General features: G+C 64.8%; 49 protein-coding genes and 1 tRNA gene (1 of these 50 cut by a window edge). 22 read left to right on the top strand and 28 right to left on the bottom strand.

What is annotated here, in order from left to right; all coding sequences use genetic code 11:
* Positions 1–327: the 3' portion of a YdcF family protein gene (locus tag ACVOK1_RS07895; protein WP_165835659.1), read on the top strand. The gene continues 318 nt to the left of window position 1, outside the view; the window shows 327 of its 645 coding nt (coding positions 319–645); its start codon lies off the left edge, out of view; it ends in the stop codon at positions 325–327.
* 23 nt (positions 328–350) lie between these two features.
* On the opposite strand, the gene bioC is transcribed toward ACVOK1_RS07895, so the two are convergent.
* The 5 genes from bioC to bioB form a co-directional block, all read right to left on the bottom strand.
* A complete protein-coding gene (gene bioC, locus ACVOK1_RS07890; protein ID WP_150453803.1) occupies positions 351–1235 on the bottom strand; it encodes a malonyl-ACP O-methyltransferase BioC in 885 nt (294 codons plus the stop codon).
* 12 nt (positions 1236–1247) lie between these two features.
* The gene (locus tag ACVOK1_RS07885) at positions 1248–2027 is read right to left on the bottom strand and encodes an SDR family oxidoreductase (RefSeq protein ID WP_481561686.1); all 780 of its coding nucleotides are present in this window, start codon (positions 2025–2027) and stop codon (positions 1248–1250) included.
* A gap of 29 nt (positions 2028–2056) precedes the next feature.
* Positions 2057–2836: a pimeloyl-ACP methyl ester esterase BioH gene (bioH, locus tag ACVOK1_RS07880; RefSeq protein WP_164072820.1), complete on the bottom strand. Its 780-nt coding sequence runs from the start codon at positions 2834–2836 to the stop codon at positions 2057–2059.
* Between the two features lie 19 nt (positions 2837–2855).
* Positions 2856–4079 (bottom strand): 8-amino-7-oxononanoate synthase, encoded by a 1224-nt coding sequence (bioF, locus tag ACVOK1_RS07875; RefSeq protein WP_164072819.1) that lies wholly within the window; start codon positions 4077–4079, stop codon positions 2856–2858.
* Between the two features lie 79 nt (positions 4080–4158).
* Positions 4159–5202, bottom strand: a complete 1044-nt coding sequence (gene bioB, locus ACVOK1_RS07870) for a biotin synthase BioB (protein WP_481561685.1) — start codon at positions 5200–5202, stop codon at positions 4159–4161.
* A 145-nt stretch (positions 5203–5347) separates the two neighbouring features.
* Between bioB and ACVOK1_RS07865 the strand changes: the two genes are divergently transcribed.
* Together ACVOK1_RS07865 and ACVOK1_RS07860 are read left to right on the top strand one after the other, a co-directional pair.
* The gene (locus ACVOK1_RS07865) at positions 5348–5893 is read left to right on the top strand and encodes a CbrC family protein (RefSeq protein ID WP_481561684.1); all 546 of its coding nucleotides are present in this window, start codon (positions 5348–5350) and stop codon (positions 5891–5893) included.
* A gap of 9 nt (positions 5894–5902) precedes the next feature.
* Positions 5903–6253 (top strand): hypothetical protein, encoded by a 351-nt coding sequence (locus tag ACVOK1_RS07860; protein ID WP_481561683.1) that lies wholly within the window; start codon positions 5903–5905, stop codon positions 6251–6253.
* Positions 6254–6283: 30 nt separating this feature from the next.
* Here ACVOK1_RS07860 and ACVOK1_RS07855 read toward each other — a convergent pair whose 3' ends face one another.
* Positions 6284–7033, bottom strand: coding sequence for an SDR family NAD(P)-dependent oxidoreductase (locus ACVOK1_RS07855; RefSeq protein ID WP_481561682.1), 750 nt, complete (start codon positions 7031–7033; stop codon positions 6284–6286).
* A gap of 126 nt (positions 7034–7159) precedes the next feature.
* On the opposite strand from ACVOK1_RS07855, the gene ACVOK1_RS07850 reads away from it, so the two are divergent.
* Entirely contained in the window at positions 7160–8071 is a 912-nt protein-coding gene (locus ACVOK1_RS07850; protein ID WP_481561681.1) for a LysR family transcriptional regulator, read from the top strand.
* Here the strand turns inward: ACVOK1_RS07850 and ACVOK1_RS07845 are convergent.
* On the bottom strand, positions 8068–8700 hold the full coding sequence (locus ACVOK1_RS07845) for a DNA-3-methyladenine glycosylase (RefSeq protein ID WP_481561680.1): 633 nt from the start codon (positions 8698–8700) through the stop codon (positions 8068–8070). The two genes, ACVOK1_RS07850 and ACVOK1_RS07845, sit on opposite strands and share 4 nt — an antisense overlap.
* A gap of 8 nt (positions 8701–8708) precedes the next feature.
* Positions 8709–8867 carry a hypothetical protein gene (locus ACVOK1_RS07840; protein ID WP_481561679.1) on the bottom strand — a complete coding sequence of 53 codons (159 nt, stop codon included), beginning with the start codon at positions 8865–8867 and terminating at the stop codon, positions 8709–8711.
* 159 nt (positions 8868–9026) lie between these two features.
* On the opposite strand from ACVOK1_RS07840, the gene ACVOK1_RS07835 reads away from it, so the two are divergent.
* The 4 genes from ACVOK1_RS07835 (at position 9027) to ACVOK1_RS07820 (ending at position 12233) form a co-directional block, all read left to right on the top strand.
* Positions 9027–9713, top strand: a complete 687-nt coding sequence (locus ACVOK1_RS07835) for a ComF family protein (RefSeq protein ID WP_481561678.1) — start codon at positions 9027–9029, stop codon at positions 9711–9713.
* An 81-nt stretch (positions 9714–9794) separates the two neighbouring features.
* Positions 9795–11123 (top strand): retropepsin-like aspartic protease, encoded by a 1329-nt coding sequence (locus tag ACVOK1_RS07830; protein ID WP_481561677.1) that lies wholly within the window; start codon positions 9795–9797, stop codon positions 11121–11123.
* Positions 11124–11205: 82 nt separating this feature from the next.
* A complete protein-coding gene (locus ACVOK1_RS07825; RefSeq protein WP_313178728.1) occupies positions 11206–11766 on the top strand; it encodes an HdeD family acid-resistance protein in 561 nt (186 codons plus the stop codon).
* The gene (locus ACVOK1_RS07820; RefSeq protein ID WP_481561676.1) at positions 11763–12233 is read left to right on the top strand and encodes a SecDF P1 head subdomain-containing protein; all 471 of its coding nucleotides are present in this window, start codon (positions 11763–11765) and stop codon (positions 12231–12233) included. Before ACVOK1_RS07825 ends, ACVOK1_RS07820 begins: the two co-directional genes overlap by 4 nt.
* A 52-nt stretch (positions 12234–12285) precedes the next feature.
* On the opposite strand, the gene ACVOK1_RS07815 is transcribed toward ACVOK1_RS07820, so the two are convergent.
* From ACVOK1_RS07815 to ACVOK1_RS07790, 6 genes are all read right to left on the bottom strand, one after another.
* Entirely contained in the window at positions 12286–14064 is a 1779-nt protein-coding gene (locus tag ACVOK1_RS07815; protein ID WP_481561675.1) for an MFS transporter, read from the bottom strand.
* A gap of 65 nt (positions 14065–14129) precedes the next feature.
* Positions 14130–15242: an N-acetylglucosamine-6-phosphate deacetylase gene (gene nagA, locus ACVOK1_RS07810; RefSeq protein ID WP_481561674.1), complete on the bottom strand. Its 1113-nt coding sequence runs from the start codon at positions 15240–15242 to the stop codon at positions 14130–14132.
* Positions 15239–16015, bottom strand: a complete 777-nt coding sequence (locus ACVOK1_RS07805) for a DeoR family transcriptional regulator (RefSeq protein ID WP_108770774.1) — start codon at positions 16013–16015, stop codon at positions 15239–15241. The genes nagA and ACVOK1_RS07805 overlap by 4 nt, the downstream gene beginning before the upstream one ends.
* Before the next feature lie 34 nt (positions 16016–16049).
* Positions 16050–17384: a D-tagatose-bisphosphate aldolase, class II, non-catalytic subunit gene (locus ACVOK1_RS07800; RefSeq protein ID WP_108770359.1), complete on the bottom strand. Its 1335-nt coding sequence runs from the start codon at positions 17382–17384 to the stop codon at positions 16050–16052.
* A 17-nt stretch (positions 17385–17401) separates the two neighbouring features.
* Positions 17402–18340, bottom strand: coding sequence for an ROK family protein (locus tag ACVOK1_RS07795; protein WP_481561673.1), 939 nt, complete (start codon positions 18338–18340; stop codon positions 17402–17404).
* Positions 18333–19487: an SIS domain-containing protein gene (locus ACVOK1_RS07790; RefSeq protein WP_200751513.1), complete on the bottom strand. Its 1155-nt coding sequence runs from the start codon at positions 19485–19487 to the stop codon at positions 18333–18335. The genes ACVOK1_RS07795 and ACVOK1_RS07790 overlap by 8 nt, the downstream gene beginning before the upstream one ends.
* A 323-nt stretch (positions 19488–19810) precedes the next feature.
* Here ACVOK1_RS07790 and ACVOK1_RS07785 point away from each other — a divergent pair, with 323 nt between their 5' ends.
* From ACVOK1_RS07785 to ACVOK1_RS07765, 5 genes are all read left to right on the top strand, one after another.
* Positions 19811–23170, top strand: a complete 3360-nt coding sequence (locus tag ACVOK1_RS07785; RefSeq protein ID WP_481561672.1) for a TIM-barrel domain-containing protein — start codon at positions 19811–19813, stop codon at positions 23168–23170.
* Between the two features lie 131 nt (positions 23171–23301).
* On the top strand, positions 23302–26277 hold the full coding sequence (locus tag ACVOK1_RS07780) for a TonB-dependent receptor domain-containing protein (RefSeq protein WP_481561671.1): 2976 nt from the start codon (positions 23302–23304) through the stop codon (positions 26275–26277).
* 65 nt (positions 26278–26342) lie between these two features.
* Positions 26343–27698, top strand: coding sequence for a Gfo/Idh/MocA family protein (locus tag ACVOK1_RS07775; protein ID WP_481561670.1), 1356 nt, complete (start codon positions 26343–26345; stop codon positions 27696–27698).
* A gap of 506 nt (positions 27699–28204) precedes the next feature.
* Positions 28205–28822, top strand: a complete 618-nt coding sequence (locus ACVOK1_RS07770; protein ID WP_481561669.1) for a hypothetical protein — start codon at positions 28205–28207, stop codon at positions 28820–28822.
* A gap of 17 nt (positions 28823–28839) precedes the next feature.
* Positions 28840–29178 (top strand): hypothetical protein, encoded by a 339-nt coding sequence (locus ACVOK1_RS07765; RefSeq protein ID WP_481561668.1) that lies wholly within the window; start codon positions 28840–28842, stop codon positions 29176–29178.
* 126 nt (positions 29179–29304) lie between these two features.
* Here ACVOK1_RS07765 and ACVOK1_RS07760 read toward each other — a convergent pair.
* The 11 genes from ACVOK1_RS07760 to ACVOK1_RS07710 all read right to left on the bottom strand — a co-directional run bounded on the left by ACVOK1_RS07760 (position 29305) and on the right by ACVOK1_RS07710 (position 39955).
* Positions 29305–29381, bottom strand: a tRNA-Arg gene (locus tag ACVOK1_RS07760).
* Between the two features lie 256 nt (positions 29382–29637).
* A complete protein-coding gene (locus tag ACVOK1_RS07755; RefSeq protein WP_481561667.1) occupies positions 29638–30528 on the bottom strand; it encodes an alginate lyase family protein in 891 nt (296 codons plus the stop codon).
* A gap of 293 nt (positions 30529–30821) precedes the next feature.
* On the bottom strand, positions 30822–31292 hold the full coding sequence (locus tag ACVOK1_RS07750; protein WP_481561666.1) for a glycosyltransferase: 471 nt from the start codon (positions 31290–31292) through the stop codon (positions 30822–30824).
* A gap of 5 nt (positions 31293–31297) precedes the next feature.
* Positions 31298–31750: a hypothetical protein gene (locus ACVOK1_RS07745; protein WP_481561665.1), complete on the bottom strand. Its 453-nt coding sequence runs from the start codon at positions 31748–31750 to the stop codon at positions 31298–31300.
* Positions 31747–32805 (bottom strand): acyltransferase family protein, encoded by a 1059-nt coding sequence (locus ACVOK1_RS07740; RefSeq protein WP_481561663.1) that lies wholly within the window; start codon positions 32803–32805, stop codon positions 31747–31749. Before ACVOK1_RS07740 ends, ACVOK1_RS07745 begins: the two co-directional genes overlap by 4 nt.
* A 4-nt stretch (positions 32806–32809) precedes the next feature.
* Positions 32810–33763: a glycosyltransferase family 2 protein gene (locus ACVOK1_RS07735; RefSeq protein ID WP_481561662.1), complete on the bottom strand. Its 954-nt coding sequence runs from the start codon at positions 33761–33763 to the stop codon at positions 32810–32812.
* Complete coding sequence (locus tag ACVOK1_RS07730; protein WP_481561661.1) at positions 33763–34863, bottom strand: O-antigen ligase family protein; 1101 nt, start codon at positions 34861–34863, stop codon at positions 33763–33765. Before ACVOK1_RS07730 ends, ACVOK1_RS07735 begins: the two co-directional genes overlap by 1 nt.
* A 119-nt stretch (positions 34864–34982) precedes the next feature.
* On the bottom strand, positions 34983–36083 hold the full coding sequence (locus tag ACVOK1_RS07725; RefSeq protein ID WP_481561659.1) for a polysaccharide pyruvyl transferase family protein: 1101 nt from the start codon (positions 36081–36083) through the stop codon (positions 34983–34985).
* On the bottom strand, positions 36083–37402 hold the full coding sequence (locus tag ACVOK1_RS07720) for an oligosaccharide flippase family protein (RefSeq protein WP_481561658.1): 1320 nt from the start codon (positions 37400–37402) through the stop codon (positions 36083–36085). Before ACVOK1_RS07720 ends, ACVOK1_RS07725 begins: the two co-directional genes overlap by 1 nt.
* Positions 37402–38721 carry a TolB family protein gene (locus ACVOK1_RS07715; RefSeq protein WP_481561657.1) on the bottom strand — a complete coding sequence of 440 codons (1320 nt, stop codon included), beginning with the start codon at positions 38719–38721 and terminating at the stop codon, positions 37402–37404. Before ACVOK1_RS07715 ends, ACVOK1_RS07720 begins: the two co-directional genes overlap by 1 nt.
* A 64-nt stretch (positions 38722–38785) precedes the next feature.
* The gene (locus ACVOK1_RS07710; RefSeq protein WP_481561656.1) at positions 38786–39955 is read right to left on the bottom strand and encodes a nucleotide sugar dehydrogenase; all 1170 of its coding nucleotides are present in this window, start codon (positions 39953–39955) and stop codon (positions 38786–38788) included.
* A gap of 646 nt (positions 39956–40601) precedes the next feature.
* Between ACVOK1_RS07710 and ACVOK1_RS07705 the strand changes: the two genes are divergently transcribed.
* The 3 genes from ACVOK1_RS07705 (at position 40602) to ACVOK1_RS07695 (ending at position 45424) form a co-directional block, all read left to right on the top strand.
* Positions 40602–42827, top strand: a complete 2226-nt coding sequence (locus tag ACVOK1_RS07705) for a polysaccharide biosynthesis tyrosine autokinase (RefSeq protein WP_481561689.1) — start codon at positions 40602–40604, stop codon at positions 42825–42827.
* Between the two features lie 107 nt (positions 42828–42934).
* Positions 42935–43828 (top strand): 4-hydroxybenzoate octaprenyltransferase, encoded by an 894-nt coding sequence (gene ubiA, locus ACVOK1_RS07700; protein WP_481561655.1) that lies wholly within the window; start codon positions 42935–42937, stop codon positions 43826–43828.
* Between the two features lie 204 nt (positions 43829–44032).
* Positions 44033–45424 (top strand): short-chain fatty acid transporter, encoded by a 1392-nt coding sequence (locus ACVOK1_RS07695; RefSeq protein ID WP_481561654.1) that lies wholly within the window; start codon positions 44033–44035, stop codon positions 45422–45424.
* A 51-nt stretch (positions 45425–45475) separates the two neighbouring features.
* On the opposite strand, the gene ACVOK1_RS07690 is transcribed toward ACVOK1_RS07695, so the two are convergent.
* A complete protein-coding gene (locus ACVOK1_RS07690) occupies positions 45476–47137 on the bottom strand; it encodes an AMP-binding protein (protein ID WP_481561653.1) in 1662 nt (553 codons plus the stop codon).
* 306 nt (positions 47138–47443) lie between these two features.
* Between ACVOK1_RS07690 and ACVOK1_RS07685 the strand changes: the two genes are divergently transcribed.
* Positions 47444–47617: a hypothetical protein gene (locus ACVOK1_RS07685; RefSeq protein ID WP_481561652.1), complete on the top strand. Its 174-nt coding sequence runs from the start codon at positions 47444–47446 to the stop codon at positions 47615–47617.
* Between the two features lie 72 nt (positions 47618–47689).
* Here the strand turns inward: ACVOK1_RS07685 and ACVOK1_RS07680 are convergent, their stop codons facing one another.
* Positions 47690–48313 (bottom strand): YiiX/YebB-like N1pC/P60 family cysteine hydrolase, encoded by a 624-nt coding sequence (locus tag ACVOK1_RS07680; RefSeq protein WP_481561651.1) that lies wholly within the window; start codon positions 48311–48313, stop codon positions 47690–47692.
* 156 nt (positions 48314–48469) lie between these two features.
* Between ACVOK1_RS07680 and ACVOK1_RS07675 the strand changes: the two genes are divergently transcribed.
* From ACVOK1_RS07675 to ACVOK1_RS07665, 3 genes are all read left to right on the top strand, one after another.
* Positions 48470–48991 (top strand): hypothetical protein, encoded by a 522-nt coding sequence (locus tag ACVOK1_RS07675; protein ID WP_481561650.1) that lies wholly within the window; start codon positions 48470–48472, stop codon positions 48989–48991.
* Positions 48992–49084: 93 nt separating this feature from the next.
* Positions 49085–50917: a M3 family metallopeptidase gene (locus ACVOK1_RS07670; RefSeq protein WP_481561649.1), complete on the top strand. Its 1833-nt coding sequence runs from the start codon at positions 49085–49087 to the stop codon at positions 50915–50917.
* Positions 50918–50939: 22 nt separating this feature from the next.
* Positions 50940–52319 (top strand): TPM domain-containing protein, encoded by a 1380-nt coding sequence (locus ACVOK1_RS07665; RefSeq protein WP_481561648.1) that lies wholly within the window; start codon positions 50940–50942, stop codon positions 52317–52319.
* Positions 52320–52400: 81 nt separating this feature from the next.
* Here the strand turns inward: ACVOK1_RS07665 and ACVOK1_RS07660 are convergent, their stop codons facing one another.
* Complete coding sequence (locus ACVOK1_RS07660) at positions 52401–53069, bottom strand: VOC family protein (RefSeq protein WP_481561647.1); 669 nt, start codon at positions 53067–53069, stop codon at positions 52401–52403.
* Positions 53070–53258: 189 nt separating this feature from the next.
* On the opposite strand from ACVOK1_RS07660, the gene ACVOK1_RS07655 reads away from it, so the two are divergent.
* Positions 53259–55664, top strand: coding sequence for a TonB-dependent receptor plug domain-containing protein (locus ACVOK1_RS07655; protein ID WP_481561646.1), 2406 nt, complete (start codon positions 53259–53261; stop codon positions 55662–55664).
* A complete protein-coding gene (locus ACVOK1_RS07650; protein WP_481561645.1) occupies positions 55664–56965 on the top strand; it encodes an aminotransferase class V-fold PLP-dependent enzyme in 1302 nt (433 codons plus the stop codon). Before ACVOK1_RS07655 ends, ACVOK1_RS07650 begins: the two co-directional genes overlap by 1 nt.
* The last annotated feature ends 111 nt before the right edge of the window (positions 56966–57076 follow it).

Raw genomic sequence — 57076 nt, 5'->3', positions numbered from 1 at the left:
GCACGGCGCTATGCGCTGAAGCACGGCGTGCCGGATGACGCGATCCTGATCGAGACCGCCTCACGCAACACCGTGCAGAACCTGGTGGAAGCCAAGCGGCTGATGGAGCAGCGCAAGCTGCACACGGTCATCATCGTCAGCGACCCGCTGCACATGGCACGCGCGCTGCGCCTGAGCCAGGCGCTGGGCATCGAGGCGCTGGCCTCGTCAACGCCAAGCACGCGCTTCCGCAGCTTCCACACCAGCTGGCGTTTCCTGGTGCAGGAAATCTATTTCTTCCACCGCGACCTGGTGCGTCCGCCGCTGAGTTCGCCGGCGAATACCTGATCGCCATGCCCGGCGGCTTTCGATCAGGGCTGCTTGCGGCGGATCGGGATGGCCGACACCGGCACCGAGGCGATGTCATGCCCGCCTTCGCGGATTGGCGCGCCCGGGTCCGGCGCCCAGGCGTGAGCGTAGATCACTTCCCAGCTGCTGGGCAGCTTGCCGTCGGCACGGCGCATCGGTTCGTACGCTGCAGCAGCGGCGGCAAAACGACCGCGGCCGGTCAGCGTGTGGCGGCGGTCCACCCGTGCATTGGTCGCGCCCATCGCGCGCAGCTCGCGCATCAGCGCCGGCAGGTCGTCGTAGGTCAGGGTGAACAGGTCGCGGTCCAGCACCGGATCGCGGAAGCCGGCCATCATCAACGCATCGCCGAACTGGGCGATCTGCGCGAAGCGGCTGACATGCGGGCGGTCATCGGCGGCGGCGAATGCTTCGTTGAGCTCGACCAGCGTCTCCGGGCCGAAGGTGGAGCACAGCAGCAGGCCACCGGGCTTGAGCACGCGACGGAAACCGGCGAACACCGCTGGCAGGTCGTCCAGCCACTGCAGGCACAGGTTGCTGAAGATCACATCGACGCTGTTGTCAGCCAGCGGCAGCGCGGCGGCATCACCGCACAGGCGCTGGAACGGCTTCCACCAGCCGGCCTGGCGCTTGGCCTGGTCCAGCATCGGCAGGGCCACGTCCATCGCGATCACCTGCGCCTTCGGCCAGCGCTTCTTCATCAGCGCGCTGGCGTGGCCGGTGCCCGCACCGATGTCCAGCACCACCTCGGGCTTGCGCGCTTCCAGGTAGTCCAGCGATTCGATCAGCCGCGACTGCACCTCGCGCTGCAGGGCAGCGGCGGCGTCATAGCTGTTGGCGGCGCGGGCGAACGCGCGGCGGACGTGGCGGGCATCGAAGTGGGACGGCATTGCGGAAGTCTCTTAGAACGTACCGGGGTAGGCGCCGCCGTCGATCAGCAGGTTCTGCCCGGTGAGGTAACCGGCCTGTGCACTGCACAGGAAGGCGCAGGCGGCGCCGAATTCGTCCGGCGTACCGAAGCGGCCGGCGGGGATCTGCTGGCGGCGGCGGTCGGCCACCGCCTGCACGTCGCCGTCCTGGCCCGCAGCGTGGGCGAAGTTGGCGCGCAGGCGTTCGGTGTCGAACTGGCCGGGCAGCAGGTTGTTGATCGTGACGTTGTGGCCGACCGTGCGCCGCGCCAGCCCGGCGACGAAGCCGGTGAGGCCGCTGCGCGCGCCGTTGGACAGCGCCAGCGTGTCGATCGGCGCCTTCACCGAGGATGAGGTGATGTTGACGATGCGGCCGAAGCCGCGCGCGATCATCGCGTCCACCGTGGCGCGGATCAGCGCGATCGGGGCCAGCATGTTGGCATCCAGCGCGGCGATCCAGTCATCACGCTCGAAGGTGCGGAAGTCGCCCGGCGGCGGACCACCGGCGTTGGTCACCAGGATGTCGACCTGCGGGCAGGCAGCCAGTGCCTGGGTACGGCCGGCCTCGGTGGTGACGTCGGCGGCGACCGTGCGCACTTCGGCGGCACCGGGCAGGGCGCGCAGTTCCTCAGCGGCGGCCTGCAGGGCGGTTTCGCCACGGGCCACGATCACCACGTTCACGCCTTCGGCCACGAGGGCGCGCGCGCAGCCGAGGCCGAGACCCTTGCTTGCGCCGCAGACCAGTGCCCAGCGGCCGGAAATACCGAGATCCATGCGTCAACCCTGCCGAATGCGGAAAGTGCTCATTGTCCGCCATCGGCCGGTGACAGGCCGGCAACGAAGTGTTGCAGGGCAGCGGCCACCTCGTCGGCGTGGCCGAGGAAGGGCGCATGGCCGCCGTGGGCGACGGTCAGCGCCTGCGCGCCCGGGGCCAGCGCCGCGGCGGCCTGCATCGCGGCCGGCGATACCAGTCGGTCGCGCTGGCCGGCGATCCACAGGCTGGGCCTGCCCAGCGTGGGCAGGGCGCCACGCAGGTCGGTGCCTTCCAGCAGGCGCAGGCCTTCCAGCAGGGCGCGCTCGCTGGGGGCGCCGCGCTCGACCAGGCGCTGGCGCAGGGTGCGCAGCTCCTCGCGGGCATGCGCCGAACCCATCACGTCCAACGCCAGGAAGCGCTCCAGGGTGCCGCCGAAGTCCGTGGCCAGGTCACGCCCGAACTGCTCGAAAACCGCCGGTTCCACCGCGTGGGGCCAGTCCTCGCCGCGCACGAAACGCGGCGTGGCGGCGATCATCACCAGCCCGCGCACCTTCGGCAGGGTGGCCGCCGCATGCAGGGCGAACAGCCCGCCCAGCGACCAGCCGCACCACACCGCCGGCGGCGTGGCCGCGGCAATCGCGTTGACCACGTGCGGCAGGCGCAGCGGCGTGCTGTCGTCGCGGCTGTGGCCATGGCCCGGAAGGTCGACCAGATGCAGGGTGAAACGGTCGGCCAGGCGCTGCACCAGCGGCGCGAACACGCCGCCCTGCAGGGCCCAGCCGTGGATCAGAACCAGGTCCGGCCCGTGGCCGGTGACGTCGATATGCATGGGGTACGGCGCGTGCGGGTCAGGCCAGCGCAGGCAGGGCAGGCGGCAGCGCTTCGCTCGGTCCGGCAGCGACGCGGTCGCGCGCCTGGGCGATGGCTTCGACCAGCTCGCGGACCTGTTCCGGCGTATGCAGTGCCGACAGGGTGACGCGCAGCCGCGCCTTGCCTTCGGGCACCGTCGGCGGACGGATCGCACCAACCAGCCAGCCGGCCTGCTCCAGCGCCTGCGACATCGCCACGGCGGTGTGGTCATCGCCACACAGCAGCGGCTGGATCGGGGTTTCCGAGGCCATCAGGTCCAGGCCATGGCGGCGCGCCTCACCGCGGAACAGGGCGATCAGGTCGGCCAGCTTGGCCCGGCGCCAATGGTCGCGGCGGGCCAGGCGCACCGCTTCCAGGGCCGAGGCGGCCAGGGCCGGCGGCAGGGCGGTGGTGTAGATGTAGGGGCGTGCGGTTTCGGAAAGGTGCTCGACCAGGTCTTCGCGACCCAGCACCAGCGCGCCGGCACTGCCCAGCGCCTTGCCCAGGGTGACCAACTGCAGCGGCACGTCGTCCACGCCCAGGCCGGCGGTGGCGACGGCACCACGGCCATCGCCGAGCACGCCCACGCCATGCGCGTCGTCCACGTAGAACAGCGCTTGCTGAAGGCGCGCGACCAGCGACAGCGCACGCAGCGGTGCGACATCGCCGTCCATGCTGAAGACACCATCGGTGGCCAGCATCGCCGCACCTTCGGGCGCGTGCTTGAGCTGGCGCATGGCGCCTTCCGGATCCAAGTGCGGGTAGCGGCGCAGGCGCGCACCGGCCAGCCGCGTGGCATCGAGCAGGCTGGCGTGGTTGAGCTTGTCCTGCACGCAGACGTCGTTCTCTTCGCTCAGCAGCGCCTGCTGCACCGCAAGGTTGGCGGCGAAGCCACTGCCGAACAGCAGGGCGCGCGGGTAACCGAGCCAGTCGGCCACTTCGCGTTCCAGCGCGTCGTGCAGCGCGTGGTGGCCACAGACCAGATGCGAGGCACCGGCACCGGTGCCATCGCGTGCGGCCGCATCCTGCAGTGCGTTGACCACGCTGAACTGCTGGGCCAGGCCGAGGTAGTCGTTGCTGCAGAACCCGGTCAACCAGCGCCCGTCAATTTCCAGGCGCACGCCATCACGACGGGTGACCGTGCGCCGCGGGCGGCGACGGCCTTGTGCATCGCGCAACGCGCGCTGGGCTTGGAGGCGGGCGGTCAGGTCGGGGCGGGCCATGCTGGCTTCAGGCGACGACGGGGCGGCTAGGGTAGCGCGTTGCCGCCACGCCTGCTCGACGCCCTGATCACGCGGCATGTCACGCGGCGTGGGCGCAGCCACAGTCGGGGCCATCGGCGCTGATATCGGCGTGCACGGTACCGCCGTGGTCGTGGCCATCGGCGTCCACCTGCACGGGCATCGGCTGCAGGCCCAGGCGCGCGAACAGGGCCAGGTCGCGCTCGCTTTCCGGGTTGCCGGTGGTCAGCAGCTTCTCGCCGTAGAAAATCGAGTTGGCACCGGCCAGGAAGCACAGCGCCTGCAACTCATCGCTCATGGCTTCGCGACCGGCCGACAGCCGCACCATCGAATGCGGCATCGCGATGCGTGCCACCGCGATCATCCGCACGAACTCGAACGGGTCCAGTTCCGCGCTGCCATGCAGCGGCGTACCGGCCACCTGCACCAGCTTGTTGATCGGCACCGAATCGGGATGGGCCGGCAGCGTGGCCAGCGCCAGCAGCAGGCCGATGCGCTGCGCACGCGTCTCGCCCATGCCGACGATGCCGCCGCAGCAGGTCTTCAGCCCGGCATCGCGCACGTGGCCCAGCGTATCCAGGCGGTCCTGGTACTGGCGCGTGTGGATGATCGAATCGTAGTAGTCCGGCGCGGTATCGAGATTGTGGTTGTAGTAGTCCAGGCCGGCGTCCTTCAACGCGCGCGCCTGGTCGCCACTGAGCATGCCGAGGGTGGCGCAGGTTTCCAGGCCGAGCGCCTTCACGCCGGCGATCATCGCAGCGACCTTCGGAATGTCGCGGTCCTTCGGCGAACGCCATGCCGCACCCATGCAGAAGCGCGACGCACCGGCGGCCCTGGCCTGGCGTGCCTTGGCCAGCACGGCATCGGTATCCATCAGTTTCTGCGCGCTCACGCCCGTGGTGTAGCGCTGCGCCTGTGGGCAATACGCGCAGTCTTCCGGGCAGCCACCGGTCTTCACCGACAGCAGCGTGGACACCTGCACCTGGGCCGGATCGAAATGCGCGCGATGCACGCTGGCGGCGCGGAACAGCAGTTCGGGCAGGGGCAGGTCGAACAGCGCCTGCAGTTCATCGTGCTGCCAGTCGTGGCGGATGGCAGGAGCCATGGCGGGACCTTGGTAGGGCGTGGAGCGAGGGCGGCAGTGTGGGTGGCCTGGCGAGGACTGTCAACTAAATATTGCGTGCGATGGTTTACAGTATATTTGGCCCTGACCGCGCCGCTACACTGGGCCGCCCAGCAAAGGAACTGCCATGGATCTGCCGCGCTTCACCTACCACCCCGATCCGATCGCCACCGGCAGCGTGGTGGCTGCCGACACGCCGTGCGTGTGCTGCGGGCAGTCGCGTGGCTACGTCTACACCGGGCCGGTCTATGCCGAAGAAGAGTACGGGCACGAAATCTGCCCGTGGTGCATCGCCGATGGCTCCGCGCACGAGCGACTGGGCGTCATCTTCAGTGATGAGGAAGGCGTCGGTGGTGGCGGCGAGTGGGATGAAGTCGATGAGGAGATCATCGACGTGATCGCGCAGCGTACGCCCGGCTTCAACGGCTGGCAGCAGGAACAGTGGTGGACCCATTGCGGCGATGCCGCGCAGTTCATCGGCCGCGCCGGTCGCGCCGAACTGGAAGCGCACGGTGAGCAGGCAGTGGCGGCGATCCAGGACAGCACCGGGCTGGACGACGGGCCGCAGTGGCAGCATTTCCTTGCTGCGTTGGACAAGGACGGTTCACCGACGGCCTACCTGTTCCGTTGCAGGCACTGTGGCGTGGTGGGTGGTTACCAGGATTGCGACTGACACGTACTGATGCAGCCATCTGACACCCGCACAGGACGCTGGAAGCCAATCTCCCGCGAAGAGCTCGATGCGTTGGTTGCCGCCCAGCTCGCCCGCTGCACGCCTGAGCAGCAGGCCGCCTTCGCCGCGCAGCGCGTGGCGTTCCATACGATGCCACTGCATCGCCTGGGTGAAGCGGAGCCGGTCTGGGTCATCGCCCATCTCGCTGACGGGTGGCTCTACTACGAGGATGTGGAAGAGGGATTCGAGGTGGGTGTCCCCGGCGAAGACGGTGCGTTGCCGGAGCGAGCCTGCAACCAGTACGAGCTGACGCACATCCTGTATCAGCAAGCGCATGCCGGCCTGGGCCGGCAGCGCTGATTCAAACCCGATCGCAGTGGCCGACCGGTATCACACCTGGGCCATGCCGCCATCGACGAAGAACTCGATGCCGTTGACGAAGCTGGCTGCATCCGAGGCCAGGAAGGCCACGACATTGGCCACTTCCTGCGGCTCGCCGAGGCGGGCCAGCGGCACCTGCGCGGCGAGATGATCGAACAGGCCCTGACGGGCTTCGTCGGGCACCAGGTCGCCCAGGCCGGGGGTGCGGATCGGGCCGGGGCTGACCACGTACACCCGGATGCGGCGCTCCTTCAGGTCCAGCGCCCACGAGCGGGCAAAGTTGCGCACCGCGGCCTTGCTGGCGCTGTATACGCTGAAGTTGGCCGTGCCCTGGATCGAGACCGTCGAGCCGGTGAGGATGACCGAAGCGCCATCAACCAGCAGCGGCAGCGCCTTCTGCACGGTGAACAGAACGCCGCGCACGTTGGTGGCGAAGATGCGGTCGAAGTGTTCTTCGGTGATGGCACCCAGCGGCAGCATGTCGCCGCCACCGGCGTTGGCGAACAGGATGTCCAGGCGGCCGGCCTGGCGGGCGATCTGTGCGTAGACCGCATCGAGGTCGCTGGGCTGTGCGGCATCGGCGCGGATGCCGGTGGCCTGCGCGCCGATGGCGGCGACGGCGGCGTCCAGTTCCGGCTGGCGGCGGCCGGTGATGAAGACCTTGGCGCCCAAGTTGGCCAGATGCTGGGCAGTGGCCAGGCCGATGCCGGTGGTGCCGCCGGTGACGAGGGCGATCTTGCCGTTGAAATCAGTGCTCATGGTGTTCGCCTGTAAGGGCTGCCGGGGGAGGGGTGGCAGCGGGTGGGAGAATGATGGGCGGCCGCGCGGTTGCGATAAATCCTGCGCAATGACAATGACTGTGCATGTGTGTGCATAATCGGCGGCATGAACCAGCTCACTGCCATCCGTGCCTTTGCCCGCGTCGTCGAGGCCGGCAGCTTCACCCGCGCCGCTGATTCGCTGGACATGCCGACCACCTCGCTGAGCAAGCTGGTGCGCGAACTGGAAACCCACCTGGGCGTACGCCTGCTGCAGCGGACCACGCGCCGCGTGGCGGTCACTGCCGAAGGCCAGGCGTACTACGAGAAGGCCGGCCGCCTGCTGCGCGACCTCGAGGATGTCGACGCCTCGTTCAGCGCCGCACGCGGTGCACCGCGCGGGCTGCTGCGCGTGGACATCGGTGGCTCCACCGCACGCGATGTGCTCATTCCGGTGCTGCCCGATTTCATGGCGCGCTACCCGGACATCCGCATCGAACTGGGTGTGTCCGACCGATCCGTGAACCTGATCAGCGAGAACGTGGACTGCGTGATCCGCGGCGGCGCGCTGGATGATTCCACGCTGGTGGCCCGTCACCTGGGCGATGCGCACCTGGTCACCTGCGCCAGCCCGCGTTACCTCAAGGCGCATGGCATCCCTGCGTACCCCGAGGAGCTGCGCAACGGCCACCGGCTGGTCAGCTACCTGTTGCCTTCGAATGGCCGCGCGGTGCCGTTCCGGTTTCGTGGCGAAGACGGTGCGTTCGAGATCAAGGCCGAGCACCGCATCGGCATCAACGAAAGCAATGCCCATCTGGCCGCCGCCGTTGCAGGCATGGGCCTGGTGCAGACCTTCAGCTATGCGGCGGGCGCTGCGCTGCGCAGCAAGGCGCTGGTGGAAGTGCTGCAGCCATGGCGACCGGCACCGTACCCGTTCCACGTGGTGTACCCGAACAACCGGCATGTGACGCCGCGGCTACGGGTGTTCATCGATTGGCTGGGGCAGGTGCTGCCGCCGGTGCTGGCGGGCGAGCGCTAACGTGTGCGTGGCCGGACAGACACATGCGGATGGTCCGGCACATGCCAGCGCCAAGGGAAATCCACCGCGCGACTGATGCCGATGCGTGGCCCCACCACCGGCGATGGCGGTGGCGACGTGCCATCACAGACAATGACGAGACCACGATCGGCCGTGACCAGGTCAGCGCCATCCAGATCGCGTGTAATGCCGAACGCCTGGGACAACTTGCCAGGGCCGCTTGCAAGATCGCGCTCGCGCTTGGCCGCAGGTCGCGCCGCCTGCATGGCACCCACGCCGGACACCGGCTCGGCCGCTCTGAGCAGCACGCCCACGCCTTCGCCCACCTCGCCACAGACCGCGTTGCTGCCCCAGTGCATACCGTAGGTGAAATAGACATATAGATGGCCCGCCTCACCAAACATGGTGGCATTGCGTGCCGTCTGGCCACGATAGGAGTGCGCGGCGGGATCCTCACTGCCTGCGTAAGCCTCAACCTCAACGATGCGGGCGGCGCGACCATCGTCACGCACGATCAGCTTGTTAAGCAGCTGCGGTGCGACGGCGGTGGGGTGCCGGCGATAGAAGTCGCGGGGCAGCACTTTCCAGCCGTCAGGCAGCCAATCGCGAGCGGTAGGTTCGAGGCGCACGGAGTCGATCAGGGCTTGGCCTGCTCCTGCTGCATCTTCTGTGCCTCCTTCTGCAACCCGGCGTCGTGGGTTTCGCCCTGTTTGACGTACCACAGCAGGCTGGGCAGGGCCATCGCCAGCAGGCCGACGACCAGCACGATGACGACGATTCGGGTCCGCTTGTTCATGTAGAGTCCGAAGAGGCGATACAGATGGGGCACGCTAGCAGCGGGAATGTGCAGCGGCCGTGTCGAAGCCTTTCCCGGTACCCGGACAAGCCGCACCCTGACTGCAGCATAGGCTGACGCCCGATTCCATCGCGAAATGGCCGCACGCAGACTTGTTGAATGCTGAAAACGCTGTCTCTGCGCACTTTCGCGTCGGCATTGCGCGCACTGCTGCCGCTGCGCTGCCTGGTCTGCGATGACCCCGGCCACGATGGCCTGGACCTATGCGCCGCCTGCCTGGCCGATATGCCCTGGTCCGGCCGTGCCTGCCTGCGCTGTGCTCTGCCGTTGCCCGACAGCGCGCTGCCGGTCTGCGGCACCTGCCGCGAGGAGCCGCCGCCGCAGGCTGCCACCCATGCCAGCCTGCTGTACCTGCCGCCGGTGGACCAGCTGCTGGTGCGCTACAAGTTCCATCAGGACCTGGCGGCGGGTCGCCTGCTTGCGCAGCTGATGCAGCGCAGGCCGCCATCGTGGGCCTGCCCGCCGCTGGTGGCGGTGCCATTGCATCCGCGTCGGTTGCGCCAGCGCGGCTATGACCAGGCGGGGGAGCTGTGCCGCTTGCTGCGCCAGCCGGTGTGGCGCGGCCTGTACCGGCGCCGGCATACGGCACCGCAGTCGGAGCGCAGTGCCGAACAGCGCCGCAAGAATCTGTTCGATGCTTTCGATGTGCGCGGTGCGGTGCCACCGCGCCTGACCGTGGTGGACGATGTGATGACCACCGGCAGCACGGTGCTGGAAGTGGCGGAAACGCTGCGGTTGGTGGGCGCGCAGGAGGTGCGGGTGTGGGTCTGCGCGCGGGTACCGTGAGCGCTGTCACCTGCTGCGAATGTACCTGGGCTAACGTATGGGATCTGCGCTGAATCGCGATGTTTGCCCAGGAGTTGTCTGATGGAATGGAATTCCGTACCACGTAGTCGGCATCTTGCCCTGCCACTGTGGTCCGCGCTGTGTGCCGCGGCCGCAGTGGGCGCGCAGCCCGCACAGCAGCCCAAGGGCTTGCCTTTCCTGGACAGTGAAGTGGCGATGGCCGTAGGTGCCACCGACTACCTGCGCAGAAGTGGCGACCAGTCGCCGGTCCGCGCCTACCCTGCGCGCGCCGCGTATTTCCGCACCCGCGGCGAGATCGCCAACTCCGACAAGTGGGCGCAACGTTGCATCGACGATCCCGCCGTGCAGGCCGAGCCGGACTCGCTCTCGCTGTACCAGTGCCTGGGCATCCTGGCCGGCAACCATCTGTGGCGCGGCGAAATTGGTGCCTGGGCCGAGACCATGGTGAAGGTCCGCCGCCTGGGCAGTAGCACCCCTTATCTGGCCGGTTCGGCGCTGTACCAGCAGAGCGCTCTGGGTCAGTTGCCCTTCGAGTCCTTTACCGGGCGTCCCACCGCGCAGGTCGTGGCGCGCCCGGAAGGCGTGGTGGAAGTGCCGGTGCGGTATGAGAAGGGCTGGCCCATCATGGTGGCGACGCTGAGCGGAGGCACCGGCCCCGGCCGCAACGTAAAGGTCGAGTTCCTGGTGGATACCGGCGCGACGCAGTCGTTCATTGCCCCCGCGTTCGCACGACAGTTGAAACTGCAGTCCACGCCGGGCTTCCGCCAGGAACAGCAGGGCGGCACCGTCGTCACCACCGCGCTGGTCGAGCCGGTCGATCTGGAAATCGGCGGGGTGCGCATCAAGGATGTGTCGCTCGCACAGACAGACGCCATCCCGTTCGCGATCATCGGCCTGGACGTATTGCGGCAACTGGGGCCGCTGCTGCTGTCCGACGACGTCCTGCGCATGCTCGGGCCTGCATGGAAGTACACCGGTTGCCAGAGCCCGCTGCGTGTCACCTCTGATCCCTGGGGCCGCTACTGGAACGTGCGCAGCCCGATGAAGATCGACGGCGTGGACAAGCTGGTGATGGCCGACACCGGAATGACAGGGCTGCTGGAAGTGCGGGATACACGGGAGCCGCAGCCGGCGGACGCGCGGTGGAATGACCATGCCATCACTACGATGATGGGGCGTGTCGACCGCCGTGTGCGTACACAGGCCGTGCAGGTGGCCGGTGCCGGTCTGGCAGGGCGGCTGCAGGCCACCATCGTGCAGCCACCGGAACGCATGCTGGCCGCGGAAAGCTGGATGATCGGCGGCGAGATGCTGAAGACCCACAACCTGCTGCTCAACGCGGACCGTGCGCAGATGTGCTGGCAGCGCCGCGAAGGCGCAGGCAGTTGAGCGCTGGCATGCGACGGGCCTTCATCTGCCTGTGCACGCTGGACGCTAGGATGGGGCACGGAACCTGATCGAAGGAGTGGTCATGCTGTCTCCCGAATCCTCACCGTCGCCGTTGTTGTCGGCCATCGGCCGCAGCTGGTCTATCCTGCTGCTGTATGGCGTGGTCGCGCTGGGCTTCGGCATCACCGCGATCGGCTGGCCGATGGCCGCAGCCACCGCGCTGGCCTGGGCATTGGGCGTGATGGCCATCGTTGAAGGGGTCATCAGTCTGCTCGCGCTGATCAGCGGAGGCAGCGGGGCGCCGCGTGGCTGGCTGCTGCTGTACGCGGTGGCGTCGCTGGGGTTCGGCACGCTGGCGGTGATCAACCCGCTGGCCACCGCCAGCGTGCTGGTGCTGCTGCTGGCCGCCTGGCTGCTGGTGGCGGGCATCTACCGCATCGTGTTCGCCGTGCGCGTACGCAGGCACATCCAGGGCGAATGGGTGCTGATCCTCAGCGGCGTGCTGGCCATCGTGCTGGGCCTGCTGTTTGCGGCCAACCCGCTGGCCGGGGTGGCTGTCACCACGTTGTGGATCGGCATCGGCAGCCTGCTGTATGGGCTGCTGCAGATCGTGGTGGCCCTGAAACTGAGGAAGCTGAAATGAGGGGCGCGCGCGCACTGTTGCTGGGCGCGGCGCTGGCCATGACCGGATGCGTGCCGGCGGCAACGCCTGAGGCAATGACGGGCCCGGCGCATGCACCGCGTCCGGGCGTGGACGTACGCCTGAGCGCGGTCGATGCGGCCGGCAAGGGCACGCCCGCTCAGTGGCAGGGTGAGACCCTTGCCCTGCGCGAGCCGCCGATCGCCAGCAGTGCCGATATCGCCGATGTGCGCTATGTGCTGGACCAGGCCAATCAACCCGGCCTGCAGATCCGCTACCGGCCGGAGGCGCGCCAGCGCATCCATGATGGCACGGAGGCCCTGGTGGGCCAGCGTGCAGCGATCAGCGTGGACGGCCGCGTGCTGATGGTGGCAACGGTACAGGGCCCGTTCGGCGAATCGATGATGCTCAGTGGCCTGCCCAGCGTGGCCGAAGCGCAGGCGCTGGAGAAGCACATCACCGGCCAGTGATCGGCGCACCGACACCCCCGCGATGTCCACGGAGGTCGACCAGGGTCGAACGCTACCTGGCAAACCGCGCTTCGATCTCCTCCAGCGACTTGCCCTTGGTTTCCGGCAGCCACAGCGCGGCCACCAGGAAGAACACGAAGGTGCAGCCGGCCCAGAACAGGAACATGCTGGCGTAGCCGTAGTGGCCGACGGTGGGCAGGAACAGCGCGGCAATGGTGGTGGAGACGAACTGGTTGATGAGCAGGGCGATGCTCATGCCGTTGGAGCGGATGCGGTTGGGCATCAGTTCCGACAGCGCCAGCCACACGCACACGCCGGGGCCGACCGCGAAGAACGCAACGAATACCAGGATGCACGCGGCCACGGCCCAGCCGTGTGCCGGTGGTGGCACCGGGCCGATGCGTGCCTGTTCGATGCGCAGCGGCGCCTGCGCGGCGCTGGCCGGGTCGGCGAAGGGGTTCAGGTGCAGGTGGCGGAAGAAGGCGCCGATGACGCTGTCCGGCTGCACGGTGCCGGCACGTTCGATGCGCAGTTCGCGGTCGCCCAGGTTGTCGCTGCGCAGGCCGCGCACGTTGGTGAAATCACCGTAGGCATAGGACACGGTGAGCTGCAGCGGCCGGCCCTCGCTGTCGGTGCTGCCCGCCAGGCGCTGCCACTGCGCGGCGTCCAGCACCAGCTGCAGGCCATCACCACTCACCGCGGCCTGCAGCTGCGGCTGCACGTCGGCGCGGCCGAGCTCGGCCTGGAAGAACAGCGTGGCGGCGGCCAGCAGGGCCACGCAGATGCCGCCGCTGCCCAGCATCAGCAGGAACTTGCGGCCCTTGCGGTCGACCAGCAACAGGGCGACCACGGTCATCACCGCGTTGAGCAGCTTGATCGCCACGTCGGCGGCGTTGGCCACCGAGCCGGACAGGCCGGCCTGGTTGAGGATGTTGACCGCGTAAGCCAGCACCGAGTTGATGCCGGTGGCCTGGGTGCAGGCCAGCACCACGCAGGCCAGCAGGAACGGCACCACATAGCGGCGGCTGAGCAGCGGATCGCGGCGACCGTCGCTGCTGCTCGATTCCGGTGCCTGGATCTGCGCCAGCGTGGCCTCCACGTCGGCAGCGGGCAGTACGCGCTGCAGGCTGCGGCGCGCATCCTCCACGCGACCACGGCGCACCAGCCAGCGCGGTGATTCGAACAGCCAGAAGATGCCGGCACAGAACAGCAGGCCCGGTGCCAGGCAGCTCCAGAAGATGGTGCGCCAGGCGTGGTCCTTCACCACGAACAGTTCCTGCGCCTGCTGCGCCAGCGGCAGCGAACGCACGGCCTCGGCGGCGGCATCGACGGCATGCGCCTGGTACAGGCCGATGAGTGCGGCCAGCACCAGGCCGATGGTCAGCAGCAGCTGGAACATGGCGGCGCCGCGCCCGCGCCGCTCGGGGCTGAGCACTTCGGCCAGGTACAGCGGCACCACCACGCCGATCAGGCCGCCACTGACGCCCTGCAGCAGGCGGCCCAGCAGCAGCGGCGTGTAGCCCGAAGCCAGCGCCATGATCGGGATGGACGCGGTGAACAGCAGGCCGGCCAGCAGCATCGCGCCGCGGCGGCCGATCAGGTCGGCCACCATGCCGGCGAACAGCGAGGACAGCACGCTTCCCAGCAGCACCGCGGCGACGACGAAACCGAGCTGCTGGCTGCTGAGCTGCCAGGCGTGGCTGGCAGTGGCTTCGAGGTAGGGCAGGGCACCGGCGATGATGCCGATGTCGATGCCGTACAGCAGGCCGCCGAGGCCGCCGATGAACAGCAGGTAGCGTACGGGCCAGCGCGGGGCGGTGCGTGCAGTCATCGACAGGTTTCCTGTGCGGCGTTTCGGTGCGGATTGCTTTCTGTAGAGTCGAGCCATGCTCGACTCTACAAATCGATTACCCGCCCGCCGACGACCACCTGCTGCAGGCGCAGTCCGGCGTCCAGCACCACCAGGTCGGCACGGGCGTCGGGCGCGATGCGGCCGCGATCATCCAGGCCCAGATAGGCGGCGGGGAAGGTGGAGACACGTTGCGAGGCATCGGCCAGGTCCAGGCCCACCTGCACCAGGTTGCGCAGTGCCTGATCCATGGTCAGCGCACTGCCGGCCAGCGAGCCGGTGGCCAGGCGCACGCAGCCGCCGCACTTGTGCACGCGCTGTTCGCCCAGCGCGTATTCGCCGTCGGGCATGCCGGTGGCCGCGGTGGCATCGGTTACCGCGTACAGGCGCGGAATCGCGCGCGCGGCCAGGCGGATCACGCCGGGGTGGATGTGCTGCAGGTCGGGAATGATCTCGGCGTACTGCGCATGCGCCAGCGCGGCGGCGGCAATGCCGGGGCGGTAGTGGTCGACGCCGGTCATGCCGTTGAACAGATGGGTGAAGCCGGACGCACCGGCCTGCAGCGCGGCCACGCCTTCTTCGTAGGTGCCGGCACTGTGGCCCAGCTGCACGCGGATGCCCATCGCTGACAGCGCGGGAATCAGTGCGGTGTGCTCGCCGATCTCCGGCGCCAGCGTCATCACCCGGATCGGTGCCAGCGCATGCAGCTGCTGCACCAGCGCCAGCGTCGCTTCGATCGTGCGGTTGGGCTGTGCGCCCAGCCGCTGCGGGCTGATGAAGGGGCCTTCCAGGTGCACGCCGGCAATGCTGGCCGCCTCGGCATCGGGGGATGACATCGTCGCGGCTACGCCCTGCAGGGCATGCTCGATCTCATCCAGGCCGGCGGTCATGGTGGTCGCCAGCAGGGTGGTGGTGCCGAAGCGCAGGTGGGTGCGGGCGATGGTGCGGGCCACGTCGCCGCCCTGCATCAGGTCCACACCGGCCGCACCGTGCACGTGCAGGTCGATGAAGCCGGGCAGGATCACCGGCAGCTGCAGGTCGTCGGCGCCGCTGTGGTCATCCACCTGCAGCTGGCGGATGTGCGAATCGAACTGGAGGTGGCCACGGCGCCAGCCCAGCGGGGTGAGGATGCGGCCGTGCAGGCGGCGGGTGTCGGTCATGGCGGTGTCTCGGCGATGATCACTTCGATGCCCAGCCGCTGCAGCCCCTCGCGGGTGGCATCGTCGATGCCGGCGTCGGTGATGATGGCGTGGATCTGGTCCAGGAGCGCGATGCGGTGCAGGCTGACGCGGCCGAACTTGGAGGCGTCGGTGAGCACCACGATGCGGCGCGCGCGCTCGACCATGCGGTGGTTGAGGCGCGCTTCGGCTTCATCGTGGGTGGTCAGGCCGAACTGCAGATCCAGACCATCCACGCCCAGGAACAGGGTGTCGAAGCTGTAGGAATTGAGGCTGGCTTCGGCCTGGCTGCCCTGCAGCGAGAGCGACTGCTGGCGCAGCAGGCCGCCGGTCAGCAGCACGGTGATGCCCGGCGCGTTGGCCAGTTCCCAGGCGATGTTCAGGCCGTTGGTCATCACCGTCACGTCGCGGTGGCCGCGCAGGTGCCGGGCCAGGGTCATCGTGGTCGAGCCGGAGTCGATGATGATGTTGTCGCCGGCCTGCACCAGCCGCGCCGCAGCGGTGCCGATGGACTCCTTCAGCGGCAGGTTCAGCGCATCCTTTTCGTGGATGTCCTGTTCCTGCGGCGGCGTGCGCACCAGGGTGGCGCCGCCGTGGGTACGGGTGGCCAGGCCCTGCGACTCGAAATGGGTGAGATCGGCACGGATGGTCACCGCCGACACGCCGAAGCGCTCGACCAGATCGGCCACCTGCACCGAGCCGTGCTCGATCAGCAGCTGCAGGATCTGTTGCCGGCGGGAGCGGGTGTTGCGCATGGCCATCTCTCGGTTTCGTCAGGAAAGGTAGAGATTAGCCGTTCGCAAGAACGGAGGCAGCCGAACTTGCGTTCTGCTTGCGGCTGCCGGCCTGGTTGGCGCTGCAGGCGCGGGCGTATTCGCCCAGGCACTGGCCGATGCGGTGCTGCACCAGCGCGCTGGGGGTATTGGCCAGGGCGCCTTCGCGCACGGCGCGGTACTGCTCGGGCAGATGCTGGCTGAGCAGCACCAGTGGCGGCGCCTGCCGTTCCAGGTTGGCGAACAGAGTCTGCACCGCCTGCAGCAATGCCGGCTCGCCCCAGTAGTAGCGGCAGCGGTCGCTGAAGGAGAAGCGGCGCAGCAGGCGCAGCTCGGCCTCGTCGCCCTGGTAATACGGCTGCCAGTACTTCGGCTGCGCCTGCATCACTTCGTCCAGCACCTGCGGCAGGCGCGAGCACTGCGCGTCCGGCAGCAGTTCGGCCTCGATGGCGGCCAGCGCGAACAGCGCTTCGCGGTAGGCGAAGGTCGCCGCCGGGCCCACCTTGAGGATCGCGAAGTGGTCGCGCACCAGTGCGTGCAGGCCGCTCTCGCGCTGGTAATCGGTGGAATGCGCTTCGAACACGATGCGCGGCTGCTGTTCGAGGAAATCCGCGAGCGCACTGGCGGCCGCCGGGTCGTACTCGTGCACGCTGCTGTGGTCGAAGTCCACGCCCGGCTGCACCACCATCGCGATCACGCGCTGCCAGGCATCGCGCAGCTGCGGCGTGTCGAAGGCCTGCTGGTGGATGGCCAGGGTCTGCGCGGCAGCGGCCGGCGTGGTCACCTGCAGGCCACCGGCCAGCGAGGCTTCGCCACCGGGCACCGGCACTTCGGTGCCGATGACGTAGACCGGCGGCGGCAGGCCGTGTTCGGCAGCGGTGCGCTCGGCGATCTCGGCCAGTTCGGACGAACGCGCGGCGACGATCGCATCGGGCAGCGGCACCGGGTCATCGGCGCAGGACATGCTGCAGTCCAGGTGGATCTTGTGGAAGCCGGCGGCCACGTAGGCCTCGATCAGCACGCGCGCGTGGGTCATCGCTTCGGCGGCCGGACGCTTCTGCCAGGCATTCGGGCCCAGGTGATCGCCACCGAGGATCAGACGTTCGCGCGGGAAACCCTCTTCATCGGCCAGCGCGCCGACGTAGTCGCGGTACTGCGGCGGCGTCATGCCGGTGTAGCCACCGAACTGGTCGACCTGGTTGGAGGTCGCCTCGATCAACAGCACGGTGCCGTGCGCCAGCGCCACGTGCATGGCTGCGCGCAGCACCTGTTCGTTGCTGCAGCAGACGCTGTACAGGCCGACGTTGGCACCGGCACGGTGGGAAGCAAGCAGGGTCTGCAGCGGGGACATGGTCAGGCTCCGGTCAATCAGGAAAACGAGGGTTGGCAGGCGAGCAGGGCGGCACCGCGTGCACCGCCGGCATCGCCGAAGCGCGGCGGCACGATGGGGGGCACCTGCGCGCCGTTGAACAGATGTGCGGCAACGGCGGCGGGCAGCAGCTGGTACAGCGGCGCGTACTGCGAAAGGCCGCCACCGAGCACGATGACGTGCGGGTCCAGCGCCAGCACCAGTGCGGCCAGGCTGTGGCCGAGCAGGTCGCGGTGGATGTCCAGCGCCTGGCGGGCGCGCACATCGCCGGCCTCGGCCAGGGTGATCACCGCGCTGGCGTCGCGCGCGCAGCCGCCGAGATGGCGCTCGATCATCGCCACGCCGCTGCCGGACACGTAGCGCTCCACGCAGCCCTGCAGGCCGCAGCCGCAGTCCAGCAGGGGCAGGCCGTGACGCTGCAGCAGGTGGCCAGGCACGCTCCAGTGGCCCCACTCGCCGGCCAGGCCGTTGAAGCCGGTCAGCAGGCGGCCCTGCAGGCAGAAGCCACCACCGGCACCGGTGCCGAGGATGGCGCCGAACATGCTGGGGTAACCCTCTGCAGCACCACCGTGCGCCTCGGACAACGCGAAGCACTGCAGGTCGTTGCCGAAGTGCAGCGGACGCTGCAGGCGGGCCTGCAGGTCCTGCGCCACGCACTGGCCGGTCAGCGCCGGCACGTTCGCGCTGAGCTGGCGGCCGCTGCGGCGGTCGCGCACGCCGGGCAGGGCGATGCCGATGGCGGCGTCACTGCGCCCCAGCGCGGCATCGGCCTCGGCTACCAGCGCGACCACAGCCTGCAGGAAGCCGGCGTAGTCGCCCTGCGGCGTGGCCACGCGGCGGCGCCAGGTAACCTGCATCGCCGCATCGCACGCCACCAGCTCGATCTTGGTGCCGCCGATGTCGATGCCGTAGCAGGCGTGGGCGATCAGCTCAGCCATGGTGGATGGTGACGCCCTGGACGACGCGGTTGACGGTGCCGTCCGGGAACGGATTGTCCGGGGTCAGGCCCAGCGCGGCCGAGCGCTGCAGCGCGAACAGCTGTGCAAAGCCCAGCCACACCGGCGCCAGCCACGGGTCGTCCAGTGCCGGCACGGTGAGCGTGTACTCGTCGTCCGCGCCGATATCCGCATGCGGACCGATCGCCAGCACCTGGCCGGCCACGCCGTCGCGGCGCAGTTCTTCCAGCAGGTCCTGTTCGTAGCGGCGCGCCAGCGGCTGCACGCTGCGCAGCACCACCACCAGGGTGTCGCCATCCAGCGTGGACTTGGGGCCGTGGCGGAAGCCGAGCGGGGTATTCGCAAGGGCCAGCACGCGACCGGCGGTCAGCTCCAGCACCTTCAGCGCGCACTCGCGGGCCAGCGCTTCCAGCGGACCGCTGGCCAGGTAGATCACCCGGTTGAACGGGCGCTGCGCCAGTGCCGCGACCGGTGCATCCCACTGCGCCAGGCCTTCGCGGCCGAGCGCGGCGATCTGCTTCAGGCGCGCGACGCGTGCCTCCCACGGCGAGCGGTCGAACACGGTCAGCGCGGCCAGCAGCATGCAGGTCAGGCTGCTGGTCATGGCGAATGCACGATCGCAGCTGGCCGAGGGCATCAGCAGGGTGCAGGTATCGCTGCGGCCGGCGCCGCGGCGGGCCAGTTCGCCATCGGCGTTGCAGGTGATGTCGAGGAAGCGGGCATCGGCCACGTCACTGCGCACGCGGTCGACCGCGGCCACGCTTTCCGGGCTGGAACCGCTGCGGCCGAACGACACCAGCAGGGTGGGGCGGTCGCGCTGCAGGTACAGCGCCGGGTGGGTCAGCAGGCTGGTGGTATGCACCACGCGCACCTCGGCCGGCCACTGCGCGTTGATCGCATCGGCCACCATCTCGGCGATGAAGCCGGAGCTGCCGGCGCCAGTGAACAGCACGCGCTGGTTGGGATCGTTGAGGCTGTCGCCGAGGAAGGCCTGCAGGCGGTCGCGGGCACGCGACAGGTCCTGCGCAAGGGCTTCCCACAGCGCCGGCTGCTGGGCGATTTCGGTAGCGGTATCGGCTCCGCCGCGGCGCTGCCAGGCGGACACATCGGAAAGCAGGGTGACGTCCATTCGGAGGTTCCAGTTGGGCCAGCGCACCATCAGCGTTTTCTTTCGAAATGTCAAACATCGAAAGCAAAAAGAAAGAAATGGGCTGACCTGACTTACCCGTGATGGCGTCGATCGCGAAACGCAAGAATCGGCCGGATGCCGTATCGCACAATGCTTAACAGGGCGTTGCAAGCGCTTACACAAAGTATTGCGGCGCAACAACTTTCGTTTCTATCAAATATATCTTCCTTTTTCCTTTCAGTTTATTGACATCTTTCGAATCACTGCCCTAGAGTCGGCCGCAACTGCTTTCGAAACGCCCGGTAAACGGGTTGGGAGTTCGTGTGGAGAACCGCATTCGTCGCTCGCCGCTGTTGCTGGCCCTGCTGCCAGCATTGATGCTGGCAGCAACATCGGCCCAGGCCGAGCCGGTCGGCAACCTGCGTTCGGTCAGCGCCAGTGACAGCCGTGACGGCGTGCACGGCTGGGATCTGCAGACCGACAGCGGCGCGCGCATCCGCATCGAACTGCCGGCCGAGGACATCATCCGCGTGCAGGCCGGCCGCAAGGGCACCCTGACCGGCGCTGGCGACAAGGCCGCGCCGATCGTGCTGCCGCAGCCCAAAGCCAACGTGCAGGCGCAGCTGGAAGAAGACGCACAGGAGATCCGCGTGCGCACCGACGCACTCGTGCTGCATGTGCAGCGGCAACCCCTGCGGCTGCGCCTGGAACGCCTGGCCAACGGCCAGCCGACCGCGCTGTGGCAGGAACTGCAGCCGCTGGATCTGGATGCCACGCAGAGCGTGCAGGTGCTTTCTTCGCAGGCCGACGAAGGCTATTTCGGTGGTGGCCAGCAGAACGGCCGCTACCAGTTCAAGGGCCGCGAACTGGAAGTGTCCTATTCCGGCGGCTGGGAAGAAGGTGATCGCCCGAGCCCGGCGCCGATGCTGCTCAGCAGCCGTGGCTGGGGCATGCTGCGCAACACCTGGAGCGATGGCAGCTACGACCTGCGCCAGGCCGACCAGGCCACCCTGCTGCACCGCGAAGACCGCTTCGATGCCTACTACTTCGTCGGCGCCGACCTGCCGAAGCTGATCGAGCGCTACACCCAGCTGACCGGCCGCCCGAACATGGTCGCGCGCTGGGCGCTCTCCTACGGCGATGCCGACTGCTACAACGATGCCGACAACAGCAAAAAGCCCGGCACCGTGCCCGAAGGCTGGAGCGACGGCCCGACCGGCACCACGCCGGATGTGATCGACAGCGTGGCCAGGCAGTACCGCGAACATGACATGCCCGGCGGCTGGATCCTGCCCAACGATGGCTACGGCTGCGGCTACCAGAAGCTGCCGGAGACCGTGCAGGGGCTGGCGAAACATGGCTTCCGCACCGGCCTTTGGACCGAGAACGGCGTCGACAAGATCGCCTGGGAAGTGGGCAAGGCCGGCACCCGCGTGCAGAAGCTGGACGTGGCCTGGACCGGCAAGGGCTACCAGTTCGCGATGGATGCCAACCGCCAGGCCTTCAACGGCATCCTCGACAATTCCGATTCGCGCCCGTTCCTGTGGACGGTGATGGGCTGGGCCGGCATCCAGCGCTATGCCGTGGCCTGGACCGGCGACCAGAGCAGCAGCTGGGACTACATCCGCTGGCACGTGCCGACCCTGGTGGGTTCGGGCCTGTCCGGCATGGCCTACGCCAGCGGCGACGTCGATGCGATCTTCGGCGGCAGCGCCGAAACCTTCACCCGCGACCTGCAGTGGAAGGCGTTCACCCCCGTACTGATGGGCATGAGCGGCTGGTCGTCGAACGCACGCAAGCATCCGTGGTGGTTCGACGAGCCCTACCGCAGCATCAACCGCGATTACCTGAAGTTGAAGATGCGCCTGACCCCGTACATGTATGGGCTGGTGCACGAGGCCGCGCAGAGCGGCGCGCCGCCGGTGCGTGGCCTGATGTGGGACAACCCGCACGATCCGCATGCGCAGGATGAAACCTACAAATACCAGTTCCTGCTCGGCCGCGACCTGCTGGTGGCGCCGGTGTACCGCAGCCAGGCCGCCAGCCGTGGCTGGCGCCGCGACATCCATCTGCCCGCCGGTGGCTGGATCGACTACTGGGATGGCCGACGCGTGCAGGCCGGTACCGAGGGCCGCCAGCTCGACCGCCAGGTGGACCTGGCCACGCTGCCGGTGTTCGTGCGCGCCGGTGCCATCCTGCCGATGTACCCGTCGATGCTGTTCGATGGCGAAAAGCCACTCGATGAAGTGACGTTCGACCTGTACCCGCAGGGCGATGCGCAGTACACGCTGTACGAAGACGACGGCACCACGCGCCGCTACCAGAAGGGCGAATCGAGCACGCAGGTGGTGCGCGTGCAGGCGCCGGCGCAGGGCAGTGGCCCGGTGCAGGTGCAGATCGACGCGGTGCAGGGCAGCTACAACGGCCAGCTGGCACAGCGACGCTACGGCCTGCGCGTGCTCAGCCGGCAGGCGCCGCGCGCGGTGCAGGCCGGTGGCCGCGCGCTGCCGGCGCTGGCCGATGCGGCAGCGTTCAACAACGCCAGCGAAGGCTGGTACTTCGATGCCAAGGATCGCCGCGGCACGCTGCACGTACGCACGGCCACGCAGGACATCCGCCAGCCGCTGCAGCTGCAGCTGGACTTCGCCGTCGCCGCCGCGGCCGCCGACGATGTCTTCCCGGCCGCACCGGTGCTGGGCCGCGAACTGCCGGCCGACAGCCTGCTGGTGGTCAACCGCCCGGCCGAAGAACCGGGCCACGCGCTGGAAAACGCCTTCGACGATGACCCCAACACCTGGTTCCGCAGCGTGCGCAACCAGGCCGTGCGTACCGGTGCGCATGAGTGGGTGGTCGGCTTCGGCGAGCGGAAGATGATCGACGGCATCGAGATCGCCCCGCGCAACGACAAGAACTGGAAGCACGGCCAGGTGCGCGACTACGAGGTCTACCTGGGCGACAGCAATGGCGAGTGGGGCGAACCCATCGCGCGTGGCCGCCTGCAGTTGAAGGAAGGCGTGCAGCGCATCGACTTCCCGGCGCATGCCGGCCGCCTGCTGCGCTTCCGCGTGCTGAGCGTGCAGAACCCCGAAGGCGACGGCGCCAGCAGCACCGATCCGATGGTCACCGCCGCACAGGGCAGCGCCCGCGCATTCGATGCACTGCAGCCGCGCGATGTCGGCCCGATCGCGCTGTCCACCTTCCACATCCTCGAACACCAGGAACCGGAGCGACCGGCCCGGCAGCAGTATCTCTCCGAGCTGCCGGTGCCGGCCGCGCTGGCCAGCCAGGTCCGCGCCGACCAGTCCTTCCGTGGCGACGCCGGCCTGCGCATGAACGGCCTGCAGTTCCGCCGGGGCCTGGGTGTCGGTGGCAACAGCCGCATCGACCTGCGCCTGCAGGGCGGTTGGAACCTGCTGCGCGCCGATCTTGGCATCGACGATGCCTGCCGCACCGCCGGGGGCCTGCAGTTCCAGGTCTGGGGCGACGGCCGTCTGCTGTACGACAGCGGGCTGGTGAAGGCACCTGGCGTGGTCAAGCCGGAACTGGACATCCGTGGTCTTTCCACCCTGAGCCTGCGCACGCTGGGTGCGCAGGGCAGCCAACCCGCCCAGGTCTGCGCCAACTGGGCCAACGCCGTGCTGATCGGCCAGGAGGGCGACTCCGCCAGCATCGTCGCCCCATGACCCCCACGTAACACCGCTCCTCCCCCGCCCATTCCGACCATGGCTCCAGAGCCGTGGCCCGGGAGCGTTTTGCCCGCCAATCGCTTTCGCGCCGCCCACCCGCCGCGCACCCCTGCCAGGAGAGAACCCCGATGTTGCCCGCACGCCACCCCCGTCCGCCCTGTCGTTCCTTCGCCCCGCTGTCGCTGGCCATCGCCGGCGTACTGCTGTCGATCGCCCTGCCTGCTGCCGCCCAGGACAGCAAGGACAACGCCACCGATCTGGCCCGCATCGAAGTCACCGGCTCCAACATCCGCCGCACCGACGTTGAAACCGCATCGCCGGTGCAGGTGATCAGCAAGCAGGACATCCAGAACATGGGTGCGCGCACGCTGCTGCAGGTGCTGGACAACCTGCCGGCCGCGCGGCCCGCGCAGCAGGATTCGCGCTCGCTGTTCACCGGTTCGGATGGTGCCTCGCAGGCCAACCTGCGTGGCCTCGGCGCGCAGGGCACGCTGGTGCTGTTGAACGGCCGCCGCCTGTCGTACTACGGCGCACCGGCGGGCTTCCAGACCCAGTTCGTCAACATCGATGCGATCCCGGCCGCGGCCATCGAGCGCATGGAAGTGCTGACCGACGGCGCCTCGGCGGTGTACGGCACCGATGCGGTGGCCGGCGTCATCAATGTGATCACCAAGCGCAATTTCCAGGGCGCGGAGATCAACTTCACCAATGACACCTCCTCGCGCATCGATTCCTATGGCGAGCGCCAGGCCAGCATCACCGCCGGCTTCGGCGACCTGACCGAGAACCGCTTCAACGTCTATGGCGCGGTGAACATGTACCGCCGCGACGCGATTCCGCTCAGCGATTTCTACGACAAGCGCCCCAGCCAGTACTACGTCAACAACCCCAACTACCTGACCAACCTGCGCCTGGGCGTGGGCAGCAAGCCGGGCCAGTTCAATCCGGGCACCTACTTCGCCTTCGATCCGGTCACCGGCCGCCGCGTGCAGGAAGCCGCGCCGGGCTGCCAGAACGTGCTGCAGGGCCAGGCCGCCGGCCCCAGCTGCGTCTGGGAAACGTGGATGAACAACGAGATCGATGCCGGCGCCAAATCCGAGCGCAATACCGCCTACCTCAACGGCACCTTCCTGGTGGGCGACAACACCGAGATCTTCGCCGAGGCCACCTACACCGACATCGACCTGCGCGCCAATGGCGGCACGCCGCGCACCTACAGCACCACCACCGGCAACCCGACCAGCTGGTTCTCGCGTGATACCGGCACCTCGGTCAACCAGTTCCTGTACCCGTACCTGGGCCCGAACAACGAGTACAACCATGCCAGCCCAGAACTGAAGGCGATGATGGGCGGCGTGGTCGGCCTGCAGTACCTGCTGCAGGATGCCGGCGCCAACTACTTCGGCCAGCGCAACACCGACCAGAGCTACCGCGTGCTGACCGGCGCGCGTGGCAACGTCGGCGACTGGAACTGGGAAACCGCCTTCGCCACCGCCGGTACGCACTCCACCACCTACCAGACCATCAACGTCAACCTGAAGGGCTTCGAGAAGGCCTTCGGTCCGTACTCGGTGGATCCGGGCACCGGCCGGGTCATCATTTCCGACCACCCGGCGTACAAGTTCGGCGAGTTCAGCGAGGCCAACGCAGCGCTGATCCGCGAGGCCTTCCCGACCTTCGACATCCAGTCCTGGACGCGCCTGCACACCCTGGACGGCAAGATCGAAGGCCCGCTGTTCCAGCTGCCTGCCGGTGAGATGCGCGCGGCCTTCGGCTTCAACGCCAGCCGCGAAACCTTCTACACCCCGGGCAACCCGGACGCTGCCGCCGGCCTGATCACCCAGCAGGGTGGCTCGTGGTTCGACGGCGCACGCAACACCTATGCGCTGTTCTCCGAAACCGTTGCGCCGATCACCGACAAGCTGGAACTGGATGCGGCGCTGCGCGTGGACAAGTACCCGAACTTCAGCGCCAATGTCGCGCCGAAGATCGGCTTCAAGTACCAGGCCTTCGACCAGCTGATGCTGCGCGGCACCTATTCCACCGGCTTCCGCGCGCCCAGCCTGGCCGAGTCGGGCAGTGGTGGTGTGTTCGCCCAGCTGGGCGGCTACCGCGATGAGGTGCGCTGCGCCGAGACCAACGCCATCGCCGACCTGCTGCGGCAGTCGCAGCGTGCCGGTGACGTGGACCTGGGCAAGAGCCTGGCCAATGTCGACTGCAGCCGCACCGTCGCGCGCATGACCCAGCCCAACCAGGACCTGAAGCCGGAAAAGGCCAAGATCGCGACCCTGGGCTTCGTCTACGAGCCGGCCAGCTGGCTGTCGGTGTCGGCCGATTACTGGTTCATCTACCGCAACAACGAGATCGTCGCACCGGATTTCAGCCGCGACACCGACATCATCTCTTCCACCCGTTCGCCGATCACCGACGCCGACCGCGCCAACCTCGCCCAGCTGGCAGCCATGTGCGCCGACCCGGCCAGCGGCGTGAGCTGCCCCTCGGTGCTGCCCGGTTACAGCGTGGGCAACGTGGCCAGCGTGGTGGGCCAGTACAAGAACCGCGGCAAGACCCTGGTGGACGGCTTCGACGTGGATGCACGCAGCCGCTTCTCGCTGGGTGAATGGGGCGGGCTGAACATCGGCCTGGCCGCCACCATCGCCAACCGCAACCGCTACTACATGGATGACGAGAGCGGCTGGTACTACGGCGATGTGGTGGGCTATTACAACAACCCGCGCCTGCGCGCCACGCTCAACGCCGACTGGACCTACCAGCAGGTGACCACCAGCATGTTCGTCAACTACGTGGGCGGCACCAAATGGGCCCGCGACCGCGTGGACGAAGTGGACAACAACAAAGAGACCTGCACCGCCGGCTACCTGGCGCTGGAGGCCAGCAAGTGCGATGGCGCACCCTCGTGGTGGACCGCCAACCTGAGCGTCACCTGGCGCCCGGACGACGCCTGGAACCTCAGCTTCACGGTGAAGAACCTGTTTGATCGCCTGCCGTTCTACGATCCGAACAGCTTCCTCGGCGATTCCAGCGATTACGCCACCATCTTCGGCCGCGGCTACAGTGTGACCGTCGGCTACCGGTTCAAGTGATTCCGTTCGTGTGACCCTGGTGCGCCGGTCGTGGCCGGCGCACCTTCAAGAGGAGAGTGTTTGCCATGAAGCGTAGGGAGTTCATCGCGGCCAGTGCCGCCGTCGCCGCCAGCAGCCTGTTGCCGCAGACGCCCGCCTGGGCGGCAGGGCGCAAGGTGCGCCTGGCCATGATCGGTACCGGCATGCGTGGCCTGGTGCTGCTGAGGGAGCTGGTGCGCCGGGATGATGTGGAGGTAGTCGCGCTGTGCGACATCGAGCCGATCATGCTCGGCCGTGGCGTGGAGATGGTGACCAAGGCCGGCAAGCCCGCGCCGAAAGCCTACGGCCAGGACCGCGATATCAACGCGTGGAAGCGCCTGCTGGAACAGAAGGGCATCGATGGCGTGATCATCGCCACGCCGTGGCAGTACCACGCGCCGATGGCGATTGCCGCGATGCAGGCGGGCGTGGCCGTCGGCTGCGAAGTGGTGGCCGGCATCACCCTGCAGGACCACTGGGATGTGCTGAAGACCCAGCTGGAAACGCGCACGCCGTACATGCTGCTGGAAAACGTCTGCTACCGCCGCGACGTGATGGCCGCGCTGCAGATGGTGCGGCAGGGCCTGTTCGGCGAACTGGTGCACCTGCAGGCCGGCTACCAGCACGACCTGCGCGGGGTGAAGTTCAATTCCGGTGACCCCAACCAGCCCTACGACAGCGGCGTGGAATTCGGCCCCAAGGGCTGGAGCGAAGCGCGCTGGCGCACCGAGCACTCGGTGCAGCGCAATGGCGAGCTGTACCCCAGCCACGGCATCGGCCCGTGCGCGATGTACACCGGCATCAACCGCGGCAATCGCTTCACCCACATCAACGCGTTCGCCAGCAAGGCACGTGGCCTGCACGAGTACACGGTGGCCAAGAGTGGTGGCACCACCCACCCCAGCACCAAGGTGAAGTTCAAGCTGGGCGACATCGTCACCACCACCCTGGCCTGCGAGAACGGCGAGACCATCATCCTGCAGCACGACACCTCGCTGCCGCGCCCGTATTCGCTGGGCTTCCGGGTGCAGGGCACCAAGGGCCTGTGGATGGACGTGAACCATTCGATCCACATCGAAGGCCGCAGCCCGCCGCACCAGTGGGAAGAGTTCAAGACCTACCAGGACCAGTACGAACACCCGCTGTGGAAGCAGAACGCCGACACCGCCGCCAGCGCCGGCCACGGTGGCATGGACTGGTTCGTCATCCACGCCTTCGTGGAGGCGCTGAAGGCCAAGGCGCCGATGCCGATCGACATCTACGATGCAGTGACCTGGAGCGCGATCACGCCGTTGTCCGAGCAGTCGATCGCCAACAGCTTCCAGACGCTGGAATTCCCGGATTTCACCGCCGGCGCGTGGAAGCAGCGCAAGCCGATCTTCGCGTTCGACGGCAGGTACTGATCTGTGCCCCCCACGGTAGCGCCGGGCCTTGCCCGGCGTTGCTGCCTGATCCGGCGTAGAGCCGAGCCCACGCTCGGCTGTCAGCGCGCACCCCGTAGAGTCGAGCTTGCTCGACTGCCCCTGCAGCCGCCCCGGTGCAGCGCATTTGCACCTGTAGCGCCGAGCCCACGCTCGGCTGGCTTCTGCTGCCCGACAGCGAGCACCCGGTAGAGTCGAGCTTGCTCGACTGTCTCGGAGGCAACGCTGGACCATGCAAGGCATTGCTGCCGGGTACGGCGCATTTGCACCTGTAGCGCCGAGCCCGCGCTCGGCTGGCTTTTGCTGCCCACCCGCGCGCACCCGGTAGAGTCGAGCTTGCTCGACTGCTCCTGCAACCGCCCCCACTACGCTGGGATCCCCACCGGCGGAGCCCCAGCCCATGCCATGGCAGAAGATCATCGACCTGCCGCACCAGCGTTTCATCGGTCCGTTCCGCGTCGAGTTCTAGGCGCATCCACGAGGGCCAGGTGTTTCACCAAGGTCGGCTGCTGCGCAAGGCAGATGCAGCGAGCTTCGAGTTCATTCTGGCGCACTTCTTCATCGGCCGCGATGCACACGCGGTCTACCACGCGTGGAGCCGGCAGACTTCCATCGACCGCGACAGCTTCCGCCAGTGCGGCGCGTATTGGATGGATGATCAGGCCGTCTGCTTTGAGTACGAGACCTCGCTGAAGGCGCTGGCCGGGGCGGACTGCACGACGTTCCGCGATCTCGGTGGCGGCTACGAGGCCGATGACCAGGGCGGCTGGTACTGCGGCCGGCGGATGAAGCACTGCCTGCGGGGTGACCTGCTGCAGGGCATGCCACAGGACCCGCTCTACGCCGTTGATGACAGCAACGTCTACTGCGATGGGAAGCCGCTGCCCGGGGTGGATCGCGCGCGCTGGCAGCTGCTGGACGGGTGCTTCTCGGGTGATGGCAGCCGGGTCTACTACCTGGAACGGAGGCTGCCGCGGGTGGATGCAGCATCGTGGCGCAGGCTGGAGAGGAGCTGGTCGCGGGATGCGACGCAGTTGTTCACCATGCACCTGATGGAGAAGGGTGCCGGGGTGCGGGGGCTGCATGGGTTTGCCGCAGCACCCTGAGAGACAGGAGACGGAGAGTGATGGTGGAAGGACGGAACGTGGTGGAACTTCAGGCCGACAGCGTGGTGTTCTACTCCAGACAGGATGAGGCGAGCTTCTTCGCGTGGCTGCAGCAGCTGCCCTGCGTGGTCGACGTTGCCGGGAAGGGGCGGATTCACCATGTACAGGTGGATCGCGAGCGGGTGGATGACGAGGCGCTGAGGGAGCTCTTGGCGCTGTTCCATCGCTATCAGGTGGACTTGCGGCAGCTGCGGGTATTTGACGAGCGGCGCTTCGCACGCTGGTTCAGGCGGCGCCAGAGCTACTGGCACGACGCCGTGTTCGGGCAACCGGGGCGCGCCGGGGGCGTCGAGTGAGGTGGGAGGGCGCCGTTCGACGCTTGCTGCTTGCTGCTTCGGCCGGACACGGCGTCGCACGGCCGATGCTGCAGGCCGTGGTGCGTGTAGGGCTGGGGCTCCTGCGCTGAAGAGGGCAGGGAAAGATGGCGCGCCCGGAGGGATTCGAACCCCCGACCAATGGCTTCGGAAGCCACTACTCTATCCGGCTGAGCTACGAGCGCGTTGTTGACATATTGCGCCACCACGAATCTTAGTGGCACCGCCGCGAAGCGCGATGGCGCGATGCGGATAACGGAGTCTACCTTAGAGAAGAAAAAATTTCGATGTTTCTCGCACAAAGCTGCGGAGTGCAACTGGTTGCCTCCTCGTGGTCAGCCCTGCGCCAAAGCCGGTCGAGTACCCAGCACTGACAGTGCGCCAGCCTGATCCCTTCAGCAAGCAATTGCTCGAGCGACAATCTCAAAGGCCTTGGCGCCGCTACTGAGCCTTCTCCGCCGTTACGAGACCACGAACGTAGTCCATGTTCCAACCCAAGAAGAAAGACCTGGCATCAGCAGAGGAAGAGCTGACCAGTCCACCACACTTCTGTGGTTCGGCTCTCGTGATCAACGAGACATAAGCAGAAGCGCCTCTAACATTCTGCTCAGGAATTCCTGCAAACGTAGTGCCGCTTGACCCGGTATGAGCGTCAGAGCAGAAGCGACCGGATAGCTTGCTGACAAAGGCCTCTGCAGATGAGTCGCTCCTGCCCCACAGCCTGGCTTGAACGAGAAGTGCTGCAATCGAGAATGCAGAGTAGTGAAATGCCATGGTCCCTCTACTTACCTCAGCACTTAACTGTCCAGAATCATTTACATTATTCTCAGCCTGCAGCAGAACCCACTTCGAGAATTGGAGAGGATCATCCGATTTCAAGTACCGAGCGGAAGATGCAGCGGCAACACCGGCCCAATAGCAGTGATTGTTCTCGCAACCCTTGTCCCTGAAGAAAGCCGTTATTTCGTGTGTCCGAGTGCCAAGCCATGTGCGGAACCGGGCATCCTGCAACTCAGGCGCGGGATGAGAATCGGCCTCCAACCCAAGTAGCGATAAGTTTATGGCCGAGATCATCCAACTCTTGTAAAGAATGTTGTACTCACCCGAGCCTTCAAGATAGTTGCTTTCCGCTAGTGCATTGAGATGCGTCGTGAGGCAATCTGCGATCTCTTTGCTCGGGCCCTTCCGATAGAGCATTGAGAGATTAACGATTTTCTTTGCCGGGTAACTAACCTCTTCACGCACCCCTGACTGGGCCGCCACGGCATCTGGATCCAAGGTGGATGATGTTGGATCAACTCGCTTTGCCATGTACCGAGTTTTGATGCCCATGTCCTTGGCTGATACTTCGACCTTGGGGCAGGAGAATTTGCTGGCGGGCGTGGCCGCATGAACGGTGGGAGCCGCAAGCGTTACAAGAAGTATCAAATTCTGCATCCGCACGGGCATCGCCACTTTGAGTTGGAAGCTAGATGGATAGCCTAATCTATGCGTTGTTGTCAGGATGTCTACGGATATCTGCCAAAATCATCGTGAGCGGAGCATAAATGGTGTCGAAGCCGGCTTTAGACAGCGAGAGCGGACTTCTCTCGAAATCCACTCAGGCTGCAGAACTCTCGGACGGATCAGGTCGACACAAAGTTTCTGACTGCGTTCAATAGCTTTTCCTTCTCCGGCGAGGCGTTTACGCCCGCCGTCCGAGTGCTGTTTCGAAGTGAATCCACCTGAGCCATCAACTCAGTCAAATCCGTGGCCACAGCCACTCCTGGGTACTTGCCAAATCGCTCTGCCGTATCTACCTGATGATCATTACGATGTTCGCCCAGCGTGGCGCGGCGAGGAACGATCAAGAGCGGCCTACCAAGCTCAAGGGCAGTAATAATGTTGCCCATGCCAGCGTGTGAAATGAATACTTCGCAGTCAGCGATCAACTTGGTGAATGCCAGTTGGTCCAAGGACTTGTGAACTTTCATTGTTGAAGAAATGAAATTATGTTCACCGACCTGAACAATCACTTCTGTGTCTGGATGCTGATCCGCCCATGCTTGCATCATATCCACGAGGCGAGGAAATGGAAGCTGGCTTCCACATGACATGAATATCACAGCAGGCGACCCTCGTAGCTAACGTCTGTCACTTCTGCGACATTTTCCCATTGGGTTAAAGTCTTGTGCGCAATGACCTTGGCGATCCTTCCTGAAACTGAAAGTTTCTCGGTGTTGGCGATACTATCAATCCACATCGTGCGCTTGCCAACCATGCGAGCACAGGCGAGAGCGAGCAGTCCTGGCGCCGCCCCAGTGGATATGACATGTGTGGCATCGCTGCTGAGAACGCAGTGAACTATAGCGGGTATACCAAGAATCATCTTCAAGGGTGTATCTCGATTGAAGTCCGGAATCTTGTAAAAGCGACGATAGTTGATGCCAGAAACTGCTGTTTCATCAACTGTCGCGATATCCACTTCATAATCAAATACGGCAGCAAGAAGCTTTGATGCTTGCACCCAATGCCCGCCTGAAGATGTGACAAAAAGAACTGAAGAAGCCCTCACGAGTTCACCTGTGATGCCTTTAGAGAAACTGCCGGCTTGAGTCGCCGTGTCAAAGGTCTTTCAACGAGCAGATATGCCGCGCAGCCGGCGATCACGGACGACGCGAATACCACGAAATACAATGCCACGTTGTCATGCATATGCAAGCCGATCTTTCTCAATACAATCGCCGCGACTGATATCACGGCCGAATGTACGAGGTAGATTGAGTAGGAAGCATCGCCCAAGAACTGTAGCGGATAGGGAACGGACCAATTCTGTGTCTTCTCCAGTCCCGCGATACCTAGAATCAATAGGCCAAAAGCGGGCGCCAGCAGAAAATGCAGATAGCCATACTCGCGATGGAATTCGTGTATGTCGAGGTTGTAGGTCAGGAAGTAATAGAGCAGAAGAAAGGCAGAAGCGGCACATGCCATCATCGCACCGACGCTCGACACGCGCTTGTAGAGGGAAAATGCTGCCATGCCGACGAAGAAGTAAACGTTCCAAGGTGAGAGAAGGCGAGAGTCTACTGCTTCGGTACCCGAGAACAGCCCGACGCAGATGGAAGCGAACCAGATGCCCAAAAGAGAGAATCCAAGCCGCCTCGAAATGATGAGCAGCGAAAACGCAATGTAGAACTGAATTTCGTAGAACAGAGTCCAAGCTACCTTCAGCGGAGGAACAACTTTGTCCGGAGATATTTGAAATAGCGCATATGATGAAAGCAAATCCAGGGGCTTTGTTGAGAAGTCGCTAGATCCCAATCCCATAAATGCGGCAATCACATAGAGGGTTGTAAACATCCAGTAGGCAGGATAAATGCGAAGCGCCCGCTTTGAAATGTAATTCTTCAGCCGGTCTACCTGTCCTATGTCCTTCTCATGAGCCATGAGTATGATGAATCCACTCAAGACAAAGAAGAAGTTGACCCCCATGAAGCCATGGCGGGCCACTTGCTCCATTACGACGCTGCTTCCGGGTGAAACCTGCCGTGCGATGATGTAGACATGATAAAATGCGACCGCGATTGCAGCAAGGCCGCGCATGGCTTGAATGGTGCGTATCGAGTTCATGCTGTTACTTGCCTGCAATTTTTACAGTTGCGGTGGCGATTCGCTGATACAGGCTTTGAGGAAGAACAATCTGCAAGAAAATGACCGCAGCTATCTTGGGCCGATACGCGCCCCGCAGAAGAGATCTTCCATAAAGTTGAAGCGCTAGCGGAATTCTTGTATAAGAAGCCACCCGGGCGCACTGCCATCCTCGATACGCAAAATAGCTCCGAGGAGAAATTTCGCCGTTCGCTCTCATCTTCTCGATCCACTCAAGCAAGGGGACATAGTTCTTCTGCTTGGATACACGACCTGGACTGTAGCGGTCGTCCATTATGACGAGAGGCTGTTCCAGGTATTTAATTATGGCGCCGGCGTTGGCGCATCTGATCGCAAAATCAGTGTCTTGGGAGGAAGGCAGGTTTTCATCGAACCTCACACGCTTGGCGAGCGGTGCAGCCAGGAAGATTGTGGATGTTTGAATCCATCCTGCGTCAGCCATCAAATACTCATCAATACGTTCCCCGGTGCGCGGTCCCCTCGGGGGCTTGATCCAGGTCCTATCAACACCCCTGTCGACTCTCAACTGCGTGAAGCACATGAAGTTAGGCTGGGAGTCTTTGTTTGCGAAGCCGAGCTGAACCCTCAATTTCTCTGGCAGCCAGATGTCGTCTGAATCCAGAAGGGCTACGTACTCGCCGCGGGCAGTATCAATCCCCAAATTCCGCGCCGAGCTTGCACCCCCGTTCTTCTTGCGCAGAACGCGAAAGCGCGAGTCGTACGTGCGGGCTACAAAACTGATAAGGTCATCCACGTCGGACGAGCCGTCGTCGACAATGAGGCACTCAAAATCGTTCTCGGTCTGATCCCTGACAGAATCCAGCGTGGGGGCGATCGACTTGGCGCGGTTATAGACTGGGATGACCACCGAAACAAGGGGCGGTCGCGAGGATTTGGTGCTTTCAGTATGTTCCATCATCAACCCCTATCTTCCCTAAGGCTGCGTTTCGTAGTGTTGTATTCTTGGAATGTCATTATGAGGATGATCGCCATCATTGGCGATAGCTTTCCGCCAAAGATAAGGCTTGTCATGCCGGTCATCGTGCAGAAAAGTGCAACGTAGAAAGTTGGGCTGAGTCCGCCAGATGCCTGCTTCGTCCCTCTCAGTACAAAAAGCTGCGAAAGAAGGTAAATGGAGACCAGAGTCGCGCCAACTATCCCGACCTCAAAGTACGACATCACCCACGTGTTATGTGCATGCGGTGGGCGGTAGTTTCCGGTCCAGATATAGTCGTAGATCGGAGAAATGAAGCTGGAATATCCATGGCCAAGCAAAGGCCGGGACTCAGCCTCTGCAATCGTTCGTGCCCAAATCAGCGTTCGCCCAGAGAGCGACGCGTCGCTCTCTCCTCTGCTGAAAGTATCTTCCAGGTATCCAACAGAAATGGCGACGATCGAGGTAAGCACCACGAGACTGAAGATGGAAATTATTCTTATCCTTCCCCGTGTGTAGCTAACCATGATTAGTGCTGCGCAGAGGGCTGCGTAGACAAGTAGCGTCCGTGTCTGGGTTGCGAGGAGAGTCGCAGCCGAGAACAAGAATACCAGCGTAAGAATCAGCCTACGCTCCTGCGTCCCGCGCGACAGCGCACGAGCCAGCTCGGCGAACGACAGCAGCATTGACGAGCCGGCAAGATAGCCCAGCTCAAATTCATGTGACATGATCCCGCGCAGTCGCCAGAAGCCTTTCTCCTGAAGCGCATAGCCTGGTGCAACTACCAACGATACCCAGCTGAGGACCATTACAGCCAAGCAAATTCGTACAAATATAACTCTTGTCTGGACTGGATCATATCTTGCTCCGCCGATTGATATCAGCAGGCAGGCAAAAAGCAAGGATGCATTTGATATAGATGCAGAGGTGTCGGTTGACCACAATGCTGATGCAAAACAGAAAGAAGCGTACACGGAGAACGAAGCTGCGAGTGTGGTCGAGACACGCGACTTCATCTTTGCAATGTTGAATACAGCGTAGGGAAACAGGACTAGATAGCCCATAATTGTAAGCGGATAATTCACTCGGCTATCGCCGATGCGAAACAGTGAGAGCTGTATGCATAGAGAGGCAAGCACAAATACCGTCACATACCAGCTGGTACTGGAGCTGCTGGTTGCGCGAAGGAGTGGGTAGTCGTACTTCAATGGAAAATTTCCCGCGTAACATCCTTGATTCTGTTCTTCATCATCAAAGCGCTTTTCCGGAAAGCCCGAGCGTACTCCAGGCCTGGTCGCGGAAGGGGCGTTCCGTCCCATGAGTCCAGTTCAATACTGATGCAGTTGCCAAGATCGAGAAATATTCCGGATATCTTGCGGTCAACCTCGGCGCTGATAACCGGGCACGGAGCCGTCCCGTTAGACGCAGCCAGGAGCAATGCATGAAGGCGATTCGAGTAGATTACAGAGCATGTTGAGTAGACCTTGCTCGCTGCCTGAAGGCTATCGGACACATCTTCGAAATCACAATTCATACCAACTGACTTCAGCAGCTCTTGGAGCTCCAACATTCCTGGGGTATCACGTGCTACCTGGCTGACCAGAACAATCTGGGTGTCTGAGGCGAAGGATGCCTTGATCATTTCGCCAATTTTCTCGATAAGCGGTCGCCCGCCCCGATCTGTCCGGAACGAGAATGCGACCCTGCTGCCGCTCGCCTTTTCGCTGATATCAGAAAATATTACGAAAGCCAGGTCGGGCGCTACGCCTGATCGAATTATGCCGCGTTCACGACAGTACTCGTCTGTCTGGCTGTCACGGACGAAGTGGTAGCTGAGGGCGCGCGCGCGACTGCGGACCAACTTTTGATGTCGAACACCCAGTTTGTCATATGAAACGCCCATCTGAACTGTCACGATTCCAAGTAAAGCCATCATCTGGAGAGCCAGATTGTAAACTGTTCCAGACAGATAGGAGCCTTTGGACTTTTCGCCGTTGATTCCGCCTGGGATCAATGAGTAATACGAGCGAAGACCGAACATTCGCCGAAGAGCGAGAGCAAGAAAAATCTCTGCCTTTCCTGAGTCAAGCTCCGAGTATGGCGCCTTGGTCGCCTCTCGAATTTGCCTGGAAAAGTGTGCAGGAATTCCTTTTGCGCTGAGGACTACGTTCATGTGCTCGGACATAAGAGCTACGGCTTGTCCGACGATCAGAGCATCCCCAACATTGTCGAATTGGGTCTTGGCGTGCAGGTAGCCGACCTTTTGGGAATGCAGCATCGCCAGTGATTTGATTCGAGAGATCATCATTCGCCACTCCTGTTCTTGCTCGGCAGGAGTTTCCTTCTCAGTCGATCAATCGGCAGGTCATCCCGCTTTGCGAAAATGAAGTCGCTCGCACCAATTCCAAAGCGAATCTTGTAGGTCCTGAGGAACATTACCGAGATAATAATATTTACCACAATGGTAGACGATGCTGCCCCAAGCAATCCCCATGCCCACGTCATGCCAAAGGTCGTAAAGACGTTCAACGCAAGTCCAAGCGAGAGGATTTTCAGGACGGTGGTTGGGGAGGTTGCCACGGAGAGGCTTGGAAACAGCATGGTCCAGATGGCTCCAAACAGTGTTCCAACTACCAGTATCGAGAATAGTAGCGAGTGGCCTGCGAAAGACTTTCCGAGAACCGTTGGTACGAGGATCCAAGAGAGGGCCACCATCGCAACTGAAATTGCCACAAATACAGCTATGGAAACCCTCACGGACTTCGCAGTGTTGGCAGCCGCTTCCTCTTTGGATGTTGCTCGCACATTATGGGAAAGCAATACAACGGATATGGCAAGTCCTACCTCCGTCACCACTTCAGTAAGCCGTTGGAGGCCAAAGAAGATTCCGCCTTCAGTTAGCGTTGATTCGTAGCTAACCGTATAGAAAGCGAGTTTCTTGGATGCTTGCATGAGCACCACCGCGACCATGAATGGGATGCCGGCTCGTACGAGACGTACAATCGTCGAGAACCTTGCAGATGCTCCTGGCCCTAAGTACTTGGGTGCCTGCTTGACCGCAAGGTAAATCGAACCGAAAGCCTGCGAGATCGCCAATGCCCATATTGCTGTTGACAATGAAAATTGATTTGTCGCGAGCATTAAAAGGGTAAGTGCAACCAGGATGATCCTCGACGCTAGCTCAGTTCGGTTAAATGTCTTGATATCTCCGTGGCCGAGTGACGCGCCCTGCAGCATGCGCTGATGCAGCATAAATGCGAGCAACAGTGCTGCCGGAATAGTCGCGGCTGCTGCGCCTGTGTTTTCGGGGCCGAATCTAAGGTAGAGGACAGTTAATGGAAGGCAGAGTACAGCAATGGGCAGCAATAGTAGGTAAGCGCTTCGTGTGTAATCTGAGCTTGAGGTGGGCTCTTTTCCAATCGAAACCGCAATGGAGTTCCTCACGCCCAAGTCAAGAATTGTGGAAAAGATCAATGTTGTGGTGAAGATATAACCATAGATGCCCATGTCAGCTAGGCTGAGCTTATTGGCGACGATGGCAAATACCACGAGATTGGCAGCCTTTCCACCAAATCTTGCAATAATGGTGAGCAGGAAGTCGCTTGTTTTACTTGATTTGCTCATCAGACTATTTTCGAGAGGTCGGCAATCATTACTTGGCGAAACCCGTCAACAACTCCGTTGAACGCGATTCGCTGGTGGTTCATGTCCCATGCTGGATGCGGGTCTATGCGCCGAGGGCCGTCCAAGTTCTTTGTGAATATCTTGCAGATACTGCGCTCGGTGCCTTTTTTTGCATCGATCAAGCGGAGAGGGACATTGCCTTGGCTGTCCTTGAATCCTTCTGATATATACGAATCCGTCAGGATGTGCTTTCCACTTGAATGCAATGTCGGATGGCCGCTTCCCTTAGCATCCCCGCCGACGAGATCAATCGAACCATCATTAGGCGATATGTTGACAAACCGCATCTTGCCCTCGATTTTGAGGTTCATCAGAATCCCGCTGCCGTCAGCACTCCAGTTGGGATGATGGCCTCCCTTTCTCCATTCAGAATCCGTAACGACCAGTCGCGCATTCCTGCCATCAAGATCTGTCGTCACCAACTGCAATGCGTGCCCGACTCTGCCGGGGATCTCCTTTATGAAAATGACAAGAAGAAGCTTGGTTCCAGTTGGGTCGACCTTCACGTTGAATAGGAAGTATTTTCCCCTGATTAACTTCTCCTGGCCGCCAAGTTGCGCGACAATATCGCTCAGTGACGCAACAAGTTCGCAGGCGCCTGTTTCGAGATCGGTTCTCCACAAGCCGTTCGACGAGCTGCATCGCTCGGGCTCTTTGTACTTTTCAAACGGATTTTCGGGAATTCCATATCCCGGTATCAGCGCATTGATAAGTCGAAGGTCAGCGGAGTAGGAATATCTGCGCCCGGGGTCGGTTCCGTACACCGGGCCATTTAGACTGGTCCGTTGGCCGTTATCAAGGTCGATTCGTATTGCCTGTGCTCTGCCGGCAATTGCGTCATTGCAGAAGAGAGTGCGATCACTTGAGCCCCACTGAACATTTGCTCCAAGTTGCGCTCCCCAGCCGCCGGTCTCATGTACGGTCTTGGTCTCGCCAGTGCGAAGGTCAATGACGCATACCAATGCTTTATCGCCCGGGACAGGTACCCTGTTTATGAATGGTACTCGGGTAACAGCGATGAGGTTCCCAGATGGAGAAAACGGACAGACATCAAAAAATGTCGTCATGTAGTGTCCGTTTGGCGGCGTAACCGTCGTGACCTGGACGCCATCAATCGTGGCGTCGTAGTTGCGACCCGGGGAGGCCTCGAGCTTGCCGACGGGATCAGATTCCCAAGGGCTCCGCTGCCATTTCTGTGTCCATACGCCAATAGCGGCTCGCGCAGCGTCGGGGATCGACTTGGCGCGGCGCTTGATCATTCGCAAATTCTGTTTGACTAACATCGGCCTTCAGTGCCTCGAATGTCTCGCTTGATGTTCTATCTCAGCTGTCAATGCCGAACAGATCACGCGTATATACCTTCTCCGATACGTCGCTTAGCTCTTCCGACAGCCTATTGGCGATGATTACATCGGAGCGTTCCTTGAACTCAGCGAGATCACCCACAACCTCCGATGAATAGAACTGCGTCTCGCTCAAGGCTGGCTCATGGATGATTACGCGAATGCCTTTGGCTTTGATCCTCTTCATGACGCCTTGGATGGCAGAAGCTCTAAAGTTATCCGAGCCTGCCTTCATGACGAGTCGATAGATGCCAACCACCTTCGGGTTGCGGCGAATGATCTCATCGGCGATGAAATCTTTACGGGTGCGATTGGCTTCCACGATTGCATGGATCAGGTTCTGGGGTACGTCGCGGTAGTTCGCCAGAAGCTGCTTCGTGTCCTTTGGCAGGCAGTAACCGCCATAGCCGAACGAAGGGTTGTTGTAGTGTCCCCCAATTCTTGGATCCAGGCTCACTCCCTCAATTATCTGGCGCGTATCCAAGCCGTGAGTGGCTGCGTATGTATCAAGCTCGTTGAAATACGCGACTCTCATTGCGAGGTAGGTGTTGGCAAACAGTTTGATTGCCTCGGCCTCGGTCGAGTCGGTAAAGAGCAAGGGCACATCCTTTCGAATTGCTCCTTCCTGCAGCAGTTGAGCGAATTGAGTAGCCCTTTCCGATCGTTCGCCAACGATGATTCGGCTTGGATGCAGATTGTCGTACAGCGCCTTCCCTTCACGCAGAAATTCCGGTGAAAAGATGATGTTAGGGGTTCCGAGCCGCTGGCGCAGTTCGGCGGTGCAGCCAACGGGAATGGTGGATTTAATTATCAGTACGGCATCAGGGTTGATCGAAAGCACGTTGCTGATCACTGACTCAACCGAACTCGTGTCGAAGTAGTTGGTCACCGGGTTGTAATCAGTCGGCGTCGCCACGATTACGAAGGAAGCGTTCTCGTATGCCTCGATGGAATCGAGGGTCGCCGTGAGGTCCAGTTCCCTGCTCGCAAGGAACTCTTCAATCTCCGCGTCTTCGATGGGAGAAGTTCTGGAATTGATTTTGGCAACCCTTTCCGGGTTGATGTCCAGAGCCACCACTTGGTGGTGCTGGGCCAAAAGTACGGCATTGGAGAGGCCGACATAGCCTGTGCCGGCCACGGCAATCTTCATGATCAAAATCCTTTTGTTACATCTGAGCTTTAAGACGATGTGGTTGGGCGTTGCCGCATTCGGTGAACCACCTCCCCATGGTTGCCAATGCTGCTACACCCTTCGGTTCTCGGGCATCAAGCGCTTCCTTCGCACTGTCCGCCGATCTCAGGCGAGATTCCTTTAATGCTACTACATGCCAAGTCATAGCAGGCACGGCTATTGCATGCCGTGGGAGACGGAAATGATGAATGGACGGGTGAATCGCTCTGATCGCCGCCTGGACACTCCATCACAAGGCGGATGGTAAGGATCCTTTGGCTGTTGGGTCGGACGCGGCGGCTGTCCAGATGAGCAAGCCGTTGGCTCGGAATGAACTCACGCGACGATAAAAGTGTGACGCGCATCACGTTAAGAGCGGCGACCGCGGGCTGAGCGTGGTTGTTCAATCGGGACCTTGTCCCTCGGTATGGACAACTTTGGGTTACACTGCAAGGCTTGATTCTCAAGCTCCGGCCCTGTTCCGGCGGTGAGCGAAGGCTCTCAACCCTCCGTTTGGGGTCATCAGGCGCACTGCGAGGCTGCCTCTGGTAGTTCTGGATTCCAGTTACTGTGGAAGGCTTGGGGCGCCGGGGCGCTGACTGATCCCCTAATTTAGATGGACGCAATGACTAGACATACGGAATCCCGAGCAGTCAAGGAAGATGAAATTGACCTGCGCGAACTCTTTGGCGTCTTAATTGATCGCAAATGGTGGATTGTTGGGACTACGGCAGTGTTCTGTGCCGTTGGCGTGGCCTATGCGTTACTCGCTGCCCCCGTGTATCAAGCTCAGGCGATGGTTCAGGTTGAGTCCAAGGTGCCCAGCATTCCAGGGCTGTCAGACCTATCGTCCTCGCTTGGTGGTAGCAGTACCGCTGCAACAACGGAGGTTGCACTGCTGACGTCCAGGACTGTGATTGGTACGGCAGTGGACCAGCTGAACCTTGAGACTCAGATTGACGCGAAGCGGATGCCACTGTTGGGCAATTTCTTTGCCCGGCGGTTCAAGCCTGAGGTGCCAGAGGGTGTGGCTCAGCCCAAGTTTGGCCTTGCCAAGTATGGCTGGGGAGGCGAGCGCCTTCGCATTGGTCGTCTGGATGTGCCGCCTGCGATGATCGGAGAGGAGCTCACGCTCAAAACCAATGATGATGGCAAGGGCTACGTTCTCTTCGATGCCGAGGGTAACGAGTTGGTTCACGGCAGCGCTGGGGCTTCTGCGCAGGGGAAAGGAGTTCTTATTGAGGTAGAAGAGCTTCGTGCCAATGCCGGAACGGAGTTCTCGGTTTCTAAGCTGAGACGTCTTGACCTCCTGACTGAACTCCAGGAGAGCATTGCTGCGACTGAGTCTGGCAAGGACTCAGGCATCTTGCAGCTGACCTTCGAAGATACCGATCCCGTTCGAGCGGAGGCGGTGGTTCAGCGGGTGGCTGACGCGTACGTTAGGCAGAATGTGGATCGCGGGTCCGCTGAAGCTGCCGCTCAGTTGCAGTTTGTGAAGGAGCAGCTTCCTACCGTGCGTAAGCAGGTAGAAGAAGCTCAGGCTGCGATGACCGCCTATCAGTCCAAAGCGAATTCGGTTGACATCACCATGCAGACCAAGGGTCTGCTGGAGCAGGAAGTTGCGGTTGAAGCCAGCATCCAGCAGTTGCGGCTTAAGCAGGCAGAGATGGATCGCAGCTTTACCCGCGAGCATCCCGCTTATCGCGCTCTTCTCAAGCAAATGGGCGATCTGGAAGGGCGCAAAGCAGGTTTCAAGAAAGAAGTCAGCGGACTCCCGGATACTCAGCAGGAGCTACTGCGGCTGACTCGCGATTTGCAGGTAAGCAACGAACTGTATACCGCGCTGCTTAATCAGGCACAGCAATTGGACGTGGCTCGGGCAGGTACCGTAGGCAACGTGCGCATTGTCGACAACGCAGTCGTTGACATTGCCCACCCCGTGAAGCCCCGGAAGGCCCTGATCGTAGCCATCGCCACGCTACTCGGCGGTTTCCTCTCGGTCGCCTTCGTCTTCCTCCAGCGCATGCTCAATCCGGGCATCGAAGACCCGGCGGACATCGAAGCCCTGGGCCTGCCGGTCTACGCCGCCATCCCGCTGAGCGTGTCCAACACGCTGCCCAAGCTGCGCAAGGGCAAGCACGGCACGCGCGTGGTGGCTGACGGTCGCCAGCACCTGCTGGCGGTGACCGCCCCGGCCGACCCGACCGTGGAAGCGCTGCGCAGCCTGCGTACCAGCCTGCACTTCGCCATGCTGGAAGCGAAGAACAACATCCTGACCATCTCGGGCCCGCGCCCGGGCGTGGGCAAGACCTTCGTGTCCACCAACCTGGCTGCGGTCATCGCGCAGGCGGGCCAGCGCGTGCTGGTCATCGACGCCGACATGCGCAAGGGCACCCTGCACAAGATCCTGGGTGTTTCGCACCAGAAGGGCCTGTCGGACGTGCTGGGCGGCAAGCTGACGGTCGACGACGTGATCCATCCGGTAGCCGGCCTGGACAACATGCACTACATGGTGCGTGGTGACATTCCGCCGAACCCGGCCGAGCTGCTGATGCACCCGCGCTTCGCGCAGCTGCTGCAGGACATGTCCGGCAAGTACGATCTGGTGATCGTCGATACGCCGCCGATCCTGGCCGTGACCGATCCGGCGCTGGTCGCCACCCACGCTGGCTCGAGCCTGCTGGTCACCCGTTTCGGCGTGAACCAGGCCAAGGAAATCGAGCTGACGCTGCAGCGCTTCGAGCAGAACGGCGTGCAGATCAAGGGTGCGATCTTCAACGCGGTCGAGAAGCGTGCCACGGGCTATTACAGCTACGGCTACTACGAGTACAAGTCCGACGAAAAGGCCTGATCTTTTCGCAGGGCAGGACACCGGGGCCCGGTGCGCGCAGGCGCATCGGGCCTTGTCTTTTCGAGGCCCGCGCCGCCGACCCTCCAGCGCAGGAGTATCCTATCGCCATGGCTGACACCCCCCTTTCCGCGCCGCATCCGGCGCCGACGCCGCGCTGGCGTCACTACTGGTCCCTGATGCGCGCCGATCGCCCGATCGGTACCCTGCTGCTGCTGTGGCCCACCTGGTGGGCGCTGTGGCTGGCCACCGGCGGCCTGCCGCCGCTGTGGACGCTGTTCGTGTTCACCGCCGGCGTCTGGCTCACCCGCTCGGCGGGCTGCGTCATCAATGACTACGCCGACCGCTGGCTGGACCCGCACGTGGAGCGCACCAAGTCGCGCCCGCTGGCGACCGGTGCGATCAGCGGCCGTGCGGCGCTGGCGTTGTTCGCCGTGCTGATGCTGGTGGCCTTCGGCCTGGTGCTGACCCTGAACTGGCTGACCATCGCCCTGAGCTTCATCGGCGTGTTCCTGGCCGCCAGCTACCCCTACCTGAAGCGCTACACCCACCTGCCGCAGGTCTACCTGGGCATGTCCTTCGGCTGGGGCATCCCGATGGCCTTCGCCGCCGTGCAGGGCGAGGTGCCGATGCTGGCCTGGCTGCTGTATGCCGGCAACATCCTGTGGTCCACCGCGTATGACACCTGGTACGCCATGGTCGACCGCGAGGACGACCTGAAGATGGGCTCGCACTCCACCGCCATCCTGTTCGGCGAGCTGGACCTGGTCATCCAGGGCGTGCTGTACGCGCTGTTCCTGGCCACGATGGCCCTGGTGGGCGTGCGCGGCGGGCTCGGCGGGTACTACCTGGCCGGCGTGGCCGTGGCCGCGGTGCTGGTGGTGTACGAATTCTGGATCTGCCGCAACCGCGAGCGCGGCCCGTGCTTCAAGGCCTTCCTGCACAACAACTGGGTGGGCGCGGCGCTGTTTGCGGGCATCGCAGTGGACCTGGCACTGCGCTGAGAAGCGTGGGGTCGGATCCCTTTCCCATCGGGAAAGGGCTCTGACCCCATCCTGGGTTGCCGGCCAGCGGCCGGCACTACCCACCCGCCCCCTACGACCAATAGGTGGCTGACAGCCCGCACCTCACCGCCCAGAATCGGTCCATCGAACCTGGGAGGGTAGGCGATGGCCTCGTCAGCAGCGGCAGCAGTACAGGACGGCTGGATGGCGCGCGCAGCGCTGCGCTCGGCCGCCTGGGCGGAAAAGTGGTTCCCCGACGCGTACGTGTTCGCGGTGCTGGGCGTGGTCATCGTCGCGGTGGCGGCGATGGGCTTCGGCTCGACCCCGCAGGCCACGGCCAGCGCCTTCGGCGACGGCTTCTGGAGCCTGATCCCCTTCACCATGCAGATGGCCTTCGTGGTCATCGGCGGCTACGCGCTGGCCACCGCGCCGGTGGTGGCGCGCTTCATCGATTTCCTCGCGCGGGTGCCGCGCACCGGGCGCGGCGCCGTGGTCTACGTCGGCCTGGTCAGCATGCTGGCCTCGCTGCTCAGCTGGGGTTTCTCGCTGGTGTTCGGCGGCCTGCTGGTGCGCGCGCTCGCCCGCCGCACCGAGCTGCGCATGGATTACCGCGCTGCCGGTGCCTCGGCCTATCTGGGCCTGGGTGCGGTGTGGGCGATGGGCCTGAGCTCCTCGGCCGCGCAGCTGCAGGCCAACCCGGCCAGCATGCCGCCCGGCCTGGTGGAGATCACCGGCGTGCTGCCCTTCACCGAAACCATCTTCCTGTGGCAGTCGATCGCGCTGACCGCGGTGCTGATCCTGGTGTCGCTGCTGATTGCCTGGCTGACCGCGCCGGCTGCGGGCAGTGCACGCACCGCCGAGGATTTCCCCGGTGCCGCACAGGCCGAGGCCGAGCCGCTGCAGCAGCGCACGCGCCCGGGTGAATGGCTGGAATACAGCCCGCTGTTGACCGTCCTGCTCTCGTTGCTGGCCTTCGGTTGGCTGTTCAACGAGTTCGCCAACAAGCCGGTGGTCACCGCCATCGCCAACCTCAACACCTACAACTTCCTGTTCATCTCGCTGGGCCTGCTGCTGCACTGGCGCCCGCGCAGCTTCCTCAACGCGGTGGCCAAGGCGGTGCCCAGCACCACCGGCGTGCTCATCCAGTTCCCGCTGTACGGCGGCATCGCGATGATCCTCACCCATGCCGCCGGCGGCGACGGGCAGACCCTGGCGCATCGCCTGTCCAGCCTGTTCGTGCACGTGGCCAGCACCGATACCTTCGCCCTGGTGATGGGCGTCTACTCGGCGGTGCTGGGCTTCTTCGTGCCGTCCGGTGGCGGCAAGTGGATCATCGAAGCGCCGTACGTGATGCAGGCCGCCAACGAACTGAAGGCACACCTGGGCTGGGCGGTGCAGGTCTACAACGCGGCCGAGGCGCTGCCGAACCTGATCAACCCGTTCTGGATGCTGCCGCTGCTCGGCGTGCTGGGCCTGAAGGCCCGCGACATCGTCGGCTTCACCTTCATCCAGCTGCTGGTGCATATCCCGCTGGTGCTGGGCCTGCTGTGGCTGCTGGGCATGACCCTGACCTATGTGCCGCCGGTGATGCCGTAGCAGCGCGGGGTCAGATCCCTTCCGCAGGAAGGGCTCTGACCCCAAAGACCCTCAGCCTGCCGCCTGCTTCTCGATCTCCGCCTTGCGCAGCAAAAACCGTTGCACCTTGCCGCTGGGCGTCTTCGGCACCGCCACCACGAACTCCACCTGGCGCGGGTAGGCATGCGCGGACAGCCGATGGCGCACGTGCTGCTGCAGTTCGTGCGCCAGCGCGTCGCTGCCTTCAAACCCATCACGCAGGATCACGAAGGCTTTGACGATCTCGGTCCGCTCCGGATCGGGGACGCCGATCACCGCCACCTCGGCCACCGACGGATGCTCCATCAGCGCGCTCTCCACATCGAACGGGCCGATGCGGTAGCCGGACGAGGTGATGAGGTCGTCGGAGCGGCCGATGAAGCTGATCGAGCCGTCGTCCTCGCACTCCACCGAATCGCCGGTGCGGTAGTAGCCATCGGCGATGGCCGGCGTCTCCGCCTGGTAGTAGCCGGTGAACCACATGATCGGTGACTGCTTCAGGTCCACCGCGAGGATGCCGGGCGTGCGCGGTGGCAGCTCGTTGCCCTGGTCGTCCAGCACGGCCACGCGGTAGCCCGGCATCGCAAAGCCCGACGACCCGGGACGCACGCTGTGGGCCAGCGCGTGGTGGTTGTTCACCACCATGCCGGTCTCGGTCTGGCCGTAGTGGTCCAGCACCGTGGTCTGCAGGTGCTCGGCAAACCAGCGGGCGATTTCCGGGTTCAGCGGTTCGCCGGCGCTGCTGACCACGCGCAGCTGGCCCTTGATGCCGGCACTGGTGGCGGGGCCGGCCGCAATGATCTGCCGGTACGCGGTGGGCGAACCGGCCAAGTTGGTCACCCTCAGCTGGCCGATGATCGTGTTCAGGCCGTGCACGCTGAAGCCGGCTTCGCTGAAGGTGGTGGCATGGCCAAGCATCAGCGGGCCGATCACCGCGTAGTACAGGCCGTAGGCCCAGCCGGGATCGGCGATGTTCCAGAACACATCGTCGGCGCGCAGGTCCACGGCCAGTTCCATGTAGCTGGCAAAGGCCATCATCGCGCGCAGCGGCACGGGCACGCCCTTGGGGCTGCCGGTGGTGCCGGAGGTCGAGAGCAGGGCCATCAGCGCATCGCCCGGCAGCAGCACGGGCTCCAGCGTGGGCGCTGCGGCCGCGGTGGCGGCGCGCCAGTCGATGTCCCCGTCGCGCAGTGCCTGGCCGGGTGTCAGTACGGTGGCCACCTGCGGGCAGGCATCCAGTTCGTCCAGCTTGCCGCGGTGCGCACTGTCGGTCACCACCAGCCGGGTGTGGCCGGTCTTCAGGCGGCTTTCGATGGCCTTGTGGCCGAATGCGGTGAACAGCGGCTGGTAGACCGCGCCCAGGCGCCAGGTGCCAAGGATCGTGGCCAGCAGGTCGGGCGTGCGCGGCAGCAGGCCGGCCACCACATCGCCGGGGCCAACCCCGGCGGCACGCAGCACCTGTGCGGCGCGGGCGGCGGCATCGCGCAGGTCATCGAAGGTGTACAGGTGCAGCGCACCCTGTGCGTCGATCCAGCGCAGGGCCAGGCGATCACTTCCGCAGTAGCGGTCGCAGCACTCCACGCAGGCATTGAGGCCCTCGTCCAGCCGCCCCTGGAACCGGGCCTGCCACTGCGCGATATCGAAGCGGTCGCGGGCGTCATCGTAGGAAGGGCGTACTGCGTTCTGCGGGGCCATGCGGATCTCCGGCGGTTGTCGACCTGACCATGGCGGTGCCGCGCGCGGCTGCAAAGGGGACCTTGGGATGAGGCCGTCATGCGCGCGTCACACGGGCCAAGGTCGCTGAATGCGGCTGTTTCCGTGCAGGCATGAGCACATGCACACGCCGCATGAATCCTTCAGAGGCTTGTGCGGCAAGGGGCGCGCGGTGTTTTCGCGGGCGCGTGCACGCCAGCCTAGCTGGGTTGCAACGCATGGTTAACCTTCGGCTGCAGACGATGGCCCCGTCCACCGCATTCCGCGCGTGGCTTCGGAGATACGGACATGGCACAGCAGAACCAGCAGAACCAGAAAGGTCAGCAGAACCAGCAGGGTCAGCAGAACCAGCAGGATCAGCAGCAGGGTCGCGGTCGTGACCAGCAGCAGCAACAGCAGCAGGAACAGCAGCAGCGCAATCAGCGCAACCAGCAGCAGGGCGGCAACGACGAAGAAGAATGAGCCCGGCTCCGGCCAGGTTTGAACACTGAAGCCCCGCCTCGTGCGGGGCTTCGCTTTTCAGAGCACGCCGGTTTAAAGCACGCCGACCCGCTCCAGCACCACGCTGGTCGCCATGTCGTTGGGGTTGGTGCCGGGCAGGCCCTGCGGCACGTCCATGCCCATGCCGCGGTACAGGTCCACCCAGTGCTGGGAGATCTCCCCGGTCTGCGGGTTGCGGAAGTTCATCGGCTGCAGCGCGAACACATGGTGCGCACGGAAGGCACGCTCGATGAAATCCGAGCAGTAATAGCTGTCCTCGTTCAATACATAGGCCGTGTTGTACGGCTTGCCCAGCATCGTGCGCGCCTTGGCAACCGCATCGACGATCGCACCGGCCGGCGCCGCACGCAGCCGGTACACCACGATCTGCCGCTGCTTGCCGCGCGCGTCACGATGGAAGTCCAGCAGCGTCTGCTGCCGCGAGCCCTTCTCATCGGCATGCAGTACCTGCCAGCCATGCGCACCGGCAGCCACCAGGGCCACGTGGTCGAAGCTGGTCGCGCCCTGCGTGGCGGTGGCATCGTCGATGGCCGCACTCAGGCCGCTGTGCCCCGCGGTGACGAACAGCAGGTCGCCCTCGCGCACCTGCACGCCTGCGGCGAGCGCGGTCGAGAACGGGGAGAGCAGCAGGCCGATGACCAGCAGGAAGGTGCGCATGGGAAACCAGGGTCGGGCGGGAGCGGGCTAGTCTACCCCCGTGGCCCGCAGCGGTTCCGGGCCACGGATGTGGAAGCGCAGTTAACCCGACCGTAGCTATGCTTGCCTACCCCGCGCCAGCCACCCGCGCGACGAACCCGGAATCAGGAGGATCCCTTGAGCCAGCTTCACTACGCCGCCCTGGCACTTGCCCTCGGGCTCGCGCTGTCGGCCTGCAAGCCCGCGCCACAGGCAACACCGGCCGAAGCTGCGGCGCCGGCCCCGACCCGCACGGCCGCCACCGCCAGTGCCCCGGCCGCGCCGGTTGCCGCCCCGGCCGATGCCGGCACGCAGTGCCCCCACCCGGTCTTCGAGGAGTTCCTCGCGCACTTCGGGCATGAGATCACCCTGCAGGAAGTGGCCACGGCCGATCCGCTGCTGGACAGCTACATCGATGCCGGCGCCGAGCCCGAACCGGCCACGATCGAACGCACCGTCGCGCTGGCCGAGGTCGAGTGGCCGGTGATGCCGGACCCGGCCACGCTGAAGGGCCGCGGCCGCGAAATGCAGGTCACCGCCCTGGCCGATGGCCAGATGCAGGTGCAGATGCGCACCCCCGACACCAGCGACCAGCAGACCTACACCTTCGCCCGCAGGCCGTGCTGGCAGCTGGTCAAGCGTGAAGACGAATCGATCTGACCCTGCCGTCGGTTGGGTCATGGCGTAGAGTCGAGCCTGCTCGACTGCGGATGAATCCAGTCGAGCAAGGTCGACTCTACAAAGGACGTTGTCATGAACACCCGCAGGATGCGATCGATCACCGCCAGCGTGCTGCTGCTCTCCACCGGTACGCTCAGCGCGCAGACGTTGCACGCCGACGACCGCAGCTGGTTCGCCGATGCGGCGGCCGAGCAGGCGGCACGCACCAGGCTCTCCGCTGCTGTCGCCACGCTGCGTGATGCCGGCCCGACGGACCCCGCGACGCGCGTACAGCAGGCCGAGCGCCTGCTCGGCGAATGCCAGCGTCATCGCGCCTACCTGCACCTGCAGGCCGCACGCAATGCACGTGACTCCCGCCCGGTGCAGGCGCAGCGCGCCGTTGCGGATGTGTGCGATGACGCCGCCGGCATCGCGCGCAAGGCGCTGGTCGATGCACCGGCCGACGCGCGCTGGATGGCGCCCTACGCCTGGCTGCGCACGCGCGCGCTGGGCAACACCAACAGCTCCACGCCGCCTGCTGCAGGCGTGGAAGATGCCGTGGACGAGGTGGCCAGTCCGGCCCTGGATGCATTCGCGCGCCTGCAGCGGCAGCTGCTGCAACATGCCAGCTATCCGGCCTTCCCCAGCAACGGCGGGCTGCTGGACAGCCGCAAGGACAGCACGGCGCTGTCACGGCACCCGGACCGTGCGCTGCGCGAGGCCGGCTGGAAGGGCTACTGGCAGGGCGTGGCGTCGCAGCGTGAAGCCATGGCCAGCACGCTGCTGGCGCTGGTGCAGGTCAACGATCGCGCCTCGCAACTGCAGGGGGATGGCAGTGCTCCCGAGCACAGTTACCGCCGCATGGGCCTGGATCCGGATGCGGTGCAGGCTACCCTGGCCGCCGTGCAGCGCCATGCTTCGCAGCGCCGTGCCTACCAGCACGAGCTTTTGCGGCATGCCGAGCATATGGGCATGGCCGACCCGCAGATCTGGGATCTCAGCCTGCCCGATGCAGGCTTCGTACCGCCGGTCCTCACCCTTGAGCAGGTGCGCGATACCGCCGCCGATGCGATGCGCGGGCTGGGATCTGAGTACGCCAGTGAAGTACGCGCACTGCTCGACCCGGCCCAGCGGCGCATGGACATGGCCCCGACGCTGGGTCCGCGCAGCGCAGATGCCTTCCCGGTCGCAGCCCCTGGTGTGCCCTCCCTGCTGTTCGTCGGCCAGCGCGGCGGCACGCTGGAAAGCGACGTGGAGGTCGTGCATGAGGCCGGGCATGCCGTGCATGGGCAATGGATGGAGCGCGGGAACGTGTCGGCGTTCTATCGCAACGGCACCTCGTGGTTGAACGAGGCCTACGCGATCTTCAACGAGCTGGAATTCCGCGACCAGCTGTACCGGCAGGCGCAGGACCCACGTGCCAAGGCCTATTACCTCACGTCGCTGCTGGATGACATCGTGCTGCAGCTGTTCATCGCCTCCGAGGAGGCGCAGCTGGAGCAGTCGATCTACCAGGGCGTGGCCGCTGGGACGCTCGGCACTGCCGATGATCTCGATGCGCTGACCCTGAAGGTGCTGTCCGGCTACGGGATGATGGCCGAGCGCTACCCTGCGCTGGGCGCCACCTGGGAAACCAAGCGGCTGATGTACGAAGATCCGCTGTACCTGGCCAACTATCTGTTCGCCGGTCTCGTCGCCGTGCAGCTGTACGTGCAGGAGCAGCAGGATCCGCAGGGCTTCCGCGAGCGCTATCTGGCCGTGTTGTCCGAAGGCTTCGACCGTGCGCCGCAGGAACAGGTGGCGCAGCTGCTGGGCCACGCACCGGACTGGTCGGCGCTGGTGGATGCGGACCTGCAGGTATTCGACGCCCAGGTGGCGCGCCTGCAGGCGCTGCATGCGCAGATCGAAGCCGGGCAGGGCGGCTGAAGTAACAACGATGGAGAAACTGATGGCACGACCGCGACACATGCACCGGCACCTGCTGGCCTACCTGTGGTGCGCGATGCTGCTGTTGGCAGTGCCCCTGCTGGCCATCGCCCAGACCCGGATTCCCGTGCTGGATTCGCCGGTGGTCGATGTCACCGGCGTACTTTCGGCCAGCACCACCGACCGCCTGCAGCAGCAGTCGCGCGCGCTGTTCGAACGCAGCGGCGGCGCGCAGCTGCAGGTGCTGGTGGTGGGCAGCACCGGTGATGAGAGCATCGAAGCCTACGCCCAGCGCGTGTACGACCAGTGGCAGCTGGGGCGCAAAGGCGTGGATGATGGCGTGCTGCTGCTGGTGGCCGTGCAGGACCGGCACGTGCGCATCCAACCGGGCTATGGCCTGGAAGGCGCGATTCCCGATGCCTATGCCAAGCGCATCATCGAAGAAACGATCCTGCCGCGCTTCCGCGACGGTGACATCGACCAGGGCGTGATCGACGGCAGCGCGCAGCTGGTCCAGCTCATCGATGGCGAGCCGCTGCCACCGCCGCCCAGCAACAATCCGTTGGACATCGCCTGGGGCAACTTCGATACGGTGGTGTTCAGTACCGCGCTGCTGGCGTTCTTCGTCGGCCTGTGGCGATCACCGCGGATGATGGACCCGCCACCGCTGCGGCGGCCGGGCGGGCCGCGCAAGAAGCGCCGGAAAGCCGCTGCAAAGGCCGCGGAGGCAGCGGTGGGCGATGGCCCCAAGCCGCGCCGCTGGTGGCGCGCACCGCTGGAGTGGCTGGGCGTGATCATCGTGGGCATGCTGTTGACGGCGATCTTCCAGCCGCGCGCGGCGCTCGGCATGGACATGCTGTTGACGTTCTTCGTGCCCGTCTTCTGGGGCTGTGGGCGCAGTTGGCGGCGCAGCCGCGGCACCCGCCGCACGCTGTTTGCCATGCTGGCCATCAGCGCGGTGCTGGCGTTGACCCTGCAGCTCACGCGCGGCGTGTTCCCCGGCCTGGTCATCCACGTGGCGGCTTACATCGCGCTGGGCGTGCTCGCGTTCCTGGTCATGCTGCCCTGCATCGTTGCGCGTGATTGCTGGCAGCGCAGCCGTGTCGAGTTCGCGGTGCGGTTGCTGGTGTTCCTCATCGTGGCCGGGTTGGCCGCGCTGTGGATCGTCGATGCGACACGCGATTCCGATGCCGGCATCTTCCTGTCGTCGGTGGCAGGGTTTGCGGCGTACGTCGGCTGGATCCTGTTGATGTCCAAGGGCGGCGGCGGTGGAGGTGGCGGTTCGGGCGGCAGCTCGCGCTCCTCGTCCTCCTCGTCGAGCTCTTCGTCGTCCTCGTCGTCGTCCAGCTGGTCCGGCGGCGGTGGCAGCAGTGGCGGCGGGGGCGCGTCGGGCAGTTGGTAGGTGTCAACCTTGGTTGACACGTCTCTGCGCGCCGGGACAGTGTCCGCCGGGCACGGCCCGGCGCTACCGTGGGCCGTGGATTTACGCGAACACCCGCCAGCCCTGTGCGGCATCGGACAGCTCACCGCTGCCCTGCACATCACCCACGCACAGCAGCAGGCCCTGCGCGTTGGGCAGGTCCTTCTGCTCGGGGAACCAGCGGCGATCCGCGGCCACTACGATCAACAAGCCCTCGTCATCGCCCATCGGCGCGAAATGCGATGAGGGCGGGCTGAGCGGCTGCAGCCCGAAACGCGCGCTGGCCTCCGCACGCACCGCATCCACGTCCGCACTCGGCAGGCCCACTTCACTCAGGCAGGTCAGTTCGCTGCCGTGGAACGCGCCGGCATGCGTGCTGGCCGGCAGGCGCTTGCGGCCGATCAGTTCCAGGATCAGTCCATCCGGCCCGGTGAAATACACCGACTGCGACTGCCAGTTGCTCTCCAGCGCGAAGTAATCGATGCCTTCGGGATTGCGCTGCAGCGGCATGCGCTCGCGCAGCCACGTCATGGCCTCGTTGAAGCGGTTGTCAGGCACGTTGAAGGCCAGGTGCACGCCGCCCAGCGGCTGTCCGTTGGCCTCTTGCAGTTCGATCGTGCTCCAGCCGATGTGCACGTGGTTGCCGACCACGCGCAGCTGCATCACGTCGTGGAACCAGGCGGCGACCGTGCCCATATCGGACACCGGCAGGGTGAGGTGTAGCAGGCGCATGATGCGGTCTCCTTACGTGCGCGATGCTTTGATTCTATTACGCGCGTGCTGAGGGTGCCGCCCACGACGACTTCCTCCTGTCGCGTTCACGTAACGTCCGCTTCACACATCGCGCCGAGACTGCGCGACTTGTCCAGGCCGCCTGTACAGGCGCGCCTGACCCTGTCGTGCAGTCCCGGAGTACCCGTCGTGCAGAGCTCGTTGTTGTCGCGTTCCATCCTCCTCGCCCTTTCCATGGTCAGCGCAGGAGGCGCGATCGCAGCAGATGCCAGTACGGCAGACACCCCTGATGGTGGCACCCATGCCGCGCCGACCCAGCTGGATGCCATGCTGGTCACCGGCACCCGCGCTTCCAACCGCACCCAGTTCGAAACGCTGGCGCCGGTGGATGTGTTCACCAAGGAAGACATCAAGTCCGTCGATTCCACCGACCTGAAGGACGTGCTGGCGCAGCTGGTGCCGTCGTTCGTGGTGCAGCGCCTGCCGATGGCCGATGGCCAGGTGTTCGTGCGCCCGGCCACCCTGCGTGGCCTGTCGCCGGACCAGACCCTGGTGCTGGTCAACGGCCGCCGCTTCCACCGCAGCGCGCTGCTGGGCAACCGCGGCGCGCAGGCCGCTGACCTCGCGCAGATTCCGACCAGTGCCATCAAGCGCATCGAAGTGCTGCGCGACGGTGCCTCGGCGCAGTACGGTTCGGACGCCATCGCCGGCGTCATCAACATCATTCTTGAAGACAGCCCCGGCACCGAGATCACCGCGGGCTACTCGCAGTACGCGCAGGGCGATGGTGCCTCGCGTGACTTCAGCGCCCGCACCGGCTGGGCGCTGGGCGACTACGGCAGCCTGGCGCTGTTCGCCGAATCGTCGAACTCCGATGCCACCTCGCGCACCCGCCAGCGTCCCGATGCCATCGCCTTCCAGGCCGCGCACCCGGATCTGGACGTGCCCAACCCCGTGCAGCGCTGGGGCCAGCCCGAGCTGGAAAGCCGCCGCGTGGGCTTCAACCTGAAGGCCAACGCCAGCGATACGCTGGAGGTCTATGCCTTCGGCCTGTACAGCCACAGCGATGGCGTCAGCGATTTCAACTGGCGCAACCCGGACACCACCACCGGCGCCTACCGCACCACCAGCATCTTCCCCGGCTGGGATCTGCGTTCCATCTACCCGGTGGGCTTCAGCCCGCAGTACGGCAACGTGCAGAACGACCTGCAGCTGGTGGGTGGCCTGCGCGGCGAGATCACCCCCAAGCTGCGCTGGGATGTCAGCGCGTCGTACGGCCGCAACGCCATCGATTACAGCCTGGACAACGCGATCAACGCTTCGCTGGGCCCGGACAGCCCGACCTCGTTCGACCTCGGCCGCCTGACCCAGACCGAGAAGAACGCCAACGTCGATTTCAACTACGAGTGGGACGTGGCCGCGCTGGCCAAGCCGGTCAACGTCGCCTTCGGTGCCGAGTTCCGCCAGGAAACCTATGAAGTGCGCGCCGGTGATCCGGCTTCGTACGCCGTCGGCCCCGGCGCAGCGGCCGGCCTGGAAGCCAATGCCAACGGCGCACCGGGCTTCTCCGACACCCAGGCCGGCAAGTGGGATCAGCGCAGCCACGCCGCCTACGTCGATATGGAAGTGCCGCTGGGCGAGCGCTGGAGCATCGGTGCCGCCGGCCGCTATGAAGACTTCTCCAGCTTCGGCAACACGGTGGACGGCAAGCTGTCGGCGCGCTTTGCGATCACCCCGGACGTGGCCCTGCGCGGTACGTTCTCCACCGGCTTCCGCGCGCCCACCCCGGCGCAGTTGAACACCACCAGCACCACCCAGGGCCTGGACACGCGTACCCTGCAGATCTTCACCAGCGGCCGCCTGTCGCCGAGTGATCCGCTGGCGCAGCTGCTCGGCGCCAAGCCGCTCACCCCGGAAGAATCGCGCACCGCCTCGCTGGGCCTGACCTGGCGCACCGATGTGGGCCTGTCCGGTTCGGTGGACGTGTACCGCATCAAGCTGAGCGACCGCTTCAGCCAGTCGGCCAGCTTCGCCATTCCGGCCGGCACGCCGAACCCGCTGGGCTACACCTCGGTCAACTACTTCACCAACGATTTCGACACCACCACCAGTGGCGTCGACGTGGTCGGCAACTACCTGCGCGATCTCGGCACCGGCCGCATGACGCTGACCCTGGCCTACAACTTCAACCGCACCCGCGTGGACAACGGCAGCACCTCGGTAGCGACCAATGAAACCCAGCGCGTGCTGTTCGAAGACCGCCTGCCGGAGCACAAGGGCAGCTTCACCGGCACGTGGGACGTGGGCGCGTGGTCGCTGATGGCGCGCGTGCGCTACTACGGCGCCTGGACCGATTCGACCGGCAATGCGACTGGCGATATCTACCAGCGCTTCGGTGACATGACCTTCCTCGACCTGGCCGCCGGCTACCGCATCAACGAGCACCACAGCCTGCGCGTGGGCGTGGACAACGTGTTCGACCGCTACCCGGACGAGGCGACCTTCCAGGCCAGCCGCGGCCTGATCTACTCGCGCAACGCACCCTACGACACCGACGGTGCCAACGTGTACGCGCAGTACCGGCTGACCTTCTGATGGACAGCCGCCGCCGTAACCTGCTGCGCGCCGGCACCCTGCTGCCGGCCGCCGCATCGCTGTCTTCACTGCCTGCCATGGCTGCTGCACGCTACCCTGCGGCCATGGAGATTCCTGCAACGACCGTGGCACCGGACGTGCTGGCCCGCGATGAAGGCTACTGGGCCGCCGTGGCCAGCCACTTCGACATCACCGAGGAAGTGAACCACCTGGAAAACGGCTACTGGGGCGCGATGGGTCGCGAAACCCTGGCCAGCTACCAGCGGCACACCGCCGAGGTGAACCGCGGCAACGCCTGGTACGGGCGCCACACGTTCCCCGCCGAGTACATGGCCGTGCACCGGCAGGTGGCCGACATGCTGGGCGTCGGGGCCGACGAGATCGCGCTGACCCGCGGTGCCACCGAGGCGATGCTGGCCCTGATCGGCGGCTACAACCGCCTGTCGCCGGGCGACCAGGTGCTGTACGCCGACGTGGACTACGACAGCATGATCGGCGCCATGCGCTGGCTGCAGCAGCGGCGCGGCGTGCAGGTGGAGCGCATCGCCCTGCCTGCGGTGCCCGACCGCGCGCAGATCCTGCAGGCCTACGACGCCGCCTTCGCGCGGCTGCCGAAGCTGAAGCTGGTGCTGCTGACCCAGGTCAGCCACCGCCACGGCCTGGTGCTGCCGGTGGCCGAGATTGCCGAGCGTGCGCGTGCACGCGGTATCGATGTGATCGTCGATGCCGCCCATGGCTTCGGCCAGATCGCCTTCGCCGTGCCGGACCTGAAGGCCGATTTCGTGGGCATCAACCTGCACAAGTGGATCGGCGCGCCGGTGGGCGTGGGCGCAATGTACGTGCGCAAGGGCCGCGTGGCCGACCTCGACCCGTACATGGGCGAGACCGATGATGGTCGCGTGGGCAGCCGCGTGCATACCGGCACGGTCAATTTCGCCGCGTACCTGGCGCTGCCCGAAGCCATTGCCCTGCACCAGCGCATCGGCTCGGCCAACAAGCAGGCACGCCTGCGTTACCTGCGCGAACGCTGGACGGTGCCCGCGCGGCAGATGGCGCACCTGGAAGTGCTGTCCTCGCCGGACCCGGCATTGGCCAGCGCACTGGCCAGCTTCCGCCTGCGCGGCCGCACCAGCGTGGCCGACAACATGGCGCTGCAGAAGCGGCTGCTGGATGAGCACCGCGTGTTCACCACGCATCGCGATGGCCTGGAATCGGGCGCCTGTGTGCGGGTCACGCCCTCGGTGTTCACCCGGCCGCAGCAGATGGACGCCCTGGTGGAAGCGCTGGCCGCGCTGGCCTGAGGTCGCCCTGGCGTGGGGGGGGGGGGGGCGTCGCGGGGGCAGAAGGCTCCCGAAGCACACCGAGACGAGGGAGTGCGGTGCGGTGGGTCTGGGGGGCGCACTAAGACACCC

The organism is Stenotrophomonas sp. STEN087 (assembly GCF_056759115.1).
Note: the sequence above shows the minus strand (reverse complement) of the source record. Positions and strands in the feature narration are given on the sequence as shown.

Excerpts from the sequence above, each read along its gene's own strand:
- ACVOK1_RS07855 (WP_481561682.1), bottom strand. The coding sequence starts at position 7,033 with ATGAGCACTGATTTCAACGGCAAGATCGCCCTCGTCACCGGCGGCACC.
- ACVOK1_RS07705 (WP_481561689.1), top strand. The coding sequence starts at position 40,602 with ATGACTAGACATACGGAATCCCGAGCAGTCAAGGAAGATGAAATTGAC.
- ACVOK1_RS07650 (WP_481561645.1), top strand. The coding sequence starts at position 55,664 with ATGGACAGCCGCCGCCGTAACCTGCTGCGCGCCGGCACCCTGCTGCCG.
- ubiA (WP_481561655.1), top strand. The coding sequence starts at position 42,935 with ATGGCTGACACCCCCCTTTCCGCGCCGCATCCGGCGCCGACGCCGCGC.
- ACVOK1_RS07735 (WP_481561662.1), bottom strand. The coding sequence starts at position 33,763 with ATGATGGAACATACTGAAAGCACCAAATCCTCGCGACCGCCCCTTGTT.
- ACVOK1_RS07840 (WP_481561679.1), bottom strand. The coding sequence starts at position 8,867 with ATGAACAAGCGGACCCGAATCGTCGTCATCGTGCTGGTCGTCGGCCTG.
- ACVOK1_RS07670 (WP_481561649.1), top strand. The coding sequence starts at position 49,085 with ATGAACACCCGCAGGATGCGATCGATCACCGCCAGCGTGCTGCTGCTC.
- ACVOK1_RS07835 (WP_481561678.1), top strand. The coding sequence starts at position 9,027 with ATGCTGAAAACGCTGTCTCTGCGCACTTTCGCGTCGGCATTGCGCGCA.
- ACVOK1_RS07690 (WP_481561653.1), bottom strand. The coding sequence starts at position 47,137 with ATGGCCCCGCAGAACGCAGTACGCCCTTCCTACGATGACGCCCGCGAC.
- ACVOK1_RS07805 (WP_108770774.1), bottom strand. The coding sequence starts at position 16,015 with ATGCGCAACACCCGCTCCCGCCGGCAACAGATCCTGCAGCTGCTGATC.
- ACVOK1_RS07715 (WP_481561657.1), bottom strand. The coding sequence starts at position 38,721 with ATGATCAAGCGCCGCGCCAAGTCGATCCCCGACGCTGCGCGAGCCGCT.
- ACVOK1_RS07795 (WP_481561673.1), bottom strand. The coding sequence starts at position 18,340 with ATGGCTGAGCTGATCGCCCACGCCTGCTACGGCATCGACATCGGCGGC.
- ACVOK1_RS07860 (WP_481561683.1), top strand. The coding sequence starts at position 5,903 with ATGCAGCCATCTGACACCCGCACAGGACGCTGGAAGCCAATCTCCCGC.
- nagA (WP_481561674.1), bottom strand. The coding sequence starts at position 15,242 with ATGACCGACACCCGCCGCCTGCACGGCCGCATCCTCACCCCGCTGGGC.
- ACVOK1_RS07885 (WP_481561686.1), bottom strand. The coding sequence starts at position 2,027 with ATGGATCTCGGTATTTCCGGCCGCTGGGCACTGGTCTGCGGCGCAAGC.
- ACVOK1_RS07740 (WP_481561663.1), bottom strand. The coding sequence starts at position 32,805 with ATGAACTCGATACGCACCATTCAAGCCATGCGCGGCCTTGCTGCAATC.
- bioB (WP_481561685.1), bottom strand. The coding sequence starts at position 5,202 with ATGGCTCCTGCCATCCGCCACGACTGGCAGCACGATGAACTGCAGGCG.
- ACVOK1_RS07685 (WP_481561652.1), top strand. The coding sequence starts at position 47,444 with ATGGCACAGCAGAACCAGCAGAACCAGAAAGGTCAGCAGAACCAGCAG.
- ACVOK1_RS07710 (WP_481561656.1), bottom strand. The coding sequence starts at position 39,955 with ATGAAGATTGCCGTGGCCGGCACAGGCTATGTCGGCCTCTCCAATGCC.
- ACVOK1_RS07815 (WP_481561675.1), bottom strand. The coding sequence starts at position 14,064 with ATGACTGCACGCACCGCCCCGCGCTGGCCCGTACGCTACCTGCTGTTC.
- ACVOK1_RS07780 (WP_481561671.1), top strand. The coding sequence starts at position 23,302 with ATGTTGCCCGCACGCCACCCCCGTCCGCCCTGTCGTTCCTTCGCCCCG.
- bioF (WP_164072819.1), bottom strand. The coding sequence starts at position 4,079 with ATGGCCCGCCCCGACCTGACCGCCCGCCTCCAAGCCCAGCGCGCGTTG.
- ACVOK1_RS07820 (WP_481561676.1), top strand. The coding sequence starts at position 11,763 with ATGAGGGGCGCGCGCGCACTGTTGCTGGGCGCGGCGCTGGCCATGACC.
- bioH (WP_164072820.1), bottom strand. The coding sequence starts at position 2,836 with ATGCATATCGACGTCACCGGCCACGGGCCGGACCTGGTTCTGATCCAC.
- ACVOK1_RS07850 (WP_481561681.1), top strand. The coding sequence starts at position 7,160 with ATGAACCAGCTCACTGCCATCCGTGCCTTTGCCCGCGTCGTCGAGGCC.
- ACVOK1_RS07790 (WP_200751513.1), bottom strand. The coding sequence starts at position 19,487 with ATGGACGTCACCCTGCTTTCCGATGTGTCCGCCTGGCAGCGCCGCGGC.
- ACVOK1_RS07665 (WP_481561648.1), top strand. The coding sequence starts at position 50,940 with ATGGCACGACCGCGACACATGCACCGGCACCTGCTGGCCTACCTGTGG.
- ACVOK1_RS07750 (WP_481561666.1), bottom strand. The coding sequence starts at position 31,292 with ATGTCATGTGGAAGCCAGCTTCCATTTCCTCGCCTCGTGGATATGATG.
- ACVOK1_RS07680 (WP_481561651.1), bottom strand. The coding sequence starts at position 48,313 with ATGCGCACCTTCCTGCTGGTCATCGGCCTGCTGCTCTCCCCGTTCTCG.
- ACVOK1_RS07825 (WP_313178728.1), top strand. The coding sequence starts at position 11,206 with ATGCTGTCTCCCGAATCCTCACCGTCGCCGTTGTTGTCGGCCATCGGC.
- ACVOK1_RS07695 (WP_481561654.1), top strand. The coding sequence starts at position 44,033 with ATGGCGCGCGCAGCGCTGCGCTCGGCCGCCTGGGCGGAAAAGTGGTTC.
- ACVOK1_RS07755 (WP_481561667.1), bottom strand. The coding sequence starts at position 30,528 with ATGGGCATCAAAACTCGGTACATGGCAAAGCGAGTTGATCCAACATCA.
- ACVOK1_RS07775 (WP_481561670.1), top strand. The coding sequence starts at position 26,343 with ATGAAGCGTAGGGAGTTCATCGCGGCCAGTGCCGCCGTCGCCGCCAGC.
- bioC (WP_150453803.1), bottom strand. The coding sequence starts at position 1,235 with ATGCCGTCCCACTTCGATGCCCGCCACGTCCGCCGCGCGTTCGCCCGC.
- ACVOK1_RS07725 (WP_481561659.1), bottom strand. The coding sequence starts at position 36,083 with ATGATCTCTCGAATCAAATCACTGGCGATGCTGCATTCCCAAAAGGTC.
- ACVOK1_RS07720 (WP_481561658.1), bottom strand. The coding sequence starts at position 37,402 with ATGAGCAAATCAAGTAAAACAAGCGACTTCCTGCTCACCATTATTGCA.
- ACVOK1_RS07830 (WP_481561677.1), top strand. The coding sequence starts at position 9,795 with ATGGAATGGAATTCCGTACCACGTAGTCGGCATCTTGCCCTGCCACTG.
- ACVOK1_RS07800 (WP_108770359.1), bottom strand. The coding sequence starts at position 17,384 with ATGTCCCCGCTGCAGACCCTGCTTGCTTCCCACCGTGCCGGTGCCAAC.
- ACVOK1_RS07865 (WP_481561684.1), top strand. The coding sequence starts at position 5,348 with ATGGATCTGCCGCGCTTCACCTACCACCCCGATCCGATCGCCACCGGC.
- ACVOK1_RS07660 (WP_481561647.1), bottom strand. The coding sequence starts at position 53,069 with ATGCGCCTGCTACACCTCACCCTGCCGGTGTCCGATATGGGCACGGTC.